General features: G+C 53.3%; 41 protein-coding genes. 20 read left to right on the forward strand and 21 right to left on the reverse strand.

All coding sequences use genetic code 11. The features are described 5' to 3' along the window. Positions 1-1,267, forward strand: a 1,267-nt coding sequence (locus CXF87_RS02880; RefSeq protein ID WP_232774559.1) for a cytochrome-c peroxidase, incomplete at its 5' end; no start/stop codon positions are given. Positions 1,268-1,321: 54 nt separating this feature from the next. On the opposite strand, the gene CXF87_RS02885 is transcribed toward CXF87_RS02880, so the two are convergent. From CXF87_RS02885 to CXF87_RS02910, 6 genes are all read right to left on the reverse strand, one after another. Further along, positions 1,322-2,314 (reverse strand): adenosine deaminase, encoded by a 993-nt coding sequence (locus CXF87_RS02885; RefSeq protein WP_101145401.1) that lies wholly within the window; start codon positions 2,312-2,314, stop codon positions 1,322-1,324. 29 nt (positions 2,315-2,343) lie between these two features. Then, positions 2,344-4,050 carry a thiol reductant ABC exporter subunit CydC gene (gene cydC, locus CXF87_RS02890; RefSeq protein ID WP_008956269.1) on the reverse strand — a complete coding sequence of 569 codons (1,707 nt, stop codon included), beginning with the start codon at positions 4,048-4,050 and terminating at the stop codon, positions 2,344-2,346. Then, the gene (gene cydD, locus CXF87_RS02895; protein ID WP_008956268.1) at positions 4,047-5,720 is read right to left on the reverse strand and encodes a thiol reductant ABC exporter subunit CydD; all 1,674 of its coding nucleotides are present in this window, start codon (positions 5,718-5,720) and stop codon (positions 4,047-4,049) included. Before cydD ends, cydC begins: the two co-directional genes overlap by 4 nt. 4 nt (positions 5,721-5,724) lie before the next feature. Next, on the reverse strand, positions 5,725-6,726 hold the full coding sequence (cydB, locus tag CXF87_RS02900; RefSeq protein WP_101145402.1) for a cytochrome d ubiquinol oxidase subunit II: 1,002 nt from the start codon (positions 6,724-6,726) through the stop codon (positions 5,725-5,727). Between the two features lie 2 nt (positions 6,727-6,728). Beyond that, positions 6,729-8,144, reverse strand: a complete 1,416-nt coding sequence (locus CXF87_RS02905) for a cytochrome ubiquinol oxidase subunit I (RefSeq protein WP_008956266.1) — start codon at positions 8,142-8,144, stop codon at positions 6,729-6,731. Between the two features lie 231 nt (positions 8,145-8,375). Continuing rightward, entirely contained in the window at positions 8,376-9,353 is a 978-nt protein-coding gene (locus CXF87_RS02910) for a calcium/sodium antiporter (protein WP_101145403.1), read from the reverse strand. Between the two features lie 349 nt (positions 9,354-9,702). On the opposite strand from CXF87_RS02910, the gene CXF87_RS02915 reads away from it, so the two are divergent. The 9 genes from CXF87_RS02915 (at position 9,703) to CXF87_RS02955 (ending at position 18,779) form a co-directional block, all read left to right on the forward strand. Further along, entirely contained in the window at positions 9,703-11,088 is a 1,386-nt protein-coding gene (locus CXF87_RS02915; RefSeq protein WP_101145404.1) for a paraquat-inducible protein A, read from the forward strand. Beyond that, a complete protein-coding gene (gene pqiB / locus CXF87_RS02920; protein WP_101145405.1) occupies positions 11,081-12,781 on the forward strand; it encodes an intermembrane transport protein PqiB in 1,701 nt (566 codons plus the stop codon). Before CXF87_RS02915 ends, pqiB begins: the two co-directional genes overlap by 8 nt. A 10-nt stretch (positions 12,782-12,791) precedes the next feature. Then, positions 12,792-13,397: a PqiC family protein gene (locus CXF87_RS02925; protein ID WP_232774571.1), complete on the forward strand. Its 606-nt coding sequence runs from the start codon at positions 12,792-12,794 to the stop codon at positions 13,395-13,397. 65 nt (positions 13,398-13,462) lie between these two features. Then, positions 13,463-13,960: a hypothetical protein gene (locus CXF87_RS02930; RefSeq protein ID WP_101145406.1), complete on the forward strand. Its 498-nt coding sequence runs from the start codon at positions 13,463-13,465 to the stop codon at positions 13,958-13,960. A gap of 280 nt (positions 13,961-14,240) precedes the next feature. Then, positions 14,241-15,497 (forward strand): DEAD/DEAH box helicase, encoded by a 1,257-nt coding sequence (locus CXF87_RS02935; RefSeq protein ID WP_101145407.1) that lies wholly within the window; start codon positions 14,241-14,243, stop codon positions 15,495-15,497. A 107-nt stretch (positions 15,498-15,604) separates the two neighbouring features. After that, the gene (locus CXF87_RS02940) at positions 15,605-16,108 is read left to right on the forward strand and encodes a hypothetical protein (RefSeq protein WP_008956259.1); all 504 of its coding nucleotides are present in this window, start codon (positions 15,605-15,607) and stop codon (positions 16,106-16,108) included. Positions 16,109-16,133: 25 nt separating this feature from the next. Then, positions 16,134-17,342 carry an MFS transporter gene (locus tag CXF87_RS02945; RefSeq protein ID WP_101145430.1) on the forward strand — a complete coding sequence of 403 codons (1,209 nt, stop codon included), beginning with the start codon at positions 16,134-16,136 and terminating at the stop codon, positions 17,340-17,342. A 37-nt stretch (positions 17,343-17,379) separates the two neighbouring features. Further along, positions 17,380-18,450, forward strand: coding sequence for an asparaginase (locus CXF87_RS02950; RefSeq protein ID WP_232774573.1), 1,071 nt, complete (start codon positions 17,380-17,382; stop codon positions 18,448-18,450). A gap of 89 nt (positions 18,451-18,539) precedes the next feature. Next, positions 18,540-18,779, forward strand: a complete 240-nt coding sequence (locus CXF87_RS02955) for a DUF2789 domain-containing protein (protein ID WP_101145409.1) — start codon at positions 18,540-18,542, stop codon at positions 18,777-18,779. A 43-nt stretch (positions 18,780-18,822) separates the two neighbouring features. On the opposite strand, the gene CXF87_RS02960 is transcribed toward CXF87_RS02955, so the two are convergent. Next, positions 18,823-19,239 carry an SRPBCC family protein gene (locus CXF87_RS02960; protein WP_101145410.1) on the reverse strand — a complete coding sequence of 139 codons (417 nt, stop codon included), beginning with the start codon at positions 19,237-19,239 and terminating at the stop codon, positions 18,823-18,825. A gap of 208 nt (positions 19,240-19,447) precedes the next feature. Between CXF87_RS02960 and queC the strand changes: the two genes are divergently transcribed. The 4 genes from queC to CXF87_RS02980 are packed head-to-tail and all read left to right on the forward strand — an operon-like array spanning position 19,448 to position 21,910. Further along, on the forward strand, positions 19,448-20,155 hold the full coding sequence (gene queC, locus CXF87_RS02965; RefSeq protein WP_101145411.1) for a 7-cyano-7-deazaguanine synthase QueC: 708 nt from the start codon (positions 19,448-19,450) through the stop codon (positions 20,153-20,155). Further along, positions 20,155-20,811 carry a 7-carboxy-7-deazaguanine synthase gene (gene queE / locus CXF87_RS02970; RefSeq protein WP_101145412.1) on the forward strand — a complete coding sequence of 219 codons (657 nt, stop codon included), beginning with the start codon at positions 20,155-20,157 and terminating at the stop codon, positions 20,809-20,811. The genes queC and queE overlap by 1 nt, the downstream gene beginning before the upstream one ends. Next, positions 20,811-21,656: a 6-pyruvoyl trahydropterin synthase family protein gene (locus CXF87_RS02975; protein WP_101145413.1), complete on the forward strand. Its 846-nt coding sequence runs from the start codon at positions 20,811-20,813 to the stop codon at positions 21,654-21,656. The genes queE and CXF87_RS02975 overlap by 1 nt, the downstream gene beginning before the upstream one ends. Continuing rightward, on the forward strand, positions 21,653-21,910 hold the full coding sequence (locus CXF87_RS02980; protein ID WP_101145414.1) for a YkgJ family cysteine cluster protein: 258 nt from the start codon (positions 21,653-21,655) through the stop codon (positions 21,908-21,910). Before CXF87_RS02975 ends, CXF87_RS02980 begins: the two co-directional genes overlap by 4 nt. 73 nt (positions 21,911-21,983) lie before the next feature. Here the strand turns inward: CXF87_RS02980 and CXF87_RS02985 are convergent, their stop codons facing one another. Together CXF87_RS02985 and CXF87_RS02990 are read right to left on the reverse strand one after the other, a co-directional pair. After that, positions 21,984-25,883: an AAA family ATPase gene (locus CXF87_RS02985; protein ID WP_101145415.1), complete on the reverse strand. Its 3,900-nt coding sequence runs from the start codon at positions 25,881-25,883 to the stop codon at positions 21,984-21,986. A gap of 27 nt (positions 25,884-25,910) precedes the next feature. Continuing rightward, positions 25,911-26,612: a tRNA-(ms[2]io[6]A)-hydroxylase gene (locus CXF87_RS02990; protein WP_101145416.1), complete on the reverse strand. Its 702-nt coding sequence runs from the start codon at positions 26,610-26,612 to the stop codon at positions 25,911-25,913. A 527-nt stretch (positions 26,613-27,139) separates the two neighbouring features. On the opposite strand from CXF87_RS02990, the gene acnB reads away from it, so the two are divergent. The 3 genes from acnB (at position 27,140) to CXF87_RS03005 (ending at position 32,402) form a co-directional block, all read left to right on the forward strand. After that, positions 27,140-29,743: a bifunctional aconitate hydratase 2/2-methylisocitrate dehydratase gene (acnB, locus tag CXF87_RS02995; RefSeq protein WP_101145417.1), complete on the forward strand. Its 2,604-nt coding sequence runs from the start codon at positions 27,140-27,142 to the stop codon at positions 29,741-29,743. A gap of 183 nt (positions 29,744-29,926) precedes the next feature. Then, positions 29,927-30,421 (forward strand): ribonuclease E activity regulator RraA, encoded by a 495-nt coding sequence (rraA, locus tag CXF87_RS03000; RefSeq protein WP_176303724.1) that lies wholly within the window; start codon positions 29,927-29,929, stop codon positions 30,419-30,421. 37 nt (positions 30,422-30,458) lie between these two features. After that, positions 30,459-32,402: a glycerophosphodiester phosphodiesterase family protein gene (locus CXF87_RS03005; RefSeq protein ID WP_101145418.1), complete on the forward strand. Its 1,944-nt coding sequence runs from the start codon at positions 30,459-30,461 to the stop codon at positions 32,400-32,402. Positions 32,403-32,407: 5 nt separating this feature from the next. On the opposite strand, the gene ggt is transcribed toward CXF87_RS03005, so the two are convergent. Both ggt and ppsA read right to left on the reverse strand, forming a co-directional pair. Continuing rightward, positions 32,408-34,198 (reverse strand): gamma-glutamyltransferase, encoded by a 1,791-nt coding sequence (gene ggt / locus CXF87_RS03010; protein ID WP_101145419.1) that lies wholly within the window; start codon positions 34,196-34,198, stop codon positions 32,408-32,410. 115 nt (positions 34,199-34,313) lie between these two features. Then, positions 34,314-36,689: a phosphoenolpyruvate synthase gene (ppsA, locus tag CXF87_RS03015; RefSeq protein ID WP_101145431.1), complete on the reverse strand. Its 2,376-nt coding sequence runs from the start codon at positions 36,687-36,689 to the stop codon at positions 34,314-34,316. A gap of 273 nt (positions 36,690-36,962) precedes the next feature. On the opposite strand from ppsA, the gene ppsR reads away from it, so the two are divergent. Further along, positions 36,963-37,796 (forward strand): posphoenolpyruvate synthetase regulatory kinase/phosphorylase PpsR, encoded by an 834-nt coding sequence (gene ppsR, locus CXF87_RS03020; RefSeq protein ID WP_101145420.1) that lies wholly within the window; start codon positions 36,963-36,965, stop codon positions 37,794-37,796. A 20-nt stretch (positions 37,797-37,816) separates the two neighbouring features. Here ppsR and CXF87_RS03025 read toward each other — a convergent pair whose 3' ends face one another. The 4 genes from CXF87_RS03025 to CXF87_RS03040 all read right to left on the reverse strand — a co-directional run bounded on the left by CXF87_RS03025 (position 37,817) and on the right by CXF87_RS03040 (position 40,731). Beyond that, a complete protein-coding gene (locus CXF87_RS03025) occupies positions 37,817-38,395 on the reverse strand; it encodes a hypoxanthine-guanine phosphoribosyltransferase (protein ID WP_101145421.1) in 579 nt (192 codons plus the stop codon). Positions 38,396-38,443: 48 nt separating this feature from the next. Then, on the reverse strand, positions 38,444-39,475 hold the full coding sequence (gene nagZ, locus CXF87_RS03030) for a beta-N-acetylhexosaminidase (protein ID WP_101145422.1): 1,032 nt from the start codon (positions 39,473-39,475) through the stop codon (positions 38,444-38,446). 64 nt (positions 39,476-39,539) lie between these two features. Next, positions 39,540-40,076: a L,D-transpeptidase gene (locus CXF87_RS03035; protein WP_101145423.1), complete on the reverse strand. Its 537-nt coding sequence runs from the start codon at positions 40,074-40,076 to the stop codon at positions 39,540-39,542. Beyond that, positions 40,054-40,731, reverse strand: a complete 678-nt coding sequence (locus tag CXF87_RS03040; RefSeq protein WP_035557501.1) for a TetR/AcrR family transcriptional regulator — start codon at positions 40,729-40,731, stop codon at positions 40,054-40,056. The genes CXF87_RS03035 and CXF87_RS03040 overlap by 23 nt, the downstream gene beginning before the upstream one ends. Positions 40,732-41,000: 269 nt before the next feature. Here CXF87_RS03040 and lexA point away from each other — a divergent pair, with 269 nt between their 5' ends. Continuing rightward, positions 41,001-41,681, forward strand: a complete 681-nt coding sequence (lexA, locus tag CXF87_RS03045; RefSeq protein ID WP_035557499.1) for a transcriptional repressor LexA — start codon at positions 41,001-41,003, stop codon at positions 41,679-41,681. Positions 41,682-41,690: 9 nt separating this feature from the next. On the opposite strand, the gene CXF87_RS03050 is transcribed toward lexA, so the two are convergent. Then, positions 41,691-42,362 carry an energy-coupling factor ABC transporter permease gene (locus CXF87_RS03050; RefSeq protein WP_101145424.1) on the reverse strand — a complete coding sequence of 224 codons (672 nt, stop codon included), beginning with the start codon at positions 42,360-42,362 and terminating at the stop codon, positions 41,691-41,693. Positions 42,363-42,386: 24 nt separating this feature from the next. Beyond that, entirely contained in the window at positions 42,387-43,241 is an 855-nt protein-coding gene (purU, locus tag CXF87_RS03055) for a formyltetrahydrofolate deformylase (RefSeq protein WP_008956237.1), read from the reverse strand. A 230-nt stretch (positions 43,242-43,471) separates the two neighbouring features. On the opposite strand from purU, the gene CXF87_RS03060 reads away from it, so the two are divergent. Next, positions 43,472-45,082 (forward strand): ribonuclease J, encoded by a 1,611-nt coding sequence (locus CXF87_RS03060; protein ID WP_101145425.1) that lies wholly within the window; start codon positions 43,472-43,474, stop codon positions 45,080-45,082. Between the two features lie 36 nt (positions 45,083-45,118). Here CXF87_RS03060 and moaE read toward each other — a convergent pair whose 3' ends face one another. The 4 genes from moaE to CXF87_RS03080 all read right to left on the reverse strand — a co-directional run. Then, positions 45,119-45,574 carry a molybdopterin synthase catalytic subunit MoaE gene (gene moaE / locus CXF87_RS03065; protein ID WP_035557489.1) on the reverse strand — a complete coding sequence of 152 codons (456 nt, stop codon included), beginning with the start codon at positions 45,572-45,574 and terminating at the stop codon, positions 45,119-45,121. A 2-nt stretch (positions 45,575-45,576) separates the two neighbouring features. Continuing rightward, on the reverse strand, positions 45,577-46,374 hold the full coding sequence (gene moaC / locus CXF87_RS03070; protein ID WP_101145426.1) for a cyclic pyranopterin monophosphate synthase MoaC: 798 nt from the start codon (positions 46,372-46,374) through the stop codon (positions 45,577-45,579). Between the two features lie 5 nt (positions 46,375-46,379). Continuing rightward, positions 46,380-46,943: a molybdopterin-guanine dinucleotide biosynthesis protein B gene (gene mobB / locus CXF87_RS03075; RefSeq protein ID WP_035557484.1), complete on the reverse strand. Its 564-nt coding sequence runs from the start codon at positions 46,941-46,943 to the stop codon at positions 46,380-46,382. A 58-nt stretch (positions 46,944-47,001) separates the two neighbouring features. Continuing rightward, on the reverse strand, positions 47,002-48,145 hold a 1,144-nt coding region (locus tag CXF87_RS03080; protein ID WP_101145427.1), incomplete at its 5' end, for a uracil-xanthine permease family protein.

A 48,145-nucleotide genomic window follows, 5' to 3' on the forward strand; every position in this document is an offset into this window, starting at 1 on the left:
ATCAGCAAGCGCCCACATGAATTACCTGATCAAATTGTTAAAGAGCTGGTCATCAAGGCCGTGCCCCGTTGACGTGTGGCGTATACTACCCGAATCTCCGGCAAGGTCAACAGTGAAGTCCATATTTATTAGTAAAATATCACTACCAATCAACGCCCACCCACCAAAAACTGCCCAGACGCAAACATTGACCCAAGACAAAACAACATTTCCTCCCTTACGTAAGCTTAAGAATAAGCGGACTCAAACCGCCGTTCGTAAAAGCAAGGGAGAAATAATGATGACTATAAAAGCTATCGTCATACCTGTTCTGATAGCGGGTGCTATTCTTACAACCAATATGGCAAGCGCAGAGAACGGACTGGAAAACTATCGTAACCGCTTCGAAGCGCTGCCTCACTTACCGCCTATTCCAGCAGATAACTCACTTACAGAAGAGAAGATTGAGCTGGGTAATATGCTTTTTTTTGAACCACGTATATCTTCTAGCGGTGTAATCAGTTGCGCCACTTGCCATAATCCAGCCCTTGGCTGGGCTGACCGCATACCGCGAGCGGTGGGTCATGATGGGCAAATCGGGGAACGTAACACCCCTACCGTGCTAAACAGTGGTTTTTTGGGATCCCAGTTCTGGGATGGCCGAGCTGCTGATTTAGAAGCCCAAGCGTTAGGGCCAATTGAAGCACCAGTAGAAATGGCCATGGATTTAGAAATGGCGCTAGATCGGTTAGTCGGGTTCGAGCTTTATCAGGAAAAATTCAATGAAGCGTATCCTAACCAAGAAGACCCCATCACCGATGACAACCTAGCGCATGCACTGGCCGCGTTCCAACGCACACTCAACACACCCAACTCACCTTTTGATCGTTACCTACACGGCGATCAAGAAGCAATTAGCGAACAAGCCAAAGATGGCATGGTGGCCTTTGTTGATAATGGCTGTATCGCTTGTCATCGTGGTTCAAACTTTACCGACAGCCAATTCCATGCGATTCAAGTGCCGGGGTCAACCGACCTAGGTCGCTATGTTGTCACAGAAGAAGAGAGCGATAAGTACCGTTTCAGAACTCCCACGCTCCGCAATGTGGCGGTGACCTATCCTTATATGAATAACGGCGCCACCGAAACACTAGAAGAAGCTGTCGCCATAATGGGACAGGAAATGCTGGGGCGAGAGTTTGATGATGACACTATTGGTGACATAACTGCTTTTTTGAACACACTCACCGGCGAAATGCCCGAGTTTGAAGTCCCCGCACTGCCTTAAGTCACTTATTTTAACGAAGCAGCCGCCTGACCAGTATTGCCAGGCGGCAATATTTTATATCGCAACCAAACGGGCCAGCAGCTCTTCGCGACGCTCTTGAGTAGTAAAGGCTTCTTCAATAGCATTACGCGTTAACTGACGAAACACTGCCTCGTCCCAGCCAAATGCTTCAGCGCAAGCGATGTGATTAGTCAGCATGCCGCCACCAAAGTAGGCGGGATCGTCAGAGCTAATCGTCACTTTGAGCCCTTCAGCCAACAGCTTAGGAAGCGGATGATCGCGAAGATCCTCTACCACCTTTAAGCTCACGTTAGAAAGTGGGCAGACCGTTAGTACAATTTGCTCGCTGCGCAAACGCTCCACTACCTCAGCACTTTCTAAACAGCGCACGCCATGATCAATACGTTGAACATCAAGTAGATCCAGGGCTTCTTGAATATATTCTGCAGGGCCTTCCTCTCCTGCATGGGCCACTCGAACAAGACCAAGCTGCTTGGCACGCTCGAACACCTCGACAAACTCAGCAGGCGGATTATTTTGCTCAGCGCTATCTAAACCGACGGCATCCAGCATTTTCCAATAGGGAGCCGCCTGCTCAAGCACATGCAATGCCTCATCTGCAGGACGATCACGTAGAAAAGCCATAATCATGCCGATAGAGAGATCGAGTGTCTCCTCGGCTTCCTGCTTGGCTTTTAATAATCCAGCCATGACTACTTCGAGAGGAACGCCACGCTGCAGATGTGCTTGGGGGTCAAAATGCATGTCGATATGCACTACGCCCTCTCCCCGCGCACGCTTGAAATAGTCCATCGCCAAGTCGTAAAAATCCTCTTCATTACGAAGCACATTCATGCCTTGGAAATAGAGATTCAGGAAACCTTGCAGGTCGCTGAAATGGTAAGCATCTTTGGCTTCTTGCACCGAGGCATAGGGTAAATCAATGTCATTACGCTTCGCCAAGGCAAACATTAATTCTGGTTCCAGAGAGCCTTCGATATGCAAATGCAGCTCTACTTTAGGAAGGTTGCGTAAGAAATCGTGCATGGAGGGCTCCGTGCTGTCGTATTAACTAATTATTCACTCAAGCATTGGCTAAGTTTACCGGCATCTAGATGCCAGTGGTACTCGACGCCAGGCAATAGGTTCAGCGAACTAATTTGATGGACAAAGAAAATAGCCGTGCGATTAACAAGCCATTTATCAAGTGAAGCAGCGACATGCTGTGCCGTTTTGGCATCAACGCCCGCAAATGGCTCATCAAGAATCACTAGTTGCGGGTTGCATAGCATCAGGCGGGCCAATGCCAAACGCCTACCCTGACCACCCGAAAGCTGCTGGCCTTTCTCGCCCACCGCCGTAGCTAAGCCTTTCGGCAGCTGTTCAACCCAGCTATCCAAGGCAACGTCACTCAATACGTCCCAAAGCATGTTATCGCTAGCGGCGGGGCTGGCAATACGCAAGTTCTCGGCTAAAGAAGCATCAAACAGATCCACTTGCTGAGTGAGTATGGCGAAGTGTTTGGCACGGCTCTCCTCCGAGAGTTGCCACGCTGGCACGCCGCCTACCATCACCTCACCCTGCGTGGCTCTTAAACGTCCCACCAACACACTGGCTAAAGACGATTTACCGGCCCCGGAGTTACCGGTAATCACCGCTCGCTTTCCAGCGGGCAGCTGAAAATCAATACGACTTAACGCGGGCTCTAATGTTTGCGCATAATGAAGAGAGAACTGATTCGCCTGAATGCTTAAACCAACATCATTAGGTAGCGTAACCGCGGAGACAGCCGACGGTGGCTCACCGGTGAACTCATTTAACCGGCGCACCGCCGCGTAGCTCGCGCCCAGCTTCACAAAACTAGCGGGCAGCGTCAGGTAGGCTTCGTTCACCCCCAATGCAATCAATACCGCCATGACTACAATAGGCCCCGTCACCAGCTGCTGGCTAAATATCAAGCTGGCCAGCCACAGTACTGCCAACACCATCAAACCACTAACGGCACTCACCAAGCAGTTTAACAACGCTGTCTTGCGACCTAAACGGCGCTGATTACTGAACGCCTGCTTTTCTTGGCTAGCGATAAGCGTCCGGTGCCACTGGGTAGTTTGATAACTCATCAGCTCAGCCGAGGCCTGCACTTGATCAACCACTAGGCGGCGCAAGGACTGCTGATCCACTACCTGCTGATAGCTTTGCGAAAATCCCCAGGTAGCAGCAAAGAGAGTCACCAGCAACCAGAGCAAGCCCAATGTCACCGCCATCAGCAAGGCAACGCTGGGCAACCAAATAGCCACAAAAAGCGACACAGCCACCATGCCAAGCAGCGTCACTAACGGTGGCACTAAAAGGCGCAGGTATAAATTATCCAGGGTATCGATATCCGCCGTTAACCGGCTAAGCCAGTCACTGGCACGCTTACCATGCAAACGAGCATCGTCTAGCCGCGTTAAATAGCCAAACACGCGATAACGCAAGTCAGCAAGCAGCGTTAACACCGTATTATGGTTATAGAGCCGCTCAATATAACGCGCAATAGTACGTGCCAAGGCGAAGAAACGAATGCCGCCACCGGGAACATAAACATCGAGTCGCGCAGGAATACCCAGCGCTAAGGCGATACCGGCCAGGGCACTGGCCGTAATAAACCAGCCCGACAAACCCAGCAGGGCAAGCCCAGCGATAAGAGTGACCCAAACCAGCAAAGCACCCACCAAAAAGCGCTGACGCCGTCGCACTAACAGCTGCAGCCAGGGAAGGAAGTCTCGAAAAATGGAACTCATAGGATTGCCTCTACCAACTCGCCCTTATTAAAAGCAAAGTGGCGCTGGGCAACGGCAATCACCTCTGGATGGTGAGTCGCTATCACCAGAGTGCGTCCCTGCTGGGCAAGCTCAAGCAAAGCCGACATAACGAACTGCTCAGTCTCCTGATCTAAGCTCGCTGTAGGCTCATCCAACAGCACTAGCGGAGCATTGCTGAGATATACGCGCGCAAGAGCAAGGCGCTGGGCCTGCCCACCTGACAACCCGACTCCGCGTTCACCAATTAGCGTATCCAGGCCATCAGGCAGCTGGGTTAAAAGAGACCCAAAACCTGCTCGCTGAAGCGCAGCCACCATTTCTTCACGGGAAGCGCGAGGTGACGCTAAACAAAGATTATCAATCAAGCTGCCATGCAAGAGGCAAGGCTGCTGATCTAACCAAGCGTATTGGCTATTGTCTTGACGGCGATACTCACCTGAACTTGGGGCAATAAAGCCTGCAAGCAACGCCAGCAGGGTCGATTTCCCACTGCCCGAGGCTCCGCTAATCGCCACCACCTCTCCCTGTTTAATCGTAAGATTAATAGGGCCAATGACGTGCCCACGTACGGGATAAGCAACGCTAACGGTCGTTAACTCAATTACCGATGACGCCGATAACGGCGGTATAGAGTCACGCTCACTCACAAAGGAGGGTTGATTGAGTATACTCACCACGCTTTCAGCAGCCCCCAGCGCCGCCGCACGGTCATGGTAATGCTGAGACAGCGTGCGCAAAGGCTGGAAAAACTCAGGAGCCAGCAATAGCACTGCTAAGCCTGAAAAAAGCGTGAGTGACGATGAAGGCCCATACTCGATATAACCCAGCAGTCCGAAGCCCACATACATGGCCACAACGGCAATCGCTACCGAGGAAAAAAACTCAAGTACCGCGGAGGAAAGGAAGGCCAGGCGCAAAGTACGCATACTAAGACGCCGATAACTATCAGTGGCATGCCAGACATCCTGCTGGGCAGCTGACGTCCGCCCAAACAGTTGCAGCGTGGTCATACCGCGCACACGGTCAATAAAGTGGGCTGAAAGACGTGAGACGGCAACGAATTGATCACGATTAAGACGTTCAGCGCCCATACCCACCAGCGCCATAAAAAGGGGTATAAGCGGGGCAGAAAGCAGCAAAAACAGTGCTACCAAATAGTCCAGCCACCCCACCACCGCCACTATTAATAGCGGTAAATAAAGCGTAATTCTCAGTTGCGGATAAAAGCGTGCAAAATAGCCTTCCAACGTATCAATGTGCTCAACCACCTGACTGGCTAGAGAGCCGCTATGTTGGCTGGTCAGCCAAATCGGCCCTAGCGCGGACAATTTATCCAACAGCTGAGCCCTGGCGCGCTGACGGATTCGCAAGCTTGCCTCCAGGCTCAAGGTCTCATGGCCCCACTGAAAGGCTGCACGTAACAGCACGCTACCCACCAGCAGGGCAAATACCGGCAACAGATCAATGGGTAAACGATCATGCACAATCAGTTGATCAATCAGCCACGCCAAGCCAACGACTACCACAACCGTTTGACTGCCGGCCAGCACACCGCAAAGAGCAGAGCCCAGCAGACGTTTGCGCTCTCCCCTCGCCAGCGTTTTCAGCCAGCTGCGCGGCGTAAGGGAGAACGCCTCATCAGTTACCATCCGCTTAGTGGTATCCCTCGCCTACACGCACCTTGCCGCGGAACACCCAATACGTCCAAGAAGTGTACGCAAGGATGATGGGGATAACGAAGAGCATGCCAATCAATAAGAAAAGCTGCGATTCTGGGGCTGAAGCTGCATCCCACAACGTATAGTTCGGGGGCACAATGACCGGCCATTTACTGACAATCAAACCTAAATAGGTAAATAGATAAATACCGATGGTGGCGATAAAAGGAATACCTTCGTCCCGACGCTTAACCGAACGATAAACCATAAACGCCGATAGCAATGCCAGCGCAGGGAATATCCAGATCAATTGCAGATTGCCAAACCAGCGCTCCCACACCATTGGGTTAACGAACGGCGTCCAAATACTGATAATCGCGAAAACCCCTAGCACAAGCGCCAATAGCATAGGGGTAATTTTATAGGCCCAGTCTTGAATATGGCCTTCTGATTTAAGTATCAGCCAAGTAGCTCCAAGTAGCGCGTAGCCTGCCATTAAGCCAAGGCCGGTTAATACAGAAAAAGGCGTCAGCCAATCAAATGCCCCGCCCACATAGGCGAAATCCTCAACCGGGAAACCTTGAATATAAGCACCTACCACGGCACCTTGCGCAAAGGCAGCGATCGCCGACCCCCAGCAAAACGCGCGGTTCCACCAGTGCCGATTACGCCTGGACTTAAAGCGAAGCTCGAAAGCAACACCTCGGAAGATCAACCCAGCCAACATCAAGAAAACACCAATGTATAAAGCTGGCAAAAACACCGAATAAACCAGCGGAAATGCGCCTAACAACCCTGCACCACTTAGCACCAGCCATGTTTCGTTGCCATCCCATATTGGCGCCACCGAATTCATCATCACATCCCGAGCATCTTCATCAGGTGCAAAGGGATAAAGAATCCCCAGACCCAAATCAAATCCATCCATGAGCACGTACATCATAATGCCGAAGCCGATGATAAAGGCCCAGATCAACGTTAAATCAAACATTTCCATGTTTAGCTCCTCACCGGTTCAACGTCGTCATCATAGGGGGTATGGGCAGCCGACATAGGCCGCATCGGTCGCTTGAAGTGATTATCAGTCGTAGAGTCCTGCTCCTCAGGTAACATGCCGTTGCGCACGACCCGAGTGAGGTAATACACACCCGTATAAAACACTACGCCGTAGACTAAGACATAACCAATCAAAGTGAATAACGCCATTGGACCCGTCAATGAAGGCGTCAGCCCTTCTTCATGGGTCATCATGCCGTAAACCAACCACGGAGACCGACCTGATTCAGTGACAATCCAACCCGCCAATACAGCGACAAAAGGCATCGCAATCATGCCAGTGAGTGTCTTTAAAAACAGTGGCTGTTCATAAACACGCCCCTTGCGGCGCAGGATCAGTCCTGCGAACGCTACCGCTATCATCAACAGACCAATCCCCACCATTACACGGAATGCCCAGAACACAATGATGACAGGCGGTTGCTCTTCCGGTGGCGCTTCACTGATGCCAGGAATCTCCCCGTCAGGTGAGTGAGTAAGAATGAGGCTTGCTAGATTAGGAATACCAAACGCAAAGTGATTGGTCTGGGCCTCCTGGTCAGGAATGGCAAAAAGAAGCAATGGCACATTGGTAGAGGTCTCCCAATGACCTTCCATCGCAGCAACCTTGGTCGGCTGGTGCTCCAAGGTATTCAAACCGTGAAAATCGCCAATAACCGCTTGTGTAGGGGCTAAAAAAAGCAACAACCAAAGGCACATCGAAAGTGCACGGCGGTTTGCCTCCGGGTCGCGATCACGTAACAAGAACCATGCGCTAACCCCCGCCACCACAAAGCCGCCTGTTAAGAAAGAGGCAACGGCCATATGCAAGAAACGGTAAGGGAATGACGGGTTAAAGATTGCCTCGCGCCAAGAGGTAACATGGAAGCGAAAGTCAATCAGCTCAACGCCTGCTGGTGTATGCAACCAACTGTTGGCAGATAAAATCCAAAAAGCCGAAATGAACGTCCCAATCGCTACCATAATAGAGGCAAACAGATGCACCCCTTGAGGCACCTTACCTCGACCAAACAAGAGCACGCCTAAGAAAGCGGCTTCCAGAAAGAAAGCTGTCACCACCTCATAGCTCAGCATGGGTCCGAGGAAGTTAGAAGAAGCTAGGGAAAAATTGCTCCAGTTAGTACCAAACTGAAACGACATCACAATCCCGGACACGACTCCCATCCCAAAGACAACGGCGAACACCTTTGTCCAGAAAAGCGAGAGACGATCCCAAGCTGGATTGTTGGTCTTAAAGAATAGGCCATGAAGCAGCGCAATGTAGGACGCCAGTCCAATAGTAAACACGGGGAAGATCGCGTGAAACGACACAACGAATGCAAATTGCAATCGCGATAATACGAGCGGATCAAGTTCCATTTCACTCTCCTAAGGCCTGAATCGATATTCCATCAACGAGTTAACACAAGCTTAGTTGAGCCTTAAGGGCAGCGCACTTTTAGTTATAAGCACTAAGCTTATTTCTTAACTATGTTAATTTTTTAAACATATTATACATTAAGTCACCATCATACATTGACAGCCTAACACCCAAGATGGGTCGCATTGACGCACCAAGCACCATAGCGCTGCGCTATTAGGAACATACGTCTAACGAGACATAATCACGACGCTTACCATATAGCCGGTGTACGCGATAAAAAGCGCCAGCAATATCCCACCTTCCAAGCGATTAATACGCCGCGTGCGGCCACGCCAAGAAAACGCAAATAGAATCATCAGCAGTGTCATACCGGTCATCACGCTCCAGTCGCGCACCAATACTTCCCGACCTGCTTCAATGGGGGCAATGACCCCCGCCAGGCCAACGACCGCCAAGCTATTAAACAGGTTAGAACCGACCACGTTGCCCAACACCATGTCGTGTTCTTTCCGACGCAGAGCGCTGATAGAAGAGGCAAGTTCCGGCAGCGAGGTACCAATAGCGACGACGGTTAGACCAATAATCAAATCACTGACACCGAAGCGAACCGCAATTTCAACCGCCCCCCAAACCAACAGACGTGAACTAGCGATTAAAAACAGCAGCCCTACCAGGGTCCACATAATGGATTTACCCCGGGACATCGGCTTGCTATCCAGGGTCTCAGCTACTTCAGATACGATTGCGTCGTCAGGCTGACTACGTGAGCGAATAATGCTAACAACGATAAAAGCCACTAATGCCAGTAAAAGACAGACGGCTTCCCAGCGTGCTACAAAACCGTCCAGTAGCATTAAACCAGTCGCCAGCATGACCAGCATAAGTATTGGCATTTCTTTACGGATAACGCTGGAATGAACAGCTAATGGCGAAATAAGCGCTATCAGCCCCAGTATCAAGCCGATATTGGCAATATTAGAGCCGTAAGCATTACCTACCGCCAGCCCTGGGTTACCATCTATTGCCGCCAGCACTGATACCATCATTTCAGGGGCCGAGGTACCAAAACCGATGACAAGCATCCCAATCAACAGCGGCGAAAGCCCAAGCCAACGCGATGTTGCTGCAGCGCCATCAATAAATTTTTCGGCACTCCAAACCAATAAGATCAAACCAAACACAACCGCTAATGTGGGAAGCAACATTTCATTTCCTTCATGGCATAATGATCGGCACTAATTTCAATGTTTTGTATCTTAGTGCCACTTCATAGCGAGGGCGCTAAGATGATTTTACTAGCAACGCTAACTATCACGTTGCGACCTCTTGCTGAGGAGCTATCCTGGCAGAGAAGCAAACGGCAGTGCTGTTCATCCGCTGCCACTCGCCATTGCGCCGCAGCATCGTTGTCTAAACTGATGCCATGGTCAAGCGGCTTGTCTATGTTTTTGAACATTATTTCAGCCACATAGGCTTGCTATAATGTTCAATTAACAGCTTAATTCGCCATATCCTAGTAGCTTAGCTAGGGATTCGCACTGAGAGTTTTGGTTTTTGCCCTCACAAAGATTAACCAAGCGCCGCACATTACCGGTCAACACACCGCTCGTTGACCGCTCGCCACCTGAGGTAAGAACTCAGCGACGGCGTTTGCGTGCCTGTCATGAATGTGACTGGGTCTCGGCGCTCCCACCACTCAGCTCTGGTGAAAAAGCCAGCTGCCCGCGCTGCTCTCATGTGTTAGTCACACGCCACCGCTACCCAGCACAGCGGAGTATGGCATTGGCCATCGCATCACTGATCGCGCTGATAGTAGCGGTGTCATTTCCCTTTATTAGCTTTACGGTTAGCGGTGTTAGTAACCGTATTGAGCTGACTCAGACGGCCACCACGTTGATTGGCTTTCATCAGCCTATCGTCGCCATCGCCATCATAATGACGATTGTGGTACTGCCAGCCGTCTACTTATTCGGTGTACTTTGGCTTCAGTTTGGTCTTCTGCGCAATCATCCCATGCCCTATAGCCGGGATATTGCCCGCACATTAGCGCACTTAACGCCCTGGATGATGGCCGATGTATTTATTATTGGCGCTCTAGTAAGCCTGATCAAAATAGCTGGCCTAGCCGATGTTGATCTAGGCATATCCTTTTGGGCATTTTGCGTGTTTGCACTATTACTACTGATGACCACTCAATCTATCGACGCAGATTGGATGTGGTTCTCGCTAGAGGGAGAACCCTTGGCCCCAGACGGCACTCAAACTGGAATTCCTGCCGCTGGCCAAGGGTTAACTGGGTGCCCCACCTGCGGGCTTATTAATCGCCTATCGCCACAAGGACGAGGATATTGCATTCGCTGCCATGAAAAGCTTCACCAGCGGTTACCGAATAGTTTGCAGCGCACATGGGCACTGCTGGGCGCCTCAGCGATTATGTACATTCCTGCTAACGTTTACCCGATTATGACCACCACAAGCCTGGGCAGCTCTTCCCCGTCAACCATCATAGGCGGCGTCGTTCAACTGATACAGATGGGCTCCTGGCCAATTGCAGCCGTCATTTTCATTGCTAGCGTTATCGTACCCGTCGGCAAATTAGTTGCCTTAACCTGGCTTTGCCTAGTCGTTAGACGCAGCAGTGTCTTGAATGCCCAAAGCCGTACTCGGCTTTATCGCTTAACGGAATTTATCGGCCGCTGGTCGATGGTCGATGTGTTTGTGGTCGCTATTTTGGTGGCGCTAATCCGTGCAGGATCATTAATGTCGATTACACCAGGTCCCGCTGCACTCGCCTTCGGCTCTGTGGTTGTGTTAACCATGTTGGCGGCAATGACATTTGACCCACGCTTAATATGGGATAACTCACCTCCCCATAGAAACGCTTTTCGCCACTTTCTTCTTCGCCGTAAAACGGCCACCAAGGAACCTGTTGATGGCTAATGAAACAACTCCGCCTACTTCCAACCAGGCTAATGCTGACTCCACCAGCGAACAGGATTTAAATAAGGCTAAGACATCGCGTCAAACGCGCCTTTCGCCTATTTGGGTAGTGCCTATCGTCGCCATCGCGATTGGCTTATGGCTGGTATATGACAACTATTCCAGTCGCGGCACCCAAGTCACGCTTACCATGGATAATGCAGAGGGCATCGAGGCGGGCAATACACTGATCCGCAGCCGCAACGTTGAGGTTGGCCGTGTTCAGAGTGTGCGTCTATCCGATGATCTCTCTCATGCGGTATTAACCGCCCGCATCCAGCCGGAAGTCGAGGATATGCTGCGCGAAGATAGTCGCTTCTGGGTGGTTAAACCGCGCATTGGACGTGAAGGGATTAGTGGCTTGGGTACCGTACTATCCGGCGCTTACATTCAGCTTGAGCCCGGCACAGAAGAAGCACCAAGACGCGAGTTTCCTGTTAGCGACATCCCTCCCGTCGCCCCGGCCGGGCAGGCAGGCCTGCGCCTAAGCCTAACCAGCCAATTGGGAAACTCTCTTCGCGTTGGCGACCCGGTTTCCTATCAGGGCTACACCGTGGGACGCATTGAAGAAAATAGCTTTGAACCTGATTCACGCACTATGCAGCATCAGGTATTTATTGAAGAGCCGTATACCGACTTAGTGACCGACAGCACACGTTTTTGGACCTCTAGTGGTATCGATTTTCGTTTAGGTGCTGATGGTGTACGCGTTAACGTCGAATCCATTGAAGCATTACTCGGCGGCGGCGTTACGTTTGGCGTACCTGAAGACCTACCCATGGGGCAGCCAGTCGAAGCCAATACCCGCTTCACCCTTTATGCCGATGAAGATGCTGCACGAGAAGGAACCTTTAATCGTTATTTAGAGTATGTACTACTCGTAGATGAAACGGTTCGCGGTCTATCCAAAGGAGCCCCTGTGGAATTTCGCGGGGTGCGAATGGGCACTGTTGCCGCGGTACCCTGGAACTTTACCGCTCCTCAGCCTGACTCGCGCGCGCGCTTTGCAATTCCTGTCTTGATCAGGATTGAGCCGCAACGTCTGGGTATTGAAAATAGCGATATTAATCTAGAAGAGTGGCAAGCTCGTTTTGACCGCATGTTTGGCCTGGGGCTACGCGCGTCACTCAAAAGTGGCAACCTGCTGACAGGCGCACTGTTTGTCGACTTAAACTTCCAGCGTGACCTCGCCGACGAGTATGTCGCCGAACGATTCTCTGAGCGCGACGTATTCCCTACCGTGGCGGGCGGGTTTGCGCAGATTCAAGCACAAGTGACCGATTTGCTTGAGAAATTGAACAGCCTTGAGGTTGAACCGCTACTCGCTGGCTTGGATCGCAACTTGCAGGCCTCCGAGAGCGTACTTAATGAAGTGCGTGAAGTAAGCACTTCCATCAATCAGCTGCTGAACGACCCTGAGACCCAGGCTATTGGTGGCAATCTAAACGGGACTCTTGAGGAACTGCGTAGCACGCTGGAAGGGCTGTCTCCGTCATCGCCCGCTTACCAAGAGCTCACTACAGCAATCGAACGACTGGATCGCTTAATGCGTGATTTGCAGCCACTTACCCGCACGCTTAACGACAACCCTAGGGCTCTGCTGTTTGACAACCTGGATGCCCAGGACCCCATCCCGCGCGCGCCACGTGATTAAGGAGGCCTCCATGCTGATAGGAACAAGTATGACGAAATGGATCAAGTGTTTACTGCTAGTAATGGTCTGCGCACTGGTATCGGCTTGTGCCAGCAGTGTCGCCCCTCCTGCGCGCTATATGCTGCCGACCGACCAAATAAGCAGCACCACAAACCAGCCCGAGGGTACGCTCGTCCTGAGCGCGCCTCGGCTGGCCCACTACCTAGATGTAGACGGCATAGTGATGCAACTGGACGACATTACGCTGAACGCTGCACGTGAACATCAGTGGGCGGAAGGATTGAATAGGCAGTTAGAGCGCCGCATGCGCGCCAATTTATCGCAAGCAATGCCCACACTCAGGGTAATGCGCGCAGAGGGCGAGCCCGCTGACGCATTGACCCTGCGCCTTACTGTTGATCAATTCCAAGGCCGTTATGATGGTGTCGCCGTTGCAAGTGGCCAATGGCAATTAGTCAACGGTGCTGGCGAACTGTTGGTAATGGAGAATTTCTACTCGGAGACACCGCTTGAAAAAGATGGCTACCCAGCGCTTGTGCGCGCGCTGAGCGAAAGCTGGGATCAAGCCGCCGAGCTTATCGCCAATGAAATACGCCAAGGCCATTATTTTAATTAATGTAAGGCTTACTAACCGTGGTTTGCTGAACTACGCTAAATATCAGCCTTATCAGGGATGTTCTTATGATAGATGAAACGAACAACACTGCTGAATTGCCCGCTGAACAACTGCGCGAGGCGGTCAATGCGTTAATGCAGACAGTGACATCCCTGCTGGAGGGAGAGGCACCACTCGCAACCCTTGAAACAGCCCTGCATAGTCACGACGCCCTACTCGATCAGTTAGCCATTCACTCGCTCGACGCGTCAACACTAGCCGCGCTTGAGCGTATTGAGCAATTTATTACTCTGCACGCGGGGAATTACTATCAAACCGCCAGTGCCGAGCTCGATAACAAACAAAAAAATCGGTTTATTTCTCTCTTTGCACGCCGACTACTCGCCCTTGATGGGCTGGGGCCGGCAACGGCACAACAGCTATTTCAGCTAGGCGTACACACACCCGAGCAATTTTTTGCGTTAACACCTGGCGAGCTTGCCCAGCTGCAATTACCGCCCGCGACATTAGCTCGTTTAATCCCTCTTCATGCCCAGCATTCACCACTGACACGAGACAGCTAAACAGGCTGGCATCGTATATTCGTGGTACACTGCTCGGCTAATTACTGATACGTAAGTTTTCTGGTGTGCCCGTGCACATCAGTCTCAGCATTTCTTAGCGCTGTAATCTTCACGTCTCCTTTCACGGTCATCCACGGCTAACTAACGACCATCGCGGCATGCTGAGATATCTGGCACACTTCGCTGCCGCGAAGGTCAATCAACCTCGCTTTTTGAACATTACATCTAGTGACAACAACCACTTACCGGTATTAACTCACTAGGTGATTGCGGAGAACGCATGAGCTTTTCTGAACTTGGCCTGCACGCCGATTTATTACGCGCTGTCACAGCGCAAGGTTACACCGTCCCTACCCCGATACAGCGACAAGCTATCCCTGTCGTGCTAGAAGGTCGCGACATGTTAGCCAGCGCCCAAACCGGCACAGGCAAAACCGCCGGTTTCACACTGCCCATGTTGCAACGCTTAAACACAGGCAAGCGACCGGGCAAACGTCAGGTTCGCGCCTTGGTATTAACCCCAACCCGTGAACTCGCCGCCCAAGTAGGCGAAAGCGTCACCACCTATGGCCAACATTTAGCATTACGCTCGCACATTATCTTTGGCGGTGTCGGTCAACAGCCTCAAATCGATGCGCTTAAAGCTGGGTTAGATGTACTTGTCGCCACACCAGGGCGCCTTCTTGATCTTCACCAGCAGGGCCATGTAGATCTTTCGTCCGTTGAGATCTTAGTCCTGGATGAAGCTGACCGTATGCTTGATATGGGCTTCATCCACGACATCAAACGACTCCTGCGCCTAGTCCCTAAAAAGCGTCAAAACCTGTTGTTCTCGGCAACGTTCTCGAATGAGATTCAAACCCTGGCTCAACAGTTGCTGGACAACCCAGCGATGATTGAAGTAGCGCCGCGCAATACCACCGCGGAGAAAATTGAACAGGCCATTTACCGCGTAGATCGCGAGAAAAAACGCGAGCTGCTGGCCCACTTAATTCAGCAAAATGGCTGGTTCCAAGTATTGGTGTTCACGCGAACCAAACATGGTGCCAACCGCTTGGCTGAGCAGCTCTCTAAGCAAGATATTCCTTCGATGGCGATCCACGGCAATAAAAGCCAAGGCGCACGTACTCGCGCGTTAACAGCGTTTAAAAGTGGCGACCTGCAAGTATTAGTGGCTACTGATATCGCCGCCCGAGGCCTCGATATCAACGAGCTGCCCCATGTGGTCAACTTTGATCTACCCAACGTGGCGGAAGATTATGTGCACCGTATTGGGCGTACCGGACGCGCAGGCAGTAATGGCGAAGCCGTCTCGCTGGTATGTGTCGATGAGGACGCGCTGCTGGGAAATATTGAACGGCTGATTAAACAGACGTTGCCCAAGCATATAGAACCCGGCTTTGAGCCTGACCCAAGTATAAAACCTGAGCCCATCGAGAATGGTCGCCGCAATCAACGCCAGCCTCGCGCCAAACGCAAACCCGAAGGCCAGAGCGCAAATACTAGTGGCGAACGCAAACGTCGCGCCCGCCGCTAGCCTGATAGGCAGGAATATGCGAAGGTGTCGCCTTTGCATATTCCCCCTCCTATATTGAGCAGCTATTTTAAGCCGTTAGGCATGAACCCCTTATTCATGGAGTGATTATGGCGTCTTCTCAACTTATGGCCGATTACCGCCAATGGCTGACATTTCAACGTCAAGAGCAGCTCAGCCGTGAGCATCAAGGAATTGTGCAGCGTTTAGAGGACGCTCGAGCCTCAGCGAATCAAGTGTCTCAGGCTTACCGCAGCATGGCTGAAAAGGCATCTGTTGAAGGCGCTTGTTACCGCACGATTTTTTTACGCCAACGCGATGATAACCATGCACTGCCCTGCGAAGGGTGGTTGTTTGTGCGCCGCGTACTGAGTGAAGGTAACAGTACCCGTGTGCGTGTCACCCTGCTGGAAACGTTTACCCTGGAAGACGGCATTATGGCCCCAGGCGATAAGCCTGCACGCAAGCTCACGTTAGAAATATTTGACCAGCTGCTAATGGATAAAGGCATGCGCACTAACGTTAGAGTAGATAGCCTGGACTCCTCACAGGATTATCATTTCATCACGCTACTCGATGCTGTTCGCGGAGACTTGCGCCCTCACCTTAAATAAACGTTGGCGTGAAATAAGCATCGATATGGCATCCCGTCGTTCAATTACCTTTATTCTGCTGATGGTCGTGGTAGGGCTAAATTTACGCCCTGCCATGTCCTCAGTTGCCCCTTTGCTGACGCGCTTACAAGAGAGTGCGGGTCTCTCAGCCACTGCCGCGGGACTACTGACCACGCTTCCCGTGCTCTTTTTAGGCCTCTCCGCACCGCTAGCCCCTGCACTTGCCAAACGCATAGGCAGTGAACGCGCACTGAGTGCGGCGCTGATTCTTCTCGCAGCAGGTCTTATTTTGCGTGGCTTACCGCTTCCCGGCGTGTTATTCGTCGGTTCTGCAATGGCGGGGGGCGCAATAGGCATTGGCGGCACCCTACTACCCGCCTTGGTAAAACGCGAACTGCCCCAGAGTGCCGACCTGCTCACCGGCTTATATACCATGGCACTCTGCTTGGGTGGCGCCTTAGGGGCCGGATTTAGCGTACCGCTAACACAGCTGCTCGGCAGTTGGCAGGCAAGCTTAATGAGCTGGGCACTACTGGCACTGTTTGCGCTTGTTTTATGGCACTTTCAAATGCCACGCTCACTGCAATCGAACACGCTCAATCCGCCTAAAAGTGGCCTTTTACGACTGCTTAAGCAGCCGCTTACCTGGCACGTTATGCTGTTTATGGGTATTCAGTCCTCCATGGCTTATATCGTTTTTGGCTGGCTGCCCACCTTATTAGTTGCTCGCGGCTATAACGAGGCCGATGCAGGCTGGACCATGGCGGTTTCGATTATGTGTCAACTAGCCTCCGCGCTAGGCGCACCTTGGCTAGCACGTCTGGGGCGGGACCAACGTCCCGCTTTATTACTGGTGCTATTCAGTACGGCCGCGGGGCTGTGGATGCTGCTTATCGCACCATTAATATGGAAATGGCCCGGCGCGGCCCTCCTTGGCATCGGTCAAGGTGGCAGCTTTAGCTTAGCGCTCAGTTTGTTAGTGTTACGTACAGCCAACTCACGTCTTGCAGGGCAGCTTTCTGGTCTAGTTCAAGGCGGTGGTTATACATTGGCAGCGCTAGGACCTTTCGGCGTCGGGGTGATGCTTCAATCGGGCGCTAACATCTCGCATATCGCCTGGCTGTTAATCGCCCTGCTTACCGTATGCTGTGGCTTTGCATTGCTGGCTGGACGTAATCAGCGTCTAGATGACCAGAGTGGTGGACTTTTGGTAGAGCGCATTACACGCTCATAATGATTTCCCAGTATCGTAACAGGCCCAGGAGATGCCTATGCCCCCCTACTCCCCGCTAGCTAGCAGCAGCGCTTCCCAAGAGCGCATCTTGGTCATTTACACGGGGGGCACGATTGGCATGCAACAGCATGCCAATGGGCTTGCTCCCGGTGGCGACTTTGCCACTCGAATGACCAAGGCCCTTGCTCAGCTTCCGCTTGCTCACCAGCAGTCCCTTCCAGCCTATGACGTCGTTAGCTATTCGACCTTAATTGACTCAAGCGCCGCTACGCCGCTTACTTGGCAGCAGCTTGCACGCGATGTTAGCAGCCAATTAACGGTCTACGCAGGCTTTGTCATCATTCACGGCACCGACACCCTCAGTTGGACTGCTGCTAGCCTTGCCTATCAGCTACAAGGTTTAGATCGCCCGGTGATCGTGACGGGGGCCATGCGCCCGCTGGAAGCTCCCGGCAGTGATGCACTAGATAATCTGCACGGCGCGCTGCAGTTCGCCGCCAAGCCCGAGCTACAAGAAGTAGCTATTTACTTTGCCGGGCAGTTGCTTCGCGGTGTCCGCGCCATAAAACAGCACAGCGAAGCGCTCAATGCCTTTGCAAGCCCCAACTACCCCTTGCTCGGCGAACGGGTGGGCGACGATTTCGTTTATTACCCCAGTCGTGGGCTGGCCCTGCAACAACGGGGAGCACCACGCTTTGAACTGCCCGACTACCGTTTGATTAATCAAGGGGAAGTGGTTCGTATCATGCTCTGGCCTGGCATCACAGCCTGGCAGCTTGAGACGTGGCTAGGTGATTCGCGCGTTAAAGGCGCGTTACTCCAGCTCTGGGGCGCAGGGAACCTGCCCGACGACCCACACTTGCTGGACGTGCTGGCCAGAGCCAGTGGAGAGGGCAAGCTACTGGCCGCCATTAGCCAGTGCCCGCAAGGGAGCATCCAACTGGGCGCTTACGCTGCTGGCCACGGCCTGAGCGATGCAGGCATTCTGGCGGGCGACGACATGACACCGGAAGCAGCATTCACCAAACTGGCTCACTTACTGGCCCAGCCGATCTCATTAGAAGATCAGCGCCAGCGCTTTTTAACACCACTGATCGGCGAACGATAACGTAGCGGAATTTGCGCAGCGCTGGCATACCTTGAGATTCCGTCTATGGTGTAGAAGGGTAACCTAACAGTTTGAAGGAACAATAAATTATGGAAAAGCCAGTACATCATTTCAGTGAACTGTTTGAGCAGCTGGGCCTTGCGTCTGATGCTGATTCCATCGAGCGCTTCATTAAGCGCAATGCCCCGCTCCCCGAGTCAATGCCATTGGCAGAGGCACCCTGCTGGAACGAGGGTCAAGCGGCGTTTCTAAAAGAAGCCGTGGATGAAGATGCCGATTGGGCCGAAGTTGTTGATCATCTGGACGCTTCAATGCATAAGCCTCACTAACCTCGGCAACCACTCGTTGGGTGCGCCGTTAAAAAGCAGCGCCCTAACCGTTTAAACGCGCTTCAACGCGGTCAAGAATTTGCCGGCTGACTTTTCCCACCAGCGGCTTGGCCGCTTTGTTAACGGCCTTTTCCATTAGGCGGTTGCGAATTTCATAGCTTAGCGTCAGCGCCACTTCAGTCCCTTCCGGCACTTCGCGAAGACGGTATCGCCCCTGGTTTTTAACCCCATCCAGCGACTCCCAGGCAAGCACATGGGGCGGTTGAACTTCGGTGACCATGACATCAAACGCCCAATCCATACCGACAGCGCGCACGTGCCATCGATAGCGGTTCTCTCCCAATGTGTCGATGGAGCGGATTAGATCCGAGTAATCAGCAAAATCCTCGACGCGACGCAGTAACTCGAACACCTTTTCGGGGGGAGCGTTAACAATTTCACTGTGTTCAATGGTAGCCATTGGTTGCCCTCTAACAACGTGGATGATTAGCGTAGCATGTTGATATTAATGCTGCCCGCCCATGCCGCAATTACCCCAATATGCGCTAGAACTGGTCAGATTAGCCGCTATTGCGTAAACTGCCGCCTTTCCGGACCGGACCCCGGAACGCCGCGCCAGCAAATTGCTGCTCGCGATCAATAAATTCTCCGACAACGAGTGTTTTCTCATGTCATCAATACCCCCTGTGGCCGCTGATAGCGCCACGACTGTCGTTATCTATTCCGGTGGAATGGACTCTTTTACCGTGCTTCACCGCGCGCTGCGCGAAGGACTTACCGTCCACGCGCTCTCGTTTGACTATGGCCAGCGGCATGCTCGTGAACTCGACACTGCTCGTCAGGTCTGCGCCACGCTTGGCGTGCCCCATCAGTTGGTCGATATTCGCGCCATCCACGGTCTGATTGATAATTCAGCGCTGACCAACCCAGACCAAGCGATGCCCCACGGCGACTACGCCGCGGACAATTTACGCGCTACGGTGGTGCCTAATCGCAATATGATTTTACTCTCTTTGGCGATTGCCAAAGCGGTCAATATTGGCGCAGAGCGAGTCGATTACGGCGCCCATAGCGGCGATCACATATTGTACCCGGACTGCCGCCCCGAGTTCGTTGAGGCCATGAACCACGTCGCAGGCATTGCCAACTTCGAGCCCGTCACGCTCCACGCGCCTTACCTTTCTTCAAGCAAGGCAGAGATCCTGCGTGAGGGCTTGGCCATGGGCTTGGACTACCGCCACACCTGGACGTGTTACGAAGGCCGAGAACTAGCCTGCGGCGTTTGCGGTAGCTGCCGCGAACGACTAGCCGCCTTTGCCGCTAACGGGGTGACAGACCCATTGGCATATACCCCAGACACCGCAGGACAACGCTGATGTACCAAGTTAAAGAAGCGTTTTATACCCTGCAGGGGGAAGGCGCCCAGGCCGGAAGAGCAAGCGTTTTTTGTCGTTTTAGCGGCTGCAACCTGTGGTCGGGCCGCGAAGTGGATCGTACAACGGCTAAGTGCACGTTTTGCGATACCGATTTTATTGGTACTAACGGTATCAACGGCGGAAAGTTTGCCACTGCCGAGGCCCTTGCCGAGCACATTGCAGCCCTTTGGCCTGCCCAAAGCGGTGGTGAAAAGCCCAAGGCAACACCCTATGTCGTGTTTACCGGTGGTGAGCCTTTGCTGCAGCTTGACGAGACATTGATTGCCACGCTGCACCGCCATGGGTTTGAGGTAGCCGTCGAAACCAACGGCACGCTGGCGCCACCCCCTGGCATTGACTGGCTGTGCGTCAGCCCCAAGGGCAACAATCCCTTGGTCGTTACCCATGGCGACGAATTAAAGCTCGTTTACCCCCAGGCTGATGCGCCCCCGGAGCAGTTTTCAAGCTTGGACTTTCAGCACTTTTTTTTACAGCCGATGGATCTTGCTCCCCTCCACCAGGACAAGACAACCGTTGCTGAGACGACCGCTTACTGTATGGCTAATCCACAATGGCGTCTTTCGCTGCAAATGCACAAATTAGCAGGTTTTGATTAATGGCTTTATTCGTTCAACAACTGACCCATATCGACATCTCGCTTTGGTGCGCCAAGCGCGGCTTGGTCGGCTGTAGCTGGCAGGTAGACGCGGTGCTGGAGGGCGAGCTGGGTGAAGACGGCATGCTGTTCGATTTTGGTGAAGTGAAGCCGTGGATTAAGCGTACCCTGGACAGCGGGCTGGACCATACCCTACTGGTCCCCACCGAGGCATCAGGTATCAGTGTCTCCGAGTGCCCTGAAGGGTTATGCGTCCGTACCACGACGCCCTACCCAATGGAAGTACGCGGGCCGGAAGAGGCATTCACCCTGCTTCCCTGGCAAGCTATTACGCTTGAAATGGTCGCTGAACATTTAAGCCACCAACTGACCGAGCAGCGTCCTGAAAATGTTGATCGGGTTTCCCTAACACTTAGCGATGAACCCAACGACGGCGCCGCATACGGCTACAGCCACGGCCTGAAGCGGCACGCAGGAAATTGCCAACGCATTGCCCATGGCCACCGTTCACGACTGTATATCTGGCAGCAGGAAGCGCGCCAAACCCTGCTTGAGCAACAGTGGGCGGCATGGCTGAATAATCGCTACCTTCTTGAAGAAGCAGATATCGCGGCTCGCAATAGTGAAACCCTTACCTGCCGCTACCGAGCTGCCCAGGGGGATTTTTCCATTACCTTGCCACCGTCGTTGTGTACCGTGCTGCCCGGGCCAACCACGGTAGAAAATATTGCGGCCTGGCTGGCACGGGAAGTCGCCACACAGAGCGGTCAAGTCACACGCATTCAGGCGTTCGAGGGTATCAACAAGGGCGCGATTGCTATGTTTTCACCAAGTGCTGCGCTATGAGCGAAGGATGTCGTGCGGGGTGTGGCGCCTGCTGCATCGCGCCTTCGATTAGCTCTGCTATCCCCGGCATGCCAGAAGGCAAGCCGGCAGGGGTACGCTGTGTTCAGCTAGATGAATACAACCTGTGTCGTCTATTTGGTGACCCGAGCCGCCCCAAGGTTTGCGAACGTTTTAACTTTGATGCCAGCGTGTGTGGCGAGCACCGAGAAGAGGCGCTCGCCACGCTGACCTGGCTAGAAGAAGATACACGTTAGAAAGCGCACTTTCTCCACCTCCGCCAAAGCCAACTCCCTTGGGCTAACTCCCTAGGGGCTGGCTCCCTTGTGACTAGCTTTCAATACTCACGGGGTGTGGCAAACGGCGGTCCAGCAGGCTGATCCAGCGTGTCAGTACCGGGGCATCACTGTGACTGACTTCGCTCAACAAGCGCCTGAAACTCTCTTTGGCCTGCTGGTCATTAGGCTCAATGCGCGTCAACCATAGTTCAAGGGCCGCCAGTTCCTGGTGGCGGTTGCCATGCTCGCGAGCTTGATTAATCGCCATCTCAGCTAATGCTTTCACTTCATTGGCGGGATGCCCAAGCAGATCACGCACCTTGGCAAGCTGGGTGGCTAATTCCGGCAGGAATAGCGTTGTCCTTTCACGGGCGATCACTAAGCACTGATCCAGGTAATCCTCTGCAGCGTTTAGCTCGCCCAGCTCAATACACGCGTCCGAATACCAGAGTACTGGCCGCTGATAGCGGTTACGCCCTTTCAGCTCGGCCATCTGGTCTAGACTGTCACGCAGTTGGATAAGCCCCGCTGTATCCCCTGCCAACGCCCGCTGCCAGCCGAGAATAATTTGTGCGGAAATTTGCCATAACTGCAAATCTGGTGTGCCGGTCATAGCGGCCGCCCGTTCGGCGTGCCGAGCAGCCAGATGAACGTGTCCCAATTGACGATAAAGCGCCGCGGCAAATAATAGCGCCATCGCCAAAGTACCAGGGTGTGCAATCTTCTCCGCTAGGCGAATCGCCGACGAGACTTGACGTTCAGCGCGCTGATAATCGCCACGCAAACAAAGCGCCCAGCCTTGAAAGCAGGCAGCAGAGACTTGCGGGTGATCAGAGAATGGCAGCCACTCAATCATCATCTGCGCATTCAGCGGATCAATTTCATCCAAGTGATCGTGCGCCTGCTGAATGCGTCCAGCCCAATACTCGCAATTAGCCCGGGCATAATCGGCTAAACGGCGATAACGCGGGTCTTCGAGACGGGACGCGATATCGGCCAGAGTTGAAGCCAAAGCAAACGCATCCGCATGGGCATAGCGCTGGCTACGACCGACCCAGAGCCCCCATTTGACCAGGAATATCTGTTCCAGGTCTTCAGGGTCTTCGAGACTATCACTGCCCGATTCACGCAGTAGCTCCCGAGCACGCACAAAACTTTCGTGGGCAGTCGGTGAGCCGTGTCCCTCTAACGAAAAAGCCGCCTGACCGCGAACGGTGAGCAGGCTCACTTCACGCTCGATCTCGTGCTCAACATGGCGAAGGCTCGCCAAACCGAAATCCGCCATACGCAGAGCGGTTCGGTTGGCACTGACCTTGAGTGCTTCTCGAGCGGCCAGCTCAAAGTAACGGGCGCCACGAGCATAGTGCCCACTACGACGGAGGTGGGTAGCGAAATCACCGGGGTGACGGCTGATCCATACCGGAAAACGCTCTTCTATTAAAGTCACCACCTGCTGGTGCAGCTTGACCCGCACATCTCTCGGGCAAGAGAGATAAGCGGCTTCCTGCAGCAACTGGTGACTAAACTGGAACTCGTGGTCGCCACTCTCTTTATCAACCGGCTCAACGATTTCCAGCACTCGCATATGCTCAAGCGCTTGGTTCAGCCGACCTTTTTCCCAGCCACTGCACTCAAGTAGAAAATCCAACCGGAAGCGCTTACCCAGTACCGCTGCTACGTGGGCAATTTCACGGTCGCCCTCAAGTTGATCAATACGGCTTGCTAAAAGCCCTAACAACCCCTTGGGCAGTTCTTCAAACTGGACACTGCGCCCTTCTCGGCGATCCATATCCAAACGACGGCAAATCTCCTGCATATACAGAGGCACACCATCGCAGCGCTCAATAATTTGATTACGCAACCGCGGACTCAGATGGATGCGGTAACGGCGGGAAAGTTGTGATAAAAGCCGCGAGGACTGCAACGCATCCAGATTACCTAAGCTGATTTGCTGATCCCAATGCAGTTTCACCGGCAACGCTTCACGCCCATGATGACTAGCTACCAACATAAAAGCGGTGTTGATAGGTAATCTTGCCTGCAGCCCTGCCAATACTTTAAAAGAGGGTTCATCCAGCCACTGTAAATCATCAATCATTAACACCAGCGTGTGCGTCGTTGCTTGCCGCTCAATTAAGCGGTGCAAAAGCATCACGACCAGCTCAACGGCTTCGCCACTTTGGGCAAGCTGGGTAATCTCCTGTACTTCATGTACGCCAAGCGCCTGCTCCAGCAGATGCTGTCGGTCAGCCGCAAGCTGATCAAACCCTAGCGTTGTCTGTAGTTCGTGAATGGCTTCAACAGTAAGCGCTTGCTTGAGATACCAGCCAACCAATGTGCGGGCCACCCCATAAGGGTCTAGCACCGAAAGACGCGTAGTGGGCTGCCAGCATATCGCCGCATCACGACTAAGCTCTAATTGGCGAAAACCGACCATTAACGCCGACTTTCCCATCCCCGAGGCACCACGCACCAATACACTTTGGCGCAAGCCAATACCTGCCCGCGCCAGCGCATCGCGCAGGGTACGCAGCGATGTTTCACGGCCCACCAAGCTGGGGGGAAGTGCATCGCGGCCGCCTTCGTTTTGGCCCAACACCAGCGCACGCAAACGTACACGGCCATCACTGGCGATCAAACGCGACACCAGGCGTGGCTGAAGGTCAAGCGCGGGTGGCATATGCTGACTGGCTTCTTGTGAAATAACCAGCTCACTACCTTCTGCTGCGCTCATGAGCTCCAAAGACATTTGCGTGACTTGCCCTAACGGGTCCGCTAACTGACGCTCGGGTAGGTACACCACACGACCGCTGTGCAAGCCAGCGGCCAACTCAAAGTGCGGTATATTACCCTCACCAGTCCAGTGGCGCCCGCTCTCTTGGGGAAGGGCCTGACGACAATGCTCATAAAGCGCCACTAGTTCCGCCAACTGATGCGCGGGGCCATGAGTGCCGAAACAGGCCAAGCCTAAGCCGCCCGTAGCACCTGGAAGCCAAAAGCCACCTAAGTGATGGCACTGCTGCTCTAACCAGCGTAGTAATTCCAACTGCAGCGTAAGGCAGTGGCGTGTCGCCGCGCGATCTTGCCACTCCCCTTTTAGATGCAAGCGTATAGCCATCACGGAGAGCTGACGCAGTTCGATTTCATCTTCACGTAGCGGCTTACTATCCGCTGCCAGCGCGCGCGAAAAGGCGCCTTGAGGGCTCATCATTCGCGGGTCGTGGTGGCCATCTGACCAATAGCTGGCTAACTGCAGAAAGCTTGGCTCAGGCTGCTGGCCCGACAGCGCTAACAGCTGTAAATAGCTGTTGTATTGCTCATGGGCAGCAGCCATTTGGTTTTGTTCGGCGAGTTGACGAACCAAACGCTCATGAAAGGGACCGTAGCCTGAAAAGCGGCTGACCAACGCTTCCAAAATTGAATCAGGTACATCGGCGTGAGCTTCGAGCACCTGCTCAGCAAAACGAATGACACGCTGACGCCACTCATTACGAACTTGGACTAACCAGCGCTGAAATTCGCTACAGTTGGCCAGTTGCAGCTCTTCAATCAAGTCGCCTTGGTAACAAGACATCAGCGCTTCAAGGGTATTTAAATCGCGGGGTCCTTCTAGGAGCTGCTGCAGCGTATGGAGGTCAACCTGCCAGTTATTAGGAAGTTGAAAAGCAATCGTTTGCCGGGAGACGCTTAATACTTGGTCGGCGCTCTCACCTAACGATTGGCGCAAACAGTGCAGCGCATGGCGCAGGTTGGTTCTGCCTGATGACAAACCTTGGTCGGGCCACAACAGCTCTGCCAGAGCAGCCCGATTGACCGGCTGGCGGTGCAGCAAAAGATAAACAAGCAGCGCTTTCACTTTGTCGTAACTAAAGTGGGTCAATACATCTTCGCCCTGGGTAAGCGAAAAGTGGCCGAATAAGGTTAACTGGTCTGTCTCACGAGCATCGCGCATGATAAACATCCTGCCGGGCTAAGCGGCTTAAGCTGGCACACCGCTATGAAAACGAAAAGCCGTATCGGGCGAAGTAATCAGCTCCGCTTCACGCGCCACAAAAAAAGCGATCCGCTCGTCAATAGAGCTTGCTGTTTGCTGGCGAGCCAGCAACAAATAGTCTTCAAAATGACGGCCTTCTGACTTCACAAGCGTGCGATAAAACTTGGCAAGCTCTTCGTCTAAATAAGGAATCAAACAAGCAAACCGTTCACAGCTACGTGCTTCAATAAGTGCACCGATGATTAACACATCAATTAGCCGTTCGGGATCATTACTACGCAAGTGTCGCCTAAGCCCTTCAGCGTAACGTGATGCCGTTAAATGTTGGTAGGCAACGCCGCGTGCTTCCATAAGCGCGACTACCTGCTCGAAATGGAGCAGCTCTTCACGGGCTAATTGCGACATTTTGCTGAGCAACAGCGGCTGATCAACATAGCGATAGAGCAGACTCATTGCCGTAGAAGCGGCTTTTTTTTCACATTGCGCGTGGTCAATTAATAGCGTTTCAGGATTTTCGAGCGCCCACTGCAGCCATGCGTCAGGGGTTGCACAGGCCAGAAACTGGCGCAGGCTTTCAGGCAACAGATCATCCGCTTTTAACGCATGGTCAGCCCTTTGCAAGGCATTCGTTTGTAATTTATCAGTTTGGAAAGTACTGGTTTGGAAAGTACTGGGTTGTATCGACATAACACCATTACCAATCTTGTGTTTCACTATTGTACAACATATAAGCGCTCAAAACGCTCAGTCCCTGTTAGGTACAAATATTTATACCTTGCATCGCCTATTACTAATGTAGTTATTCGCTCAAAAATGCTCCACACACTTTATAAGCACACTATTAGTAGGATGCCTCTAAGGTTATAAATTGAGGTCTATGGTAACCCGCTGTAACCTCAATCACACCCGCACAAGCCTATGTTAACTTAGAAAATGGTAAAAACTTTCCTGAACTTGAGCCAAACGACTAATAAAAAGGTGTTTTTTGATTCATTTAGATCGTGACATCAACATAAAGTACAACAGAGGTCACGCCATGCCAGCTTAACATTGTCGACAGTTTGCCGTAGAATCTCGGCCATCCAACCATATGCTGTTTGTCAAGCGTATGTCCTATGTGATTGGTCCACTTTCCAACACTGCGCAGCCAATACGGTGCTACGTGTAGGCCGTCACCATAAAGTAAATCAGAACGTAGATGAGAGGGCCCCAACGTGCTTGAAGCTTACCGCCAACATGTCGAGGAACGTGCTGCTGAGGGCATCCCGCCCAAACCCCTAACCGCCGAACAAGTAGCGTCAGTAGTTGAGCTGCTTAAAACGCCACCGGCCGGTGAAGAGGAGTTTATTCTCGATTTAATCACCAATCGCGTACCGCCCGGTGTTGATGAAGCCGCCTACGTAAAAGCGGGTTTTCTAACTGCAGTCGCGAAAGGTGAAGCAAGCTCGCCGCTGATCGACAAGGTGCATGCTGTTAAACTGCTTGGCACCATGCAGGGCGGCTACAACATTGTTTCAATGGTTGAACTTCTCGATAACGAGGAGCTTGCCCGTGAAGCAGGTGAACAGCTCAAGCACACATTGTTGATGTTCGATGCCTTCCATGATGTCGAAACACGCGCCAAGAACGGCAATAGCGTTGCTAAAGACGTTATTCAATCGTGGGCGGAGGCTGAATGGTTCCTCTCTAAACCGGCCCTAGCTGAAAAAATCACTCTCAGCGTGTTTAAAGTACCCGGCGAAACCAACACGGATGACTTGTCGCCGGCGCCAGATGCCTGGTCACGCCCTGATATACCGCTGCACGCTAATGCGATGCTTAAAAACGAGCGTGATGGCATTGAACCCGTTGTGCCAGGCACAACCGGCCCGCTCAAGCAGATTGAAGACGTTAAAGCAAAAGGCTTTCCGGTCGTTTACGTTGGTGACGTCGTGGGCACTGGCTCATCGCGTAAATCAGCGACTAACTCCGTACTCTGGTTCTTTGGCGACGACATTCCTTACGCCCCCAATAAGCGCGCTGGCGGTTTCTGCTTTGGTAGCAAAATCGCGCCTATCTTCTTCAACACCATGGAAGACTCAGGCGCCCTGCCGGTAGAGATGGACGTCAACAACCTGAACATGGGCGACGTCATCGACGTTTATCCTTATGAAGGCAAAGTCTGCAAGCATGGCACCGATGATGTCATCACTACGTTTGAACTTAAAACGCAGCTGATCCTAGATGAAGTACGTGCTGGCGGCCGTATCCCGCTTATCATTGGTCGCGGACTAACCGGCAAGGCGCGTGAGTCGCTGGGACTACCCGCCTCTGACGTTTTCCGCTTACCCGATCAGCCCAAAGATACTGGCAAAGGCTTTACCTTAGCCCAGAAGATGGTTGGCAAAGCGTGTGGTTTGGACGGCGTTCGTCCGGGCATGTACTGCGAGCCTAAAATGACCACCGTTGGGTCTCAAGACACCACCGGCCCGATGACACGCGATGAGCTGAAAGACCTTGCTTGCCTAGGCTTCCAGGCCGATCTGGTCATGCAGTCTTTCTGCCATACCGCCGCTTATCCTAAGCCGGTCGACGTAGATACCCACCACACTCTGCCAGACTTCATCATGAACCGCGGCGGTGTTTCACTACGCCCCGGCGATGGCATCATTCACAGCTGGCTGAACCGCATGCTATTGCCTGACACAGTTGGCACCGGCGGCGACTCGCACACCCGCTTCCCGCTGGGCATTTCGTTCCCAGCCGGTTCAGGCCTGGTAGCGTTTGCTGCTGCCACCGGCGTCATGCCGCTGGATATGCCGGAATCGGTACTGGTTCGCTTTAAAGGCCAGCGTCAGCCGGGCGTTACGCTGCGCGATTTGGTTCACGCCATTCCGCTTTACGCCATCAAGCAGGGCTTGTTGACTGTCGACAAATCCAATAAGAAAAACGCCTTTTCAGGCCGCGTGTTGGAAATTGAAGGTTTGGAAGACCTAACCGTCGAGCAAGCCTTTGAGCTTTCCGATGCCTCTGCCGAGCGTTCTGCTGCTGGCTGTACGATTACGCTGTCAGAAGAGAGCGTGACCGAATACTTGAAGTCCAACATCACCCTATTGAAGTGGATGATGGGCAACGGTTACGGCGACGAACGTACCATTAGCCGCCGTATTGAAGGTATGGAAGCATGGTTGGCTAACCCGAGCTTGATGCGTGCCGACCAGGATGCCGAATACACTGAAGTTATCGAAATTGACCTGGCTGAAATTAAAGAGCCGGTTCTGTGTGCCCCGAACGACCCGGACGATGCTCGCCTGCTATCAGAAGTAGCTGGCCAGAAAATCGACGAAGTCTTTATCGGTTCATGCATGACTAACATCGGCCACTTCCGGGCTGCGGGCAAGTTGCTTGAAAAGCAGCCTGCCGGTAGTTTAAAAACCCGGCTGTGGCTGGCACCACCGACGAAAATGGATCAACACCAGTTGACTGAAGAGGGCTACTACGGCATTTATGGCCGTGCAGGCGCTCGAATGGAGATGCCGGGTTGTTCACTGTGTATGGGTAACCAGGCCCGCGTTGCTGCCAAGAGCACCGTGGTGTCTACGTCTACACGAAACTTCCCGAACCGCCTGGGCGATGGTGCCAATGTGTACCTTGCCTCAGCGGAACTGGCGGCTGTTGCCGCAGTAGAAGGACGCCTACCCAGCGTTGAAGAGTATCAACGTTATATGGGTGAGTTTGACGCCATGGCTGGCGAGATTTATCGTTATATGAATTTTCACGAAATAGAGGAGTATCAAAAGATCGCCTCTAACGTGATTCCGATCGCTCAAGAAGCTTAATTTAACGCTTGAGTCTGATCACCCCATCGCCGATGCTCGCACCATCGCAGAGAATGTGACAGATTGCATTTTCTGAGTCGATGACCGAACGCCCCGCCACTGTTCTTCAGGGCGGGGCGTTTTTTTTGCACTGCCTTTGGACACCAATTTAATATCAACAGCCTCTACCATTAGGAGCGTGTGATGACGAATTCAACGCAAATTGTGACACCCGATCTCTGTGATGCGCACCCAGAAGTCGCCGTACTCGACCCGCTGTTTGTTAACTTTGGTGGTCTTGAAGCCTTTTACGGTCCTATTCGCACCATTAAATGCTTTGAAGATAACTCCATGGTTAAGCAAGCGGTCGCCGAGCCAGGTAATGGCGCGGTACTGGTGGTCGATGCAGGCGGCTCGCATCGCTGCGCCATGCTGGGTGATATGCTGGCAGAGCAGGCCGTCGCCAACGGCTGGGCAGGCGTTGTGATGTACGGCTGCGTGCGTGATGTGGATATACTCGCCGCCTTGCCGATTGGCGTTCAGGCATTGGGAAGCCATCCCCGCAAGAGTGAAAAGCACGGTGAAGGTCAGCGCGACATCGACGTCACCTTTGCAGGCGTCACCCTTCAGCCCGGACAGTGGTTATATGCAGATAACAACGGCATTATTGTTGCTGCGCAAAAGCTGTCACTTTCCTGACTATTTTTACTACCTATAAAGGTTGATTACAGTCCACTTGCCAGGTGTGGTGCTTACTGCCACCCTGGTGATTCATTCTTACCGTTTAGTGACGATGCAGCCTTTGACCTACCTTGGCTCTGCCTTACTGCGCACGCTGCGCGATCATCTTCGCCCTCTGATCGCCTATCACCTGTTTTTTACCCTGCTCGCCTCAGCCTTACTGCTGCCAGCGATCACCTGGGTGACGCGTGGGCTGCTGGCCCAACTCAACCGCACCGTCGTCACCAATGATGAATTGATTGCTCTGCTCTTTAGCCCGCTGGGATTGATAGGCATGCTGATAGGGCTTGGGTTCGCTTTTCTGATTATTTACTGGCAGCAGGCAGGCATGCTGCAGGTAGCCGTCAGACCGCGCGATAACCATTACCGGCTCGCCCTTGAAGCACTCTGGCTGAGCACTCGTCGGCTGCACACCCTGGCGGGCCTTGTCATACTTCAAGTAGGCACACACTTATTATTGCTCGCGCCCTTTATGGCCGGCCTCACATGGCTTTACGACTTCTGGCTGAGCGACATAGACCCTTACTACCTTCAGCGTGTGCGCCCTCCTGCACTGTGGTACTTCATTGGCTGCGCCCTCCCCCTGATCATTGCCTGGATATGGGCGGCCTCATGGCTCTATCTGCGTTGGCTGCTCGCACTGCCCTTAGTGGCCCTGGAAAGTTGCAACCCCTGGCAAGCACTGAAGCGTAGCGTGAGCCTAACGCGCGGCTGGCGCCGTTCGATTGGTGCAGCGGTGTTGCTCTTGCTACTGATTATTATCAGCCTGCCGTTACTGACCACGTTGCTATTCGACCGGCTATTTACGCCCTTGCTGTGGTGGCTGCCTGAGCATAACGCCGTACTCATACCGGCGATGTTGGCGTACCTGTTGGGCTATGTGCTGATTACACTGACCATTACCTTTTTGGGTATTGCCACTAACGCCCTCCTTTCTGCCTGCTTGTACATGCAGCTGGCGCATCAAGAACCACGCCCAGCGGCCCCACCGGACGATACGAACGCAGGGCGCCTTGCCTGGGCGGTTGAGCTCAGTGTGCTTGTTTTTGCCGGCCTTCAAGCGTGGTGGATTCTGAATAGCTTCGAAATTCGTGACAACGTCGCAGTGATAGCCCACCGCGGGAGCTCCATGGTGGCTCCTGAAAACACCCTCTCTGCATTAGAGCAGTCACTTATTGATGGTGCTGACTATATCGAAATTGACGTACGCTTGAGCAGTGACCAGCAGGTAATGCTCTACCATGACCGCAGCATGGCACGGCTAACTGGCGACAGCCGTGAGTTTGGCGAGCTAACCAGAGACCAACTTAGCCAATTCGATGTGGGCAGTTGGTTTGGAGATGCGTTTCAAGGCGAGAACATTCCTGGCCTGGACGAAGCGCTCGAAAGAGTTCGCGGAAAAGCAGGGTTAATGATTGATATCAAGCCCTTGCCGGGTCAAGAGCAAGCGTTAGCCGATGCCGTTATTGATACCTTAAATACCGAGAGCGACATTCGATACCGCTGCTGGGCAACCCAACAAAGCGCCTTTGATGGTTATACCGCCTGCGGTTTCCCCAATACGCTGTTGGATATGCGGATGGCGACCATGTCGCCGTCTCTACTCGAGCATATTAATGCCCGGGCGCCAGAACTACGAGTTACTTTGTTGGCGCAGCTCATTCTGCCCGGCACACTCAATCGACGTGGCTTTGATGCACTCGGCCTACGCCATAACCGCATCACGGAAGGAGAAGTTCGCCTGGCACGGCTTTACGGCTACGAAATACACGCATGGACGGTTAATGATCGCGCCAGAATGTCGACGTTGATTGACCTAGGCGTCGATGCCATCATCACCGACTACCCAGATCGTTTAACAGAGCTTATTCAGATTCGCCGTGAGTTAAGTGACGGGGCGCTAATGCTAGTGAAACTGCGCAACTGGCTTCGTCAGTAGCGCTCCTAATCGCCCATCACCACACCCTCACGCCGTGGGTCAGCGCCACCAAACAGCGTACCATCGTTTAGCCGCCTAATGGCTTGTAGCCCGCTGGTCAACTCCCGTTCGCTAACCGTGTGGCCGCGCTCCCTTAGTGACTCAATAGTTTCCTCAGGAAAACGCCCCTCTTCGATGTAAACATCGCCGCCCAACGTAATGGCATGGGGAAGATTGAGTGCTTCCTGGGCACTCAGCCCCCAGTCACGCAGCGCGATTAGAGTGCGGGCCGTATAATGAATGATCGCCGCACCACCCGGCGAACCCAAGCTAGCCACTAGCTCACCGCTTTCTTGATCGAATACCAGCGTAGGGCTCATGCTAGAACGCGGGCGCTTGCCTGGCTCGACTCGGTTCGCCACCGGGTCGCCATCCACTTCAGGAGCAAATGAAAAATCGGTGAGCTCATTATTGAGCAAGAAACCACCCGCTAGGCCTGTTCCGCCATCCGAGAGAATGCGCGAACCGAACGCCTGCTCAATGGTGGTCGTCATGGCCACCGCATTGCCCTCCTCATCCACAATACTGATATGGCTAGTGCCATGCTCAGGCTGATCGGGCTGGCTGGCCCAACTAACGGCAAGCTCGCCGGGATTGCCCGGTTCAGCGCTGTCGCCCATGCTCATCTCTTTAATGAGCTCACTGCGTTGCTCAAGGTAGTCAGGGGCCAGCATCAATGACCAATCGCCCCCCGGTGCTTCGACAAAATCCGGGTCGGCGATATAACGACCGCGGTCAGCAAAAGCGAGCCGCGAGGCTTCCAGAAACTGGTGCAACCACCCGCTGCTTGGAGCGCCGTTATCTAACGGGGCTTCAAGCAGCGGCTGTTGGTCGAGCATGCCCAAGATCTGCATCACGGTGAGATGGCCCGACGAGGGAGGCGGAAAGCCGCATACTTCCCACTGCTGCCAAGGCGTACATAAAGGTTCGCGGTCAAGCGCCTCGTAGCCACGCATATCTTCAACCGACAAACTACCAGGCCGCTCAGGGTGATTCTGAACCCGCTCAACGATATCTTCCGCCACGGAACCTTCGTGCAAGGCAGCGCTGCCTTGGTTTGCTACGCGACGTAGTACCTCTGCCAAGGCCGGATTCTTGAGTATTTCGCCAACCGCGATAGCCTCTCCTTCGCTATCATAATAAAACTGGCTGGCTAACGGATCTTGGCGCAGAAACTCGTCACTCGTCAGGCTGGTATGCAACCGATTGCTGACAGCAAAGCCTTCTTCGGCCAGGGTAATAGCCGGTGTAAACAATTCTTCCCAGGCTAGCTCACCATGCTCTGCATGGGCTTTTTCAAGCATACGCAGCGTACCCGGCACACCGACAGAAAGGCCACTAACCACCGCGTCGTTAAACACAAGCGGCTCGCCATTCTCTAAAAACAGCTCGCCATTGACTCCCTGCGGTGCGGTTTCACGACCATCATAGGCGCGCACTTCGCTGCCATCGTAATGCATTAGAAAAGCACCACCACCGATACCGCTAGATTGAGGCTCTACCAAATTCAGTACCATTTGCACTGCAATGGCCGCATCAATAGCGTTACCACCGGCTTTCAATACTTGATAACCAGCATCGGTTGCGAGCGGGTTGGCTGCCGCCACCGCAAACGACTCAGCCTCCCAGCCTGGCTTCTCTTCATAGCCAGACTCGCTTTCAGGAGCAATGGAGGGTGTCTCGTAGCTAAACCCCCAACTATAAAGCGGCGTTACCAGCAGCACAGGTAGCGCAAACTTAGCTGATTTTGTGAACATTTCAGCGCTCTCCGCGACAAGTTAAATACAAAAACACACATAAAAGAGTAGTCTATAAAAACAGCAACGCCCGGCTCAATGTCCGGGCGCAAACTAAATGTTTTAGCAAACAAACTTATTCAATTTTTTGGCCTGCGAGCATAAACCACGTTTCCAGGACCGCATCGGGATTGAGCGATACGGAGTCGATCCCTTGTTCCATCAACCACTTCGCCAAATCGGGATGATCTGACGGCCCCTGGCCACAAATGCCGACGTATTTCCCCTTCGCTTTACACGCCTGAATCGCCATCGCAAGCAGCTTTTTAACCGCCCCATTACGCTCGTCGAACAGATGTGCAACGATGCCCGAATCCCGATCTAACCCCAATGTTAACTGTGTTAAATCGTTAGAGCCGATAGAGAACCCATCAAAGTACTCAAGGAACTCATCGGCTAGCAGGGCGTTAGCTGGCAGTTCGCACATCATAATCACTTTCAGGCCTGTCGGGCCGCCCCGTTCCAATCCGTTGGCGGCCAGCAGCTCTACCACCTCTCGCGCTTCGTCGGTGGTACGCACGAAGGGCACCATGATCTCGACATTCTCGAAACCCATCTCTTCACGCACCCGCTTCAGGGCACTGCATTCAAGCTCAAAGCAGGGCCGGAACGCTTCAGAAATGTAGCGCGACGCACCCCTAAAACCGAGCATCGGATTCTCTTCACCCGGCTCATAGAGCTTACCGCCAATCAGGTTTTCGTATTCGTTAGACTTAAAGTCTGACAGCCGCACGATCACACGCTGCGGGTGGAACGCGGCTGCCAGCGTCGAAATCCCCTCAACCAGTTTATCGACGTAAAAACTGACGGGGTCGGCATAACCGGCCGTCCGTAAATCGATCACCTGCTGCAAATCCACCGGCAGCGTGTCGTACTCCAACAGCGCTTTAGGGTGAACGCCGATCATGCGGTTAATAATAAATTCCAGACGCGCCAAGCCTACCCCCGCATGAGGCAGGCTGGCGAAGCCAAAGGCGCGATCAGGATTGCCCACATTCATCATGATCTTGAAGGGAATTTCCGGCATAGCGTCGACACTGGAGACTTTGCAGTCAAACTCCAGCAGCCCTTCGTAGACATTGCCGGTGTCGCCTTCTGCACACGAAACCGTAACGTCGATGCCCTCTTTGAGCTGAGTCGTTGCGTCGCCACACCCCACTACCGCGGGAATGCCCAATTCACGGGCAATAATGGCGGCATGGCAAGTGCGCCCGCCACGATTGGTGACGATGGCGGAAGCGCGTTTCATTATTGGCTCCCAATCCGGGTCAGTCATATCGGTGACCAGAATGTCGCCATCATGGATCTTGTCCATATCGTCAGGGCTGAGCACCACTTTAACGGTACCGCGGCCAATGCGCTGGCCAATTGCTCTGCCGGTGATTAATGTGCGGCCTTTTTCGCGCAGCTGGAAACGTTCAAGCTTGCCGCCTTCCTGCTGGGAGACGACCGTTTCAGGACGCGCCTGAACGATATACAGCTCACCATCATCGCCATCTAGCGCCCACTCAATATCCATGGGGCGCTGGTAGTGCTGCTCGATCGTCATGGCCTGACGAGCCAGCTCCATCACCTGTTGATCATTAATACAGAAGCGACCACGGTCTTGATGAGGCACATTGACGGTTTCAACGGATTTACCGGCGCTGGCATCCTGGCCATAAACCATCTTGATCAACTTGGAACCCAAGTTACGGCGCAGCACTGCCGGGCGGCCCGCCGCCAGGGTCGGTTTATGCACGTAGAACTCATCGGGATTGACTGCGCCCTGCACAACAGTTTCGCCCAAGCCCCAGGAGCCAGTAACGAAAACCGCATCGCGGAAGCCAGACTCGGTATCCAAGGTAAACATAACGCCCGACGCACCGATCTCAGAGCGCACCATTTTCTGCACACCGGCCGACAAAGCAACATTTTCATGGGCGTAGCCACGGTGGACGCGGTAGGAGATAGCGCGGTCGTTAAACAGCGAGGCAAATACTTCGTGCACGGCGCGCTTAATATTGTCGAAGCCGTCAATATTGAGAAAAGTTTCCTGCTGACCCGCGAAGGAAGCATCGGGTAAATCTTCAGCGGTAGCAGAGCTGCGTACAGCCACTTTTAACTGAGGATGCTGTTGCTGGAGCTGTCCGTAAGCGTCGCGAAGGGCTGTCTCAAAGCTAGGCGGCAACGGCGTATCAATAATCCATTGGCGAATAGTGCGGCCCGCCTCGGCGAGCGCTTTAACATCGTCCACATCCAAGCGCGCAAGCGTGGCATTAATGCGCTCGTTAAGGCCTTCGTGGGAGAGAAACTCGCGGTAGGCATGAGCGGTAGTGGCAAACCCGCCAGGCACCGTTACGCCAGCACCGGACAGATTGGAAATCATTTCACCTAGTGAGGCGTTTTTACCACCCACGCGTTCGACGTCTGACATGCCCAGTTGATCGAACCACAGAATGTACTCTTCCACGTAACCCCCTCGCTCATAGACATCGACACGATCACTAATATTGCCGTTTAGACGTAGGATCATGGATTATTGATTGAGACACCCTAGCACCGCGCTACTATATTCGCCATTGGTCTAATAGCGAAGGGAATGGAGGATTTTTACAACACGAAGGGTTTTTAGGTCATTTGTGTAGTCAGTCACTTTGCCCCTCCCTAGCCAGCACGCATAGCGAGTTGCTCTAGCAAACGGCTCAGCACACAATAGCGCAGTTACTTACCAGTGGATGTCACTATGAAACGTACGGCTTTTTTTATCTCTGATGGCACCGGGATCACAGCAGAAAGCTTAGGGCGCAGCCTGCTGGCCCAGTTCAGCGATGTTGAGATCGATATGCAAACCAAGCCTTATATCGATACGCTGGAAAAAGCTCAGGCACTAGCAGCCATTATCGAAGCGACAGCCAGCCGCGACGGTCATCGTCCGATCATCATTGATACCATCGTTGACCAACAAATTCGCAACGTCATTCGGCAAGCATCCGGCTTCAAGGTCGATATTTTTTCAACCTTCCTAGAGCCATTGGAACAGGAACTTAATACTCACTCTTCCTATAGCGTTGGGCGCACGCACTCAATTGGTAGCGATGACGTCTATATGGACCGGATTCACTCGGTGCACTTTGCGCTGGATAATGATGACGGAGCACGCACTCATCAATACGATAAAGCCGATATTATCCTGGTCGGCGTCTCACGCTGCGGCAAGACCCCTACCTCTCTCTATCTAGCACTCCAGTTTGGTATTCGAGCGGCCAACTATCCGCTGACGGAGGATGATTTAGACGAAGATGGCATGTTAAAACTGCCTAAGGCGCTCGCGCCCCACCGTCAAAAGCTGTTTGGGCTTACCATTGATGCGCGGCGTTTATCAGCGATACGCAATGAGCGGCGGCCGAATAGCCGTTACAGCTCCATTGATCAGTGTCTTCAAGAAGTTGGGCAAGCGGAGTCGCTTTATCGCACCATGCACATTCCCTTTATTGATGCGACGCGCTTCTCGGTAGAAGAGATCTCAACGCGGATGATTGCAGAAACGGGCTTAGCGAGGCGCTTTTCGCCCCGCTAACGATCCATTCTGCTGCTAACTTACATTCCTTTAGGGGCAAAAATTCCCGGCGCGTTTCGCCAGTAGCCTTTGTAATCCATCCCAAAACCAAACACATAACGGTCGGCGACTTCCAAGCTGCAGTAGTCGGCCTTTAAACCGGGCACCGCTTTGCGGTTATGCTGTTTATCCACCAGTACTGCTGTCGTGACACTGGCTGCCTGGGCTTCTTCGCAGTAAGCCAAAATGGCGGCTAGCGTGGCGCCTTCGTCCAAGATGTCGTCAACGATCACCACATGGCGCCCCGCCATCGGCACCTCAGGAGAGACACGCCAAAACAGCTCACCGCCGCGCAGCTCATTGCGGTATCGAGTGGCATGCAAGTAATCCACTTCAAGCGGAAAGCCCAGCCGGGTTAGCAAATGCCCTGTGGTGATTAAGCCGCCATTCATAACGCAGTAAAAGACCGGCAGCTTGTCGCCTAAATCTCGCGTGATCGCTTCCGCCATACGATCAAGTGCCCGCTCTACCTCTTGCTGAGAAATAAGGCAGTCGGCGTTATCCATCAATTCACGCATTGAGTCCAATGACTCTAAGGCTTTTTTATCCAACTTTGACATCTAAACTCCAGGCGGGTTAAAAGCTTCAATTACATCAGTCGTGTGAATTTACACAGCATTGGGTTTCGGTTTATCAGCCAATGCTTCCAACTTAGCGTGGGTACGACGCCATCTGCCCAACGCACTTAGGGCATCGATATCAGGCCGTGCACGGCTGTAGCGCAGTTTGGCGGGACGTTTGGTTTCAATACCCCGGCAGGCTTCAATCACCTCAAGTGCAGCGGCGCGATCATTGCATACCAGCAACATATCGCAACCAGCCGCTAGTGCTGCCTGGGCTCGCTGTTTGGGCCCACCCGCCTCGTGGGCGCCCGCCATACTTAAATCATCAGAAAAGATGCAGCCTTTGAAGCCCAACGATTCACGCAGCATACCCAACCAATGAGGGGAAAACCCGGCAGGACGCGTATCGAAAGCACTGTAAATCACATGCGCAGGCATTACACCGTCTAACGGCGCGGCCAAATGGGCAAAGGGCACCAGGTCACGTTGTTTAATCACTTCTAGCGGGCGGTCATCCACCGGCAGCGCAACGTGAGAGTCTGCCGCAACTCCGCCGTGACCGGGGAAGTGCTTCCCGACAGCGGCCATACCAGCCTCATGGAGCCCTTGAATAAAGGCGCTGCCGAGCTGCGCCACATGCTGGGGATCGCGGCTAAAACTTCGGTCTCCAATAACACTTGAGATGCCGCTTTCGACATCCAGTACCGGAGCAAAGCTAAGATCCAAACCGCAGGCGGCCATTTCCATGCCCAATAGCCAGCCAGCATCTTTTGCGAGCGCAAGACCATCATCGGGGTTGGCGCTATAACACTCACCAATGCGAGCCATGGCAGGAAGACGCGTCATCCCTTCTTTAATACGCTGAACGCGGCCACCCTCTTGATCAACGGCAAGCAATAAGTCCGCACGCACACGTCGAATATCGCTGCAGAGCTGGCGTACTTGGTAGCCGTTCTGGACATTGCGGGCAAACAGAATAACGCCCCCTACCACCGGTTCTAGCAGCAAGCGCTTTTCTGCGGCCGTTAATTTCGGGCCTTCAAGGTCGAGCATGACCGGGCCTAACGGTTGAGTCATCGTGATAGGTCCATTAAAAAAGAGGCGGTGATTCTAGACGATCGTCTAGCGGTGTCAAAACAGATTAGTCAAACGACTGACGACCGCCGTGCAACCAAACGGGGGTACCTGGTAACGCTAACGAAAAGATATAGAGCAAATCACTATTGCGTAAACGAATACAGCCGTGGGATGCAGCAACGCCCATGGGCTGATCAGGGGGCGTACCATGAAGATAAATATAGCGACGCTGTGAATCGACCTGACCACCACGGTTCACGCCTTTTTCTAGTCCGCATAGCCACAGGATGCGGGTCAAAATCCAATCCCGCTTCGGATATGCTTCAGCTAGCGCAGGAGAAAATGCCTCCCCCGTCCAGCGACGACCCCGAAATACCGCATTATCAGGCATCCCGTTGCCGATCGCGGCTCTTATATAGTGCCAACCATGGGGTGTTTTGCCACTGCCGTTGTGCTCACCAACGCCCGCGAGGCCAGACGATATCTCACACTCATGCAGCACCTTCGGCCCTCGCCAACAGCGTAGCTGCTGCTGTGTGGTATCGATTTCCAACCAGATGTCCTCTACAGGGGGAAGCTCAGCGAGCTTGGGCGTTCGCATATTTTCCTTCTTCAAGTGCTGGGGGCAACGGTGCATTCATGGCAGCCACCACTACTGGGCGCAACCGCCTAACCAAATCCCGCACGGTGACCTGCTCTTGATAATCCTTTTCAGCGATATCGCGCAGTGCATCAAGGCCTGAAAGCGTAAAAATCACCGTACCAAGCATAAAGTGTAGCCGCCAAAAGCGTTCCGCGTCAGGCAAGTCGGGCGTGGCTTGACGCACTAACTCGGTGAAACGGGTAAACACATCACCATACTCTTGCTGAATATGACGCCTAAGATGCCCCTGCGCTTGGCTATAGGCAAGGCCCAGCAAGCGCATAAACACCTTTAAACTGTTGCGCTCAGCAGGCACTGCCAGCACGGTGGTCGCCATGGTTTCGAGTAGCGTTTCCAACGGAATAACGCGCCCTGCATGCTGGGCTTCAAGTTCATCAAGCGCAGTATGAAAACGCTGGGTGAACGGGTCCAGATAGCGTGAAAACACGGCCTGAATTAAGGCTTTTTTGGAACCAAAATGGTAATTCACCGCCGCTAAATTGACGCGCGCTTTGCTAGTGATGTTGCGCAGCGATGTTTCAGCAAAACCTCGCTCAGCAAACAGCACTTCAGCGGTGTCGAGTATTCGAGTTACCGTATCAGATTGAGCCATGCCGCTCTCCGGGGAAACGAGTGTTTAAAACATAGCAAAATACTATGCCATATCGCTGGTGGGCTCAACGCTTGATTTTCTGATGAAATATGGCTGTCTATATGAGTAGAAGCTTAGTTTAAAACGATTAGGAAAAATTCGGGGGCCTTTCTAGAGAGGGGGTTGACAAGACATGTACTGGACAGAGGAACATACTGTATACTTAACCACTTATCGATTAAGTCGACTTTTAATTTGTTACTGTCTATTCACTATTTTTGGAGTCTGGTATGTCGCGTCCGCTAACCGCTCGCCAACAGCACGTATTTGATTTTATTGTTAAGACCATGGGCGAATTTGGCTACCCTCCGACCCGTGCTGAAATTGCGAAAGCACTGGGGTTCCGCTCACCTAACGCCGCGGAAGAGCACCTGCGCGCGCTCGAGCGTAAAGGCGCTATTCGCATTATTCGCAATACTTCACGCGGTATTCGCCTACCCAATCAAGAGCCCCAGGAGTTAGTAGACAGCACCGCAAGTGCGTTGCCAGCTGCCAATATTGAAGCCTCGCCTGCTGGGCTGCCTGTGATTGGCGAAGTAGCCGCCGGGAGCCCTATCCTAGCGGCTGAGCATATTGACCGTTACTGCCCTCTGCCAGCCGAGTACTTCACTCCTAAAGCCGATTATCTGCTGCGTGTGCGGGGCCTTTCGATGAAGGATATTGGTATTTTAGAAGGTGATTTATTGGCAGTTCACCGTACCGAGCGGGTGCGCGATGGCCAGATTGTCGTTGCGCGCCTGGATGATGAAGTAACCGTTAAGCGCTTCAAACGCCAGGGCCACCAAGTAACGCTATTTGCGGAAAATGCAGACTTTGCGCCCATTGAAATCGACCTGCGTTCACAGTCACTCGATATCGAAGGTGTCGGCGTTGGCGTTATTCGTGGCGGTAATGGCCAGGCACTGGGCTAACCACCGTCGCTACTGCATGTCGATATAGCGGTGGTCATTAAAGGTGGCCACCCAATTAGGATGATAGACCAGCAGAATACTCAGCAGCATCCCGGTAATAAACGCCTCTGAAGGCATTAGTAGAGGTAAGAAGCGAGCATACTCCTGGGCAAGATAGATAGCGTTAGGGTCTGTACCTGCCACGATGATCAGCAGCACGGCAGCCAGCCCTGCCCCTAATGTTGCCAACGCCGCCCCAAAAAATCCGCAGGCAAATAGAAACACCATCAGGTTATCCGGCAGGCGGCGATCTACCAGCCGCCACACTGTGCCAATAATGGCAGCCGGAACAATGCCCGTTACCAGTACATTCGCCCCCAGTAGCGTCCACTCATTGCGGCCGATAATTACCATTGCCACATTAATGAGTATATTGCTGATCAGCGCTAATGGCGCTTTAAACACGAGTGTCATCAATACCGTAAAGACGAGATGCAGCGTTAGCCAGTCGACCGCCTGAGCGCGTAGCTGCCACATCAGCGCCACTGCCAGCGTTGCGCCTAACCAACGGTGCTGAAGAGCAGTGTCTTCCAGTAGCACTTGCCAGGGCCGCCGCCAAAGAGCCCACACCACTACGCCTAACGAGAGTAGCGAGGTGAATATCAGCGCCCAGGGCGCCAGTACACTTTGTGCGAACGACATAGCGGCTTCTCACATTATCGAGCGTTAGCTAAACACCACGGTCTTGTTGCCATGCACTAAAACCCGATCCTCAAGATGCCAGCGTAAACCGCGTGCGAGAACGGCTTTTTCAACATCACGCCCAAAGCGGACTAGATCGGTTGGGGTATGGCAGTGGCTAACGCGATGAATATCCTGTTCGATAATCGGGCCCGCGTCGAGTTCCTCGGTAACATAGTGGCAGGTGGCGCCAATCAGCTTCACTCCGCGCTGATATGCCTGGTGGTAGGGCTTAGCCCCAGCGAAAGAGGGTAAAAAACTGTGATGAATATTAATCACCCGCCCTGCATAGCGTGCGCACAGGTCAGGCGGCAGAATTTGCATATAACGCGCCAGCACGACGCAATCAGCACGTGCACTATCGATTTCTGCTTGCACCTTGGCAAATGACACTTGCTTGTTATCGGGGTCGACTGGCACATAGTGATAAGGAATGCCGTACCATTCGGTCAATGAACGCATATCGTCATGGTTGGAAATGACGCCAACAATATCGCAATCCAACTCACCCGCCTGCCAGCGATAAAGCAAATCTACCAAGCAGTGTGACTCTCTAGAGACCATCAATACCACCCGGCGGCGCTGCTGTGTATCCACCAATGACCACTGCATATCGAATTCGATTGCCACCGGCTCGAACGCTGCACGTAGCGCTTCTACCGACATCCCCACTGAATCCGCCAAGATTTCGTAACGCATAAAAAAACAGCCCGTTTCTAAATCAGAGTGCTGGCTGGCTTCAGTGATAGACCCCCCTTGCTTAGCAATAAAGCTCGATACTCGGGCCACAATACCTACCCGATCAGGGCAGGACACAACTAAACGATAATAATGGGACATGTGAGCGACTCTTGACCTATTTCTAAGGTAATTATGACAAACCAACGGCTTAGGTTGCATAGTGTATCGGAAGGCCAAGGATGATTGTTAGCCGCCCCTGCCTTCCCGTATAGTTGAGTCACTACTTTTTAGGCTTTTCATAACTGATGCACTCTCCACGCGTTCAAATTCGTCCCCGTCGTCGTCCTCCGCTGCGCATGTTGCCGCTGGGGGGATGCGGTGAGATTGGTATGAATCTAACGCTCTACGGCTACGATGATCACTGGATTGTCGTCGACTGCGGCATGATGATTCGCCAGGATCTCCCCAACTCACCGCTACAAGTGCCTAATCTTGATACACCAAAAGCATTAGGGATAGTCCCGAAAGCACTATTTGTTACCCACGGCCATGAAGACCACATTGGCGCCGTCGCTTGGCTCTGGCCGATGTGGAATTGTCCTATTTATGCCACGCCATTAGCCGCAGGGCTGTTACGCCTTAAATTTTCTGAACATCAACTTAGCAGCGCTGCGATTCATGTCATCGAACCAGGTGAGGCACTTGAAAGCGGGCCGTTTACGCTGCGCTACTTGTCGTTGACGCATTCAATACCCGAAAGCTGTGCCATTATGATGATGGCTGGTGGTTATCGCGTTTTACATACTGGTGACTGGAAACTTGATCCTGAGCCGCTTATCGGTTTACCGGTAAGCGCGGCGCAGTTTAGAGCGCTGGCCCCGGTCGATTTAGTGGTCGGCGATTCCACCAACGCCCCCATGCCAGGCCACTCCGGCAGCGAGGGTGATGTGGCGAGAGCATTGGTAAAAACCCTCGCCAACTGTCAGGGCCGTGTGGTGGTCTCTTGCTTTGCCAGTAACCTTGCGCGGGTATTAGCTATCGGGCGCGCAGCGCATCAGTGTGGCCGTCGCATCAGCTTAATGGGGCGCTCAATGGAGCGAATGGTTAGCGTTGCGCGTGGGCTTGGCTATATGGATGACTTACCGCCGCTGGTACCCAATCACGACCTGGGGTACCTCCCCCCGGATGAAGTGGTCATTATCGCCACCGGCAGCCAGGGTGAGGCCCGTGCCGCGCTTCAGCGTCTTGCTCAGGGCCGCCACCCCTTTGTGGATCTTCAGCCCGGCGATAATGTCATCTTCTCGGCTAAAGCCATTCCAGGCAACGAACGCCCTATTGAACAGCTAAAAAAACGTTTAGCGCAGTTAGGTGTTCGTATTTACGACGAAATCAACCATCCCGAGTTACATGCTACTGGGCACCCCGCTCATGATGAGTTAATCAAACTCTATCAATGGATTAAGCCGAAGCACCTGATGCCTGTCCACGGCGAAGCAAGGCATCAGCAGGCGCATCAGGCAATTGCCCGTCAATTAGAGATCAGTGCGCCGTTGTCGCCAGTTAATGGCGATTTAATCAGCTTTGATAACCAAGGGCTGCGCTGCGAGGCACGCTATCCCCAGCCGCCCTGCATCGTCAGCCAAAACAGCGTGGTTCCTCACCCAGGGTTGGAAGTAAAAGACGCCAGTACGGCACGTCGTGGCAGTTTGTACCTAGCACTGCCGGTGACCGCGACTGATACGGGCTGGGCGCGCATTGGACGTTTGATGCTGGATGCGACGGGTGCCAGCCCGCTGGATGAAGATAGCTTTAGTGATTGGCTGGATGATCAGCTTGATGAGATTGCCGCCGACACACTGGCCGACCTTCGCCAAGCATTGCAGCCTCGCTTGGTACACTGGCTGGCGGAGCATATGCAGCACCTGCCCGATGTGCATCTTCAAATTATGGCCGCCGAAATGCCAGAAGCCCTTACCCTGGAAAATGCTGCCAATCGTTAGTGGTGCATCATTGCGGAGTAGCAAGACGTGGCAAACTCACTCCCAGCGTGCCGCGTCTTGTTGGTCAGAGTGGCGTTCTTTGACCCAATATTCTCCCCGAGTGGAGTGCTCTTTCTTCCAAAAAGGCGCCTGGGTTTTTAAAAAATCCATAATAAAATCGCAGGCTTCAAATGCCTCTCGGCGGTGAGCACTAGCTACAAGCACCCGCACGATGGGGTCGCCAGGGCCCAGATAACCAACGCGATGAATTATCCGCACCGCTTGTAGCGACCAACGCTGCCACGCCTGCTCGCCAATCTCCGTTAGCGTGCGCTCGGTCATACCGGGGTAATGCTCCAGTGTTAACCCCGTAACATCGGGCGTCTCGTTGAAATCACGCACCAGTCCGGTAAAGCTCACCACCGCGCCAATATCGCTGCGCCCGACTAATGCATCGCTATAGCCGTAGTCCATCGAGAATGGCGCTGCTTGAACCGCTACTTTAATATCCAACGTTAACCCCCTGTGACCGGTGGGAAAAACGCCACTTCGTCATCATCGGTCACTAGCGCATCATCGTTTGCCATTACCTGATTAATGGCACATAACGTGCGCTGATCAGTAAGCAGTTTAAACCGATCATCGCGCTCGGCCAGCGCTGCCTTTAAACCACTGATATCGCGGCTAGCAAGCTGGTCCAGCCCAACAGTCGCCTCGCTTTCTCCTACCCGCTCGCGCAGTTCAGCCAGAAATTTAACCCGCACGCAGGGGGAAGGACAGCGCTCACCCAGGCTTACTTCTCCTGAGGTGCCTTCGCCCGTCACGATAGGCGACTGCCTATTCACACGCTGATAATCCCCGCGTTGGCCGCCCTGCTTGCTGTCGAGCTGGATCGCTTCAATATGCATGCCCTTATCGACCGCTTTGCACATATCGTAGAGGGTTAAGCAGGCGACTGAAACGGCTGTAAGCGCCTCCATCTCAACACCGGTGCGACCATTTAAACGACACAGCGACGTTACATGCACACAGGACTCGGCCATGTCGATCTCGAATTCAACCGACACCTTTGATAGCGCCAATGCATGGCAGAGTGGAATCAATTCATGAGTGCGTTTTGCAGCCTGAATGCCCGCGATACGGGCGGTGGCGAGGACATCTCCTTTCGGCAATCCCCCTTCGCTGAGCAATGTCAGCGTTTCAGGCAGCATTACAATGCGCCCCGAGGCGACGGCTTCGCGGCGCGTTTCTTGTTTATCGCCGACATCCACCATGTTGGCTTCGCCCCGGGTATTGAGGTGGGTTAGATGCATGCTGGTCACCTTTCCTTTTTTGAAGCCACAGTTTGGTTTTTTGCGTTTATCCAGGTCACTATCCAGCGCGCGATTGCGTCGCTGTCATCAAGATTTAACTGCGCTACGCAAGAAGTTAAATCAATTGGCGATGGCGCGCTTAATGCAACCGCCTCGACCCATGGGTCGGTCAAAATTGCCGAGTCCCCTACGCCATCGCGATAAAGCACCAGCTTAGGGATCGGCCAAGCTTTAAAGCCTTCGACAATCACTAGGTCGGGATGGTGCGGCACCATCATGGTTATTAAGCTGGCTAAATCGGGTTCTTCCTGGTCGGGCGTTTCCTGCATCAGCGCAAATCGTTGCCGTGAAGCGACTAGAACAGGGGCCGCGCCCGCACTACGCAGTTTATAGCTATCCTTTCCAGGCTGGTCGACTTCAAACGAGTGATGAGCATGCTTAATCACGGCTACTTTCAAACCATACGCAGCTAATAGAGGCAGCAGCTTCTCTAACAGTGTCGTTTTGCCGGTACCGCTCCAGGCAGCAATCCCTAGAATGGGGAAGGATGCGGTTAGTTCGTTACTCATACAGCCTACCCCCCTACTTGCCATTCATACGATGCTTACAGCGTTAAAGTGGATGACTTTACTCGCCCTCTTGCGCCTTGGGTAATAGCCAGTTCAACGCAATACCTACCAGTGCAGCCAAGCTCACGCCTTGCAGGGTAAATTGACCGCTCCCGAACTGCATACCACCTATTCCGAATACCAGTATGAGCGAGACCACTACTAAGTTGCGAGGTGCCGTCAGCGACTGCCCTGCTCGCACTAGCGTGTTCATACCAACGACCGCAATAGAACCAAACAGCAATGTCATAATCCCCCCCATGACCGGGCCGGGTATAGTCTGCAGCAGCGCACCAAGCTTAGACACAAACGCCAGCACAATGGCAAAAATCGCAGCAACAATCATGTACTTGGGGTTAAATGCCCGAGTCAGCGTTACCGCCCCCGTGACTTCCGAGTAGGTTGTATTCGGGGGGCCGCCAAATAGCGCTGCCACACTGGTCGCCAACCCATCGCCTAACAGGGTGCGATGCAGGCCGGGTTTTTCCAAATAGTTTTTGCGGGTCACTGAGCCAATAGCAACCATGTCACCAATGTGCTCTACCGTCGGGGCGATAGCGACCGGGATCATAAATAGAATAGCGGCCCAGTGAAAACTGGGTGCGGTAAAGCTGGGCACCGAAAACCACGCCGCTTCGCGTACCGGGGTAAAATCTACTAATCCCATTAACAACGCCAAGCAATAACCCGTGACGATACCCCCCATAATCGGCACTAGGCGGAGCAGGCCGCGGCCAAAAACGGCCAGCAACAAAGTCACCAACAAGCTGGTCATTGAGAGAAAAATGGCCGGACCATAGCCGATGTTGTCACTGGTTTCACCGGTTGCCATGCTGACTGCCACAGGCGCCAGCGCCAAGCCAATGACCATGATTACCGGCCCGACCACAACGGCAGGGAGTAAGCGGTGCAGCCAAGCGGTACCTTTTAATCGCACCGCTTGTGAGATCGCGACATATACCAGCCCTGAGGCCATCAGACCGCCCATCGTGGCCGGCACACCGAAGCTTGCTACCGCCCCCTGAATAGGCGCGATAAAAGCAAACGAAGAGGCCAAAAAAACGGGCACACTTTGCTTCGTCACTGCATGAAATATCAACGTGCCAGCCCCAGCAGTAAACAGTGCGACACTCGGGTCAAGTCCGGTTAAAAGCGGTACTAAT

Source organism: Halomonas sp. MES3-P3E (genome assembly GCF_002836035.1).
In the GTDB taxonomy this organism is placed as follows: domain Bacteria; phylum Pseudomonadota; class Gammaproteobacteria; order Pseudomonadales; family Halomonadaceae; genus Vreelandella; species Vreelandella arctica.

Bases quoted from the DNA above. Each gene is read 5' to 3' on its own strand.
- CXF87_RS02885 (WP_101145401.1), bottom strand. From the start codon at position 2,314: ATGCACGATTTCTTACGCAACCTTCCTAAAGTAGAGCTGCATTTGCAT.
- cydC (WP_008956269.1), bottom strand. From the start codon at position 4,050: ATGAGTTCCATTTTTCGAGACTTCCTTCCCTGGCTGCAGCTGTTAGTG.
- cydD (WP_008956268.1), bottom strand. From the start codon at position 5,720: ATGGTAACTGATGAGGCGTTCTCCCTTACGCCGCGCAGCTGGCTGAAA.
- cydB (WP_101145402.1), bottom strand. From the start codon at position 6,726: ATGGAAATGTTTGATTTAACGTTGATCTGGGCCTTTATCATCGGCTTC.
- CXF87_RS02905 (WP_008956266.1), bottom strand. From the start codon at position 8,144: ATGGAACTTGATCCGCTCGTATTATCGCGATTGCAATTTGCATTCGTT.
- CXF87_RS02910 (WP_101145403.1), bottom strand. From the start codon at position 9,353: ATGTTGCTTCCCACATTAGCGGTTGTGTTTGGTTTGATCTTATTGGTT.
- pqiB (WP_101145405.1), top strand. From the start codon at position 11,081: ATGGCTAATGAAACAACTCCGCCTACTTCCAACCAGGCTAATGCTGAC.
- CXF87_RS02925 (WP_232774571.1), top strand. From the start codon at position 12,792: ATGCTGATAGGAACAAGTATGACGAAATGGATCAAGTGTTTACTGCTA.
- CXF87_RS02930 (WP_101145406.1), top strand. From the start codon at position 13,463: ATGATAGATGAAACGAACAACACTGCTGAATTGCCCGCTGAACAACTG.
- CXF87_RS02935 (WP_101145407.1), top strand. From the start codon at position 14,241: ATGAGCTTTTCTGAACTTGGCCTGCACGCCGATTTATTACGCGCTGTC.
- CXF87_RS02940 (WP_008956259.1), top strand. From the start codon at position 15,605: ATGGCGTCTTCTCAACTTATGGCCGATTACCGCCAATGGCTGACATTT.
- CXF87_RS02945 (WP_101145430.1), top strand. From the start codon at position 16,134: ATGGCATCCCGTCGTTCAATTACCTTTATTCTGCTGATGGTCGTGGTA.
- CXF87_RS02950 (WP_232774573.1), top strand. From the start codon at position 17,380: ATGCCCCCCTACTCCCCGCTAGCTAGCAGCAGCGCTTCCCAAGAGCGC.
- CXF87_RS02955 (WP_101145409.1), top strand. From the start codon at position 18,540: ATGGAAAAGCCAGTACATCATTTCAGTGAACTGTTTGAGCAGCTGGGC.
- CXF87_RS02960 (WP_101145410.1), bottom strand. From the start codon at position 19,239: ATGGCTACCATTGAACACAGTGAAATTGTTAACGCTCCCCCCGAAAAG.
- queC (WP_101145411.1), top strand. From the start codon at position 19,448: ATGTCATCAATACCCCCTGTGGCCGCTGATAGCGCCACGACTGTCGTT.
- queE (WP_101145412.1), top strand. From the start codon at position 20,155: ATGTACCAAGTTAAAGAAGCGTTTTATACCCTGCAGGGGGAAGGCGCC.
- CXF87_RS02975 (WP_101145413.1), top strand. From the start codon at position 20,811: ATGGCTTTATTCGTTCAACAACTGACCCATATCGACATCTCGCTTTGG.
- CXF87_RS02980 (WP_101145414.1), top strand. From the start codon at position 21,653: ATGAGCGAAGGATGTCGTGCGGGGTGTGGCGCCTGCTGCATCGCGCCT.
- CXF87_RS02985 (WP_101145415.1), bottom strand. From the start codon at position 25,883: ATGCGCGATGCTCGTGAGACAGACCAGTTAACCTTATTCGGCCACTTT.
- CXF87_RS02990 (WP_101145416.1), bottom strand. From the start codon at position 26,612: ATGTCGATACAACCCAGTACTTTCCAAACCAGTACTTTCCAAACTGAT.
- rraA (WP_176303724.1), top strand. From the start codon at position 29,927: ATGACGAATTCAACGCAAATTGTGACACCCGATCTCTGTGATGCGCAC.
- ggt (WP_101145419.1), bottom strand. From the start codon at position 34,198: ATGTTCACAAAATCAGCTAAGTTTGCGCTACCTGTGCTGCTGGTAACG.
- ppsR (WP_101145420.1), top strand. From the start codon at position 36,963: ATGAAACGTACGGCTTTTTTTATCTCTGATGGCACCGGGATCACAGCA.
- CXF87_RS03025 (WP_101145421.1), bottom strand. From the start codon at position 38,395: ATGTCAAAGTTGGATAAAAAAGCCTTAGAGTCATTGGACTCAATGCGT.
- nagZ (WP_101145422.1), bottom strand. From the start codon at position 39,475: ATGACTCAACCGTTAGGCCCGGTCATGCTCGACCTTGAAGGCCCGAAA.
- CXF87_RS03035 (WP_101145423.1), bottom strand. From the start codon at position 40,076: ATGCGAACGCCCAAGCTCGCTGAGCTTCCCCCTGTAGAGGACATCTGG.
- CXF87_RS03040 (WP_035557501.1), bottom strand. From the start codon at position 40,731: ATGGCTCAATCTGATACGGTAACTCGAATACTCGACACCGCTGAAGTG.
- lexA (WP_035557499.1), top strand. From the start codon at position 41,001: ATGTCGCGTCCGCTAACCGCTCGCCAACAGCACGTATTTGATTTTATT.
- CXF87_RS03050 (WP_101145424.1), bottom strand. From the start codon at position 42,362: ATGTCGTTCGCACAAAGTGTACTGGCGCCCTGGGCGCTGATATTCACC.
- purU (WP_008956237.1), bottom strand. From the start codon at position 43,241: ATGTCCCATTATTATCGTTTAGTTGTGTCCTGCCCTGATCGGGTAGGT.
- CXF87_RS03060 (WP_101145425.1), top strand. From the start codon at position 43,472: ATGAATCTAACGCTCTACGGCTACGATGATCACTGGATTGTCGTCGAC.
- moaC (WP_101145426.1), bottom strand. From the start codon at position 46,374: ATGCATCTAACCCACCTCAATACCCGGGGCGAAGCCAACATGGTGGAT.
- mobB (WP_035557484.1), bottom strand. From the start codon at position 46,943: ATGAGTAACGAACTAACCGCATCCTTCCCCATTCTAGGGATTGCTGCC.